Raw genomic sequence first — 57671 nt, 5'->3', positions numbered from 1 at the left:
CGCTCGCTCATCTGACGGTCCACGGTGTCCGCGTAGCGCCTGTTCGTGCCGATGGCGGTCGTCCTTCCTCCGGCCGAGCAGCGGCGAGTCTATTCGCGGGCGACGACACGGGGCCGCGACGGAATCCGACTGCCCACGGCGGTCCGAAGGGTCTACATTCTCGACATGACCTCGCCGCACGTCGCATCGCTTCACATCGCGCCGCCCGTCTTCGAAGGCGAAGCGGGGGAGATCCGACGGCTCACCCGCGCCGACTTCCCGATGCTGAGGCGGATGTCGATCCAGCGCATCGTCCTGGCCCCCGGAGGTGTCCGCGAGCCGCAATGGAACGTGAACGCCCATCAGCTCGCCTACGTCACGCGTGGTCGCGTCCTGGTCTCGGTGCTCGGCAACGCCGACTCCTTCGCATCCTTCGTCGTGATTGCCGGGCAGATGTTCCACATCGAATCGGGCGCCGTGCATCACATCGAGAACGTCGGCGACGGACCTGCCGAGATCATCGCCGCGCTCCGGTCGGGTCACCCGGAGCACTTCTCGTTCGCCGGCAGCGTCGGCGCGATGACCGACGCTGTTCTGGGCAACACCTACGACCTCGAAGCGAAAGCCTTCGAGATCCTGCCCCGGCGGGATCCCACCCCGATCTTCCGGCGGCGGGGTGCCGCTCAGATTCCCGACAGTGCGGGGCTCCCCAACGCTCGGCTCTTCGACGCCGAGGGACAGCAGGCGCCGCTGTCGTACAGCTACGGGTTCGCCAAGCTCGCACGCAGGCAGTACTGGGCGGCGCTGGAGAACATCTCGATGTACCACCTGCACATCGCCGGGACCGGCATGCGCGAGCCGCACTGGCACCCGGTCACCGCCGAGCTCGGCTACGTCTGGAAGGGCAGAGGGCGGATGCGGGTGCTCGGCCCCGACGGCACCCTCGCCCAGTACGAGCTGGAGCCCGGGCAGGTCTACTTCATCCCGCGGGCGTTCCCGCATCACATCGAGACGCTCGGTGAGGACGGGCTGGACTTCCTCATCTTCTTCGATCAGCCCACTCCGGGTGACATCGGGTATCGGGCGACCGGCTCGGCGTTCTCGCGCGAGGTGCTCGCCGGTTCCTTCGGCATCCCGGAGCGGGATCTGCCCCCACTGCCGTACACGCCCGTCGATCCGCTCATCGTCGAGCGGGGGAACCCCCGGGACCCGTGAGCGACTCCGCGGCCGAAGCGGCGCTCGTCCGTGACATCCGGGCGGCCCTGCGAAAGGCCGCCGACCCCTCGCGCGCGGCAGGCCAGCAGGCGTACATGAAGTCGGCCATGCCGTTCCTCGGGATCCGGGTGCCCGAGGTGCGCCGCCTGGTCGCCGAGGTCGCCAACAGCGCCGGCCCCGTGACGAGACTCTCCGCTGCGCGGCTGCTCTGGGACGACGCGACCCACCGCGAGGAGCGGTACGCCGCCATGGCTCTTCTCCGCCACCGCGGCGTCCGCGGCGAACCGCGGCTGGTGCCGATCGTCGAGCACATGGTGCGTACGGGTGCGTGGTGGGACATCACCGACGAGCTGGCCCACCGCCTCGGCGACCTGCTCGACGCCCGACCCGACGAGACCGCGGTGATCGTCCGCGCCTGGGCGCACGACGATGATCTGTGGATCCGGCGGATCGCGATCCTGTCCCAGCTCGGACGGCGGAGGCGGGTCGATCAGGCGCTTCTCGACGAGGCCATCAGCCCGAACGCCGCCGACTCCGAGTTCTTCATCCGCAAGGCCATCGGGTGGGCCCTGCGCGATCATGCGCGCACCGACCCCGCGTGGGTGAGAGCCTTCGTCGCGGCTCACGACCTGAGTCCGCTGTCGGTCCGCGAGGCGCTCAAGCACCTCGGAACCCCTCAGCTCGCCGTCGATGCCGCGAGCGCCAGCACCGCGGCGCCGACGATGACGGGTGCGCCCACCAGTCCGAGGAGCGCGTAGCGGCCCCACGACAGCGTCACCCCCGCGGCGACGACCCGCGCGTGCCACAGCAGGGTCGCAAGAGAGGCCCATGGGGTGACGAGGGGCCCGGCGTTGACCCCGATGAGCAGCGCCGCGAGGCGCGCCGGGTCGTCGGCGGCGGGCTCGAGCAGAAGGTACGCGGGGAGGTTGTTGGCGATGTTGGCGGCCGCGGTCCCGGCCGCTGCGATGCTCGCCAGTGACGCCGCCGAGTCACCGGCGCCGATGAGCGCTGCCAGGGGCCGGAGGGCTCCCACCGCCTCGAGCGCCGCGACGGCCACGAACAGACCCGAGACGAAGACCAGCAGCGACCACGGAACGAGCGAGATCCTCAGGCGCCGGGGCGCGCGCCACGCGAAAAGCGCCACCAGTGCCAGAGCGGCGAGGCTCGCCGGGATCCAGGGTGGGATGCCGCTGACGAGGAACGGCAGCAGCACGACCACGATCGCCGCCGAGACCGCCAGCTGCACACGGTCCGCGACGACCGGCGGTGCCGAGGGGTCATGCCGACCCCGGAGGCGACGGTGGAAGACGACGAACAGCAGCAGCACCGAGACGACGATCGACACCACCGCTGCCGGCCACAGCAGAGCGACGAATCCGACGACGTCGCCGCCGGAGATGCGGTCGACGGCGAGGAGGTTCGTGAGGTTGGAGATCGGCAGCACCAGAGAGGCGGTGTTGGCGATCCACACCGTCGCGAGCGCGAAGGGGAGCGGATCAAGCCGATGCGCACGCGCGACCGCAAGGACGACCGGCGTCAGCAGGACGGCGGTGGTGTCGAGTGAGAGGAAGACGGTGACCCCGACCGCGAGGGCGACCACCAGCATCCACAGCAGCAGAGTGCGGCCCCGCGCGAGGCGTGACAGCGCACCGGCGGCCACGTCAAAGACTCCCGCGGTCGCGGCCAGTTCGGCCACGACGGTGATCGCCACGACGAACACCAGGATGCTCCACACCCGGTCGCCGACCGCGAGGAGATCGGATGCGGGGAGGACGCCGGTCGCGAGCGCCACCGCGCCACCGGCGAGGAGCCCGAGTCCCAGCATCCAGGTCTTCACCGCACCATCATGGTGCCCCGGCCCGCGCGCCCCGACCTGACTAGACTGTCCGCATGGATTCCCGGCCCAGCATCGCGGCTCTCGCCGCCCTGGTCGGCACGCGAACGCTCGACGCCTGAGCGGGCGGGGCGCTGGTGCGCCCGAAGCTGAGAACGTGACCGACCACCCGTGACCGAGACCCAGGAGTACCCCTGTGACTGACGCCTCCTCGTCGGACGAATCCGCCCGCGCCGACGGCTTCGCGCTGTTCCCCGACAAATCCGTCATCGCCATGCGCGTGAACGGCGAACCACGAGACCTCGCGACGATCGTCGGCGACGGCGATGATGTCGAACCCATCACCATCGACAGCCCCGAGGGCCTGTCGATCCTCCGGCACTCGACGGCACACGTGCTCGCCCAGGCCGTGCAGCGCATCGTGCCGCAGGCCGACCTCGGCATCGGCCCACCGATCACCGACGGGTTCTACTACGACTTCGGCGTGGATCAGCCGTTCACCCCGGAGGACCTGAAGGCCATCGAGAAGGAGATGCAGCGCATCATCCGCGAGGGTCAGCGCTTCGTCCGCCGGGTGGTGACCGACGAGGAGGCGCGGGCCGAGCTCGCGTCCGAGCCGTTCAAGCTCGAGCTCATCGGCCTCAAGGGCGGGGCGGACAAGACCGAGGGCGCGTCGGTCGAGGTGGGGGCCGGGGAGCTCACCATCTACGACAACGTCGACCGCGACGGCGAGACGGTGTGGAAGGACCTCTGCCGCGGCCCGCACGTGCCGAACACCCGAACGATCGGCAACGGCTGGGCGCTGCAGCGCGTCGCCGGCGCCTACTGGCGCGGGAGTGAGAAGAACCCTCAGCTGCAGCGGATCTACGGCACCGCCTGGGCGTCCAAAGACGACCTGCGCGCCTACCAGCACCGCCTGGAAGAGGCTGCCAAGCGCGACCATCGCAAGCTCGGGCGCGACCTGGATCTGTTCTCGTTCCCCGAGGAGATCGGGTCGGGACTGTCGGTGTGGCATCCGCGCGGCGGGGTCGTCCGCGGCGAGATGGAGCAGCATGCCCGCCGGCGCCACATCGAGGGCGGCTACACCTATGTCTACACCCCGCACATCTCCAAGCAGGATCTCTTCCTGCAGTCCAATCACCTCGTGACCTACCGGGAGGGGATGTTCCCTCCGATCACCCTGGACGAGGAGCGCGACGCCGACGGGGTCGTCACCAAGGCGGGGCAGGACTACTACCTCAAGCCCATGAACTGCCCGATGCACATCCTGATCTACAAGGAGCGCGCGCGCAGCTACCGCGACCTGCCGATGCGCCTGGCCGAGAACGGCACGGTGTACCGCAACGAGCTGTCCGGCGCCCTGCACGGCCTGACCCGCGTGCGCGGATTCACCCAAGACGACTCGCACCTCTTCGTCACCCCCGAGCAGCTGGAAGGGGAGGCGACCCGCGTGCTGGAGTTCGTCATCTCGATGCTGCGCGACTTCGGTCTCGACGACTTCGAGCTCGAGCTGTCGATGCGCGACGACGAGAAGGAGAAGTGGATCGGCTCCGACGAGTTCTGGGAGTACTCCACCAACGCCCTGCGCAACGTCGCGGTCGCCAGTGGGCTGAAGCTCGCGGAGGTTCCCGGTGAAGCGGCTTTCTACGGCCCGAAGATCGACCTGAAGACCCGCGACGCCATCGGCCGCACCTGGCAGCTGTCGACGGTCCAGGTCGATCCGAACCTGCCGGAGCGCTTCGAGCTGGAGTACACCGACCGTGACGGCCAGAAGAAGCGCCCGATCATGATCCACCGCGCGCTCTTCGGATCGATCGAGCGGTTCTTCGCGATCCTCCTCGAGCACTACGCCGGGGCGTTCCCGGTGTGGCTGTCGCCCGTCCAGGTCGTCGGGGTGCCGGTCGCCGAGGGGTACGCCGACTACCTCGACGGGATCGTCGCGCGACTGCGCACCGAGGGGGTGCGGGCCGAGGTCGACCACAGCGACGACCGGATGCAGAAGAAGATCCGCACCCACACCACCCAGAAAGTGCCGCTGATCCTCATCGCCGGCGAGCAGGACCGGTCGGGCGGGACGGTCTCCTTCCGGTTCCGTGACGGCACCCAGGAGAACGGCATCGCCGTGGATGACGCGGTCCGGCGCATCCGCGCAGCGATCGACGGTCACCTGCTGGTGAACACCGCCGAGGAACTCGGTGTCTGACTCCGGTCGCGGCGGCGACGACCTCGTCGCCGCCGCGGACCTCGCCGGCGTCCCCGACGAGTTCCAGCGGCTGTGGACGCCGCACCGGATGGCATACATCCAGGCCGGCCCCGAGCCGTTGCGCGAGGTCTGCCCGTTCGATGAGGCGCCGCAGAAGTCCGACGAGGACGGCCTCATCGTCTTCCGCGGGGAGACGGCGTACGTCCTCCTGAATCTCTTCCCCTACAACTCCGGGCACCTTCTGGTGTGTCCGTACCGGCACATCGCGACCTACGACGAGGCGACCGCCGAGGAGGTGGCCGAGATCGGCGCCCTCACCCAGATCGCGATGCGGGTCCTGCGGCAGGTCTCTCGCTGCGACGGATTCAACATCGGCATGAACCAGGGCGCCGTCGCCGGCGCGGGCGTGGCCGCGCACCTTCACCAGCACATCGTGCCGCGATGGGCGACCGACGCGAACTTCTTCCCGATCATCGCCAAGACCAAGGCCCTCCCGCAGCTGCTCGGCGAGGTGCGCGCCACCATCGCCGACGCCTGGCCCGCCTGATACCGCGCGCCGATGGTGTGGACAACCCCGGGCGCCACGGCGTGGCGCCCGTTACGGTGGCGGGCATGCCTTCACGCTCGACCGCCGCATCCGCTTCCCTCGTCATCGTCGCCCTGAGTCTGGCCGGGTGCACCTTCTCCCTCCCGGCGGTCGAGCCCGAGGCGTCGACGAGCCCCACAGTGGCCACCCCGGCTCCCGCGCAGACGGAGGGCGACGACCAGGCCGGTGAGGACCCCATGGCAGACGCGCTCGCCGAGCGCGACCAGTTCCTGGCCGACCAGCAGCTTCCCCTCGACGGCTCGCCGCTGGTCGCGGTCACGCCCGCTCAGCAGGAGTTCATCGGCCAGCAGCGCGCCTTCGTCGAGTCGCAGGGCGGCACGTGGGACGCCCAGACCGAGAGCATCTCCCTCGCCCTCGCCGCCGATGCCTGCGAGACGGCGATCCTGAACTACCACGAGGTCGACGCCCCACTGCTGCAGGCCCACGTCGCCTCCTCGCCGGTGTTCGCGCAACTCATCCCCGCCGACTTCTCCGAGGATCAGCGCGCGGCTGCCGAGCGCAACGTCGCGAGCGTGATGGTCTTCGGTGCCGGGTTCCTGTGCCCCGAAGACGGCCCGCAGTGGGAGGCCGCCTTCACCGAGGTCTACGGCTGACCCTCACCCTGCGCGCCGTCAGCGCACTTGCGCGACGGGGAACTGCATCCGCGGGTGGGCATAGTGCTCCTGTGCCTCGATGAGCTGCAGCTCGCGCTGACCGGACTCGAGTGTGAGCGCGAGGAGGTCGAACACGCTCGACACCGTGCGCGCGAGCGCCTCGGCCGCACTTCGGGTGCGCAGGTAGTGGGCGGTGAAGAGTGCGGCGGTGACGTCTCCCGACCCGTTGGCCTTCATCGGCAGCTGCGGGGTCTGAACGATCCATGCGCCGGCATCGTCGACCGCCAGCATCTCTAGGGTGCCCTCCTCGCGCTCGGGCCGTTCGACGCTCGTGACCAGCACCGTGCGGGGACCCATCGCGCGGGCCGCGTCGACCGACTCGAGGGTCGAGTCGAGGGAGAGCGGCTCGGTGTCGGTGAGGAAGCCGAGTTCGAACTGGTTCGGGGTGATGATGTCGGCCACGGGGACGACCCGCTCGCGCAGCAGCACGGGAATGGCGGGGGCCACGAAGCATCCGGATCTCGCGTTCCCCATCACCGGGTCGCACGCGTACAGCGCGTCGGGATTGGCGGACTTCACCCGACGGACGGTATCGACGATCACATCGCCGATGCCCTCGCTGCCCTGGTAACCCGAGAGGACGGCGTCGATCTGCCCGAACACCCCGCGCTCTTCGACGCCCGTCAGCACCTCGGCGACGTCGGCCGGCGGAATGAGCGGACCGCGCCACGCGCCGTATCCCGTGTGGTTGGAGAAATTCACGGTGTAGACCGGCAGCACCTCGACGCCGATCCGCTGCAGCGGGAAGACCGCCGCGGAGTTGCCGACGTGACCGTACGCGACGGCGGACTGGATCGAGAGGATCTTCACGGGAGCATCATCCTTCGGTGAGGGCCGCGGCACGCGCGGCGGCGGAGAGGTCGCGGGCCAGTGCCCGGGCGTCGGCGTCGTCGAGGTCGTGGACGGTGAGACGGAGGTGCGTGCTGGGCTGCTCGGTGCGAAGCGAGAACTCATCTCCGGTGCGAGCGAGCCAGCCGCGGCGCATCAACTGCTCCGAAACCGCCCGTGCGGGGGCGCCGGTGTCGACCCAGAGGTTCAGGCCGTCGCGCGCGATGGCGCCCAGGCCCGCCTCCTGCAGAAGCGCGGCGACACGGGCGTTGCGGGCGGCGTAGTGCGCGGCCGCGCGGTCGATCGTCTCGCGCGCGGCGGGATCGGTCAGCTGCGCGAGCGCCAGCCGCTGCAGCAGATGGCTGACCCAGGTCGTTCCCGGGCTGAGGCGCGTCGCGAGGCGTTCGGCGGTGTCGGGGTCGGTCGCGGCGAGGGCGAGACACATGTCGGGTCCGAGGAACTTCGAGACCGATCGCACCAGCGCCCACCGGCGGTGCCCCGACGGGATCAGCGACAGGTAGGGACGCCGCGAGAGCAAAGAATAGTGGTCGTCTTCGACGATGAGGACGTAGGGATGCTGCGCCAGCACGCCCCGCAGATCCTCGGCGCGCTGCGCGCTCATCCCCGCCCCGGTCGGGTTCTGCGCACGGGGCGTGCAGACGATCGCGCGGGCGCCGGCGCCCAGCGCCGCGGTAAGACCTGCCACCGTCATCCCCTCGTCGTCGACGGGGACGGCGATCGGCCGATACCCGCCGACCCGCACCGTGTGGAGGGCGGAGAGGAAGCAGGGGTCCTCCAGGGCGACGGCATCGTCACGGGTGAGGGCCTGCGCGAGGAGTCGTTCGAGCGCGTCGACGGCGCCGTTGGTGACGGTGATGCGCATCTCGTCGGCGAGCACGTCGGGCTCGAACCACGCCTCGGCCCAAGCGGCCAGCTCCGCATCGACGACCGGCTCGCCGTAGAGCACCGGTCGTGAGGCGATCCGGCCGAGGGCGGGGGCGAGGTCGGGGATGAGAGCGGGGTCGGGGTTGCCGGTCCCGACATCGCGGAGGACCGTGTCGGGGGCGAAACCCTCCTGCGCGACGGGAGCCCGGTCAGCCACCCGGGTGCCGCCACGGCCGCGCGAGACCACCAGGGCCGCCTGCGAGAGCTGCCGGTAGGCGGCGACGACGGTGTTGCGATTCACTCCGAGGGCGGCGGCGAGATCGCGCACGGGAGGAAGGGCGTCGCCGGGGGAGAGGACGCCCTCCTCGATCGAGGAACGGATGCTGCGGGCGATCTCGGCCGCGGTGGTGCCGCGGATCGCCTGCTGCACGTCGATTGCCGTCATCCCGACCAGCCTACGCCGTAGGTCATGATATTTTCTGGCCTAGGTCAAAAAGCACCTCGTCTTGAAAGGATCGATGATGAGCACACCGACCACCGGATCCGACCGGGTCAAGCGCGGCCTCGCCGAGATGCTGAAGGGCGGCGTCATCATGGACGTCGTCACCGCCGAGCAGGCCCGCATCGCCGAGGATGCCGGCGCCGTCGCCGTCATGGCCCTCGAGCGGGTGCCCGCCGACATCCGCGCCCAGGGCGGTGTGTCGCGCATGAGCGACCCCGACATGATCGACAGCATCATCGACGCGGTGTCGATCCCCGTCATGGCGAAGGCCCGGATCGGGCACTTCGTGGAGGCTCAGGTGCTGCAGGAGCTCGGCGTGGACTACATCGACGAGTCCGAAGTGCTCTCGCCCGCCGACTACGTCAACCACATCGACAAGTGGCCCTTCACGGTTCCGTTCGTGTGCGGCGCGACGAACCTCGGCGAGGCGTTGCGGCGCATCACGGAGGGCGCCGCGATGATCCGTTCGAAGGGTGAGGCGGGCACGGGAGACGTGTCTGAGGCGATGAAGCACATCCGCAGGATCCGCGGTGAGATCGCCGCGCTGACGGCACTGTCGAAGGACGAGCTGTACGTCGCGGCGAAGGAGCTGCAGGCTCCGTACGAGCTGGTGGCCGAGATCGCCGAGACCGGCACCCTCCCGGTGGTGCTCTTCGTCGCGGGCGGCGTGGCGACGCCGGCCGACGCGGCGATGATGATGCAGCTCGGCGCCGACGGCGTGTTCGTCGGCTCGGGCATCTTCAAGTCGGGGAACCCGGCGGAGCGTGCGGCGGCCATCGTCAAGGCGACCACGTTCTTCGACGACCCGAAGGTCATCGCCGAGGTCTCGCGCGGACTCGGGGAGGCCATGGTCGGCATCAACGTCTCCGATCTCCCGGCTCCCCACCGCCTCGCCGAGCGTGGCTGGTAGGCCGCGCGTCGGCATCCTCGCCCTCCAGGGGGACGTGCGCGAGCATGCCCGGGTTCTGGCCGAACTCGGCGCGGAGGTCGCGCTCGTCCGTCGACCCGAGGAGCTGTCGGCTGTCGACGGACTCGTGCTCCCCGGCGGGGAGTCCAGCACGATCGACAAGCTGTCACGTGCGTTCGGTATGCAGGAGCCGATCCGTCGCGCGATCGCAGGCGGGATGCCGGTCTTCGGCACATGCGCGGGGCTCATCCTCCTCGCCGATCGCCTGGAAGACGGCATTGCGGGCCAGCAGACCTTCGGCGGGCTCGACGTCACGGTGAAGCGGAACGCCTTCGGCGGGCAGGTCGAATCGTTCGAAACCGAGATCGCCGTCGATGGTCTCAACGGCCCGCCGGTGCACGCCGCCTTCATCCGCGCTCCCGCAGTGACCGAGGTCGGTCCGGGCGCCCGCGCGCTCGCCTCACTCGACGACGGCCGCGTCGTCGCGGTCGAGCAGGGGCCGCTGCTGGGGATCGCGTTCCATCCCGAGGTCGCGGGGGAGTCGAGGTTCCATCGCCGTTTCCTCGCAGGCGTCGCCGCGCGGGCCTGAGGCCCTCCTCCCGCCCGCCCCCGTCCCCCCACCCCACCCCACCCCACCCCACCCCCACGAGAATCCATCTGGGCGCCGAGGATGCGGGTGAACCTCGAATGCTCGGCGCGCCGTTGCACTCTCGCGTCAGAGGAAGCGGGGGCGGAGCGACGCGTCAGACGGGGGCGGGGGAGGCCAGCCGGGCGATCGCGGCGAGGGTAAGGTCGATGTCGTCATCGGTGGTCACCCACGACGACATCGAGCAGCGCAGCACCGCCCGCTCTCGCCAGTGCGCTCCGGTGAGCGCGGCCGTTCCCTCCTGGAGGATGGCGCGCCCGAGCTCCTGGGTCGCGTCGTCGTCATCCAGCCGGAACATCACCTGGGTGAAGTCGGGCGCGCAGACGACCGTCACCCCCGGGATGGCGCGAAGGCCCCGTTCCAGCCTGCGCGCATTGCGGTGAAGCCGATCGACGAGGGCTTCGACGCCCTGCATGCCCAGCGATGCCAACGCCGCCCACACGGGGACGCCGCGAGCCCGCCGGGACAGTTCGGGTGTGACATCCCAGGGGTCGAGCCCGGTGTACATCAGATAGTCGCCGCCCGTGCGGAACATCGCGATCGAGTCGGCCGGGTCCCGGACGATCGCCATGCCGCAGTCGTACGGGACGTTCAGAGTCTTGTGGGCATCGGTCGTCCAGGAGTCCGCGGCATCCACCCCCCACGTGAGGGCGTGAAGGCGCGGTGACGCCGCGGCCCACAGGCCGAAGGCGCCGTCGACGTGCACCCACGCCCCGTGCGATTTCGCGATCGGGATGAGCTCGGCGAACGGGTCGAAGGCCCCGGTGTGCACCTCGCCCGCCTGCAGGCAGACGATCGTCGCCCCCTCGGGGAGGTCCTGCAGGGCGCGCGCGAGAGCGTCGGGCCGCATTCTGCCGTCATCGTCGGAATCGATCACCACCATGTCGGCCTCGCCGAGCCCCAGAAAGCGGGCGGCGCGATCGACGGATCCGTGGCGATCGCGGCCGACGACCAGCCTCACCTGCGGCGCCCCTGTGAGGCCCTGACGGGTGAAGTCCCAGCCGCGGCGGCGCAGCAGCGCGTGCCGCGCGACGGAGAGGCAGACGAAGTTCGACACCTGTGCACCGGTGACGAAACCCACCGAGGCGCCGCGGGGGAGATCGAGGATCTCCAGGAGCCAGTCGCCGGCGATGCGCTCGAGAGCGACGGTGGCGGTGGTCATGGCGCTCGACCCGGAGTTCTGATCCCAGGTCGAGACGAGCCAGTCGGCGGCGAGGGCGGCCGGCAGCGTGCCGCCGATCACGAAGCCGAAGAAGCGGCCGCCCGGGATCGCGACCAGGCCCGGATCGGCGCGGGCGGCGAGGTCGCGGATGACGTCGGCAGCGGGTCGACCAGTGGCGGGGAGAGGTCCGCCGAGCGCTGCTGTCATCTCCTCGACGCTCGCCCGCGGCCAGACGGGTCGGTCGGGCAGCGTCGCCAGGAACTCCCGCGCCGCCTGGTGGGCGGCGTCCAGCGCCGCGTCGCGCTCATCCATGGCCACAGTGTCATGCATGGCGACAGTGTCCCGCCGCTCCCGCGAGAGTGCAACGGGGCGCCGAGAAGGCGGGTGCGCCCCGCTCCCTCGGCGCGCAGATGCACTCTCGCGGGAGAACGGGAGGGGGCGCGAGGGCGGGCGCGAGGCGGGCGCGAGGGGAGGCAGGATGGGCGCGGCTAGAATCGTCAGCATGTCCGGCCACTCCAAGTGGGCGACCACCAAGCACAAGAAGGCCGTCATCGACGCCCGCCGTGCGAAGTCGTTCGCCAAGCTCATCAAGAACATCGAGGTCGCCGCCAAGATCGGCGGTGCCGACCTCTCCGGCAATCCCACCCTGTACGACGCCGTGCAGAAGGCGAAGAAGACTTCGGTCCCGAACGACAACATCGACCGCGCGATCAAGCGCGGTGCCGGGATCGGCGGCGAAGCGGTCGAGTACACCTCGATCATGTACGAGGGCTACGGCCCCAACGGCGTGGCGCTCATGATCGAGTGTCTGACCGACAACCGCAACCGCGCCGCCGCTGAAGTGCGCACCGCGCTCTCGCGCAACGGCGGCAACCTCGCCGACCCCGGCAGCGTCGCCTACAACTTCACCCGCAAGGGCGTGATCGTCGTTCCGGGCGAAGGGACGAGCGAGGACGACGTGATGATGGCCGTCCTCGACGCCGGCGCCGAAGAGGTCGAGCCGCACGGCCAGGGCTTTGCGGTCATCACCGAGGCGAGCGAGCTGGTGTCGGTGCGCACGGCCCTGCAGGACGCGGGGATCGACTACGACTCCGCCGACGTCGAGTTCGTCCCCAATCTCAAGGTCGAGGTCGACGCCGACACCGCGCGGAAGGTCTTCCGGCTGATCGACGCGCTGGAGGACAGCGACGACGTGCAGAACGTCTTCAGCAACCTCGACCTGACCCCCGAGGTGCAGGCCGAGCTCGAAGCAGAGGACTGAGCCCCGCCCGCGCCGAGCACAGCGGCGGGGTTCGCGGGGCGACACGTCGACATTCCGGTCGACGGGTCGGCGGGCCGGGACTCCGGCCCGCGGTTGCGCACTCGACCCGCGCGCCGAGACGGTCGGATGACGCATAGCGGCGCCTCTCCGCACGCGGGCGGACGGCGACCCGCCGGGCGCGCCTGCGGCGCGGCGGGCGGAGCCGCGCCTACCGTTGCGGGGTGGCAACCCTTCGCGTTCTCGGCGTCGACCCGGGCCTGACCCGGTGCGGGATCGGCGTGGTCGACGTGGCAGCCGATCGCAGTGCGCGTCTCGTGCATGTCGGCGTCATCCGCACCGAAGCCGGAACCGCGATCGAGCACCGGCTGGCCGCTCTGGCGGAGGGGCTCCGCGAGGTCGTGCGGGCTTACGGGCCCGCCGTCGTCGCCGTCGAGCGGGTGTTCGCTCAGCACAACCGCCAGACCGTGATGGGAACCGCGCAGGCGAGCGGCATCGCCCTGCTCGTCGCGGGTGAGGCGGGCCTGCCCGCGGCCACGCACACTCCGACCGAGGTCAAGGCCGCGGTCACCGGCTACGGTGCGGCCGACAAGCGTCAGGTGCAGACGATGGTGGCCCGCGTGCTGCGGCTGGACGCTCTGCCCCAGCCGGCGGACGCCGCGGACGCCCTCGCCCTCGCGCTGTGTCACGCGTGGCGGCGCGGCCCGTCCGCCGCCTCACCCGCCGGCGCGCTCACGCCGGCGCAGCAGCGGTGGGCTGACGCCGAGCGACTCGCGCGTCGCTGACGCCGCGGGTGTGTCGCTAGAACATATGTCCGAACCGTGTCCTAGGCTGAGCACATGATCTCCTCCCTCCACGGCACCGTGCTGCACGTCGAGGCCGACAGCGTCATCGTCGAGGTGGGTGGCGTCGGGTTCTCCGTCGCCGTGACCCCGCAGGTTTCGCGCAGCGCCCCGGTCGGGGAGCGCCTCCTGCTGCACACCGCCCTGATCGTCAGGGAGGATGCGCTGTCCCTGTTCGGTTTCCCCACGCGCGAGGAACTGGCGGTGTTCTCGGTGCTCCTCGGGGTGACCGGTGTCGGTCCGAAATCGGCGCTCGGGGTACTCGCCACACTCACCGTGCCGCAGATCGCCGATGCTGTTGCGGCCGACGACGATGCGCCGTTCCGACGGGTTTCGGGGATCGGGCCGAAGACGGCGAAGCTCATCGTCGTGCAGCTCGCCGGCAAGCTCGCCCCCGCTCGTCCCGCCGGCGCACCGGCGACGGCCGCGCCCGTGCCCGACCTCAGCGCGCAGGTCGTCCAAGCGCTCGTGGGCCTCGGCTGGTCCGAGCGCACCGCGGCCGAAGCGGTGTCGACCGTCTCCGAAACCGCGACCGACGCCGACCGCGCCTCCGTGGGGGCTCTCCTGCGTCGCACCCTCGCCGAACTCGGCCCGGCGCGGGAGTCGCTCCGTGGGTGAGGCCCTGGATCCCGCCGAACCGGCCGACGAGTCCGAGCTCGCCATCGAGGGGGCGCTGCGGCCCACCTCGCTCGCCGAGTTCGTCGGGCAGCAGAAAGTGCGCGGGCAGCTGCAGCTGCTCCTGCAGGCCGCGCGCATCCAGCAGCGCCCGGCCGATCACATCCTGCTCTCGGGCCCTCCCGGGCTCGGCAAGACGACGCTGGCGATGATCGTCGCGCACGAGAGCGAGCGGATGCTGCGGATGTCCAGTGGTCCCGCGATCCAGCACGCCGGCGACCTCGCCGCCCTCCTGTCGAGCCTCGTCCCGGGGGAGGTGCTGTTCATCGACGAGATCCACCGCATGGCCCGCTCTGCCGAGGAGATGCTCTACCTCGCGATGGAGGACTTCCGCATCGACATCATGGTGGGGAAAGGCGCCGGAGCCACCAGCATCCCGCTGGATCTCGCACCGTTCACCCTCGTGGGCGCGACGACGCGCTCGGGGATGCTGCCCAATCCTCTTCGCGACCGCTTCGGCTTCACCGCGCACCTGGAGTTCTACGAGCCGGAGGAGCTGGAGCAGGTCATCCGGCGCTCGGCCGAGAAGCTCGACGTGGAGATCCCCGCGTCGTCGCGGTCCGAGATCGCGCGACGCTCCCGGGGAACTCCCCGGATCGCGAACCGGCTGCTGCGCCGGGTGCGCGACTACCTCGTCGTCCACCGGGGCGGCGGCGCCGCCGATGCCGAGGCGGTGGACGCGGCCCTCGAGCTCTACGACGTCGATCGCATCGGACTGGATCGCCTCGACCGTGCTGTTCTGGACGCACTCATCCGCCGATTCCACGGCGGGCCCGTGGGTCTCGGGACGCTCGCGGTCGCCGTCGGGGAGGAGCCCGACACCATCGAATCGGTGGTGGAGCCGTACCTCGTGCGCATCGGATTCATGGGCAGAACACCCCGCGGCCGGGTCGCGACCCCGGACGCCTACGCTCACCTGGGAGCCCCTCATCGCGATGGGGCCCTCAGATTCGATGACCTATAATCGCTCAAGGCTTCTCGCCGCCTCCCCTCCCTGCACGGCAGCGCCGCCCAGGCGTGCCGAAACCGAAAGGTGCCCTTCACCTCATGGACTTCGCGACCTTCTTCGCCAACTACGGCCTCATCCTCCTGCTGGCCGCCCTGTTGGTCTTCATGTTCTGGAGCTCGCGTCGTCGTCTGCAGAAGCAGAAGGCCGAGCAGGAGCAGCGCGCCCGCCAGACGGTTCCCGGCGCCGAGGTCCTCCTCCAGGGTGGGCTCTACGGCACGATCGTCTCCTACGACGCCGACAACCTCGACCAGCCCGCGGTCGTGGAGATCGCTCCCGGGGTGAGTATCAAGGTGCACAGCCAGGCGATCCTCCGTGTGGTGAACCCCACGGATGTCCTGTCGGAGGAGGAGTTCATCGAGGCTGAGGTCAGCAAGGAGGAATACCTCGAGGGCGTGGCCACGGGAGACATCACCTCTATCAGCGACGACCGGCGCGCCGCCACTTCCGCCGAGCCCACCGACGACACCGACGCGGACAAGCGCACCAAGCCCGACGCCTGACCCGTCGTCCGACGGCTCGAAGAAAGCTGACCCCTCGTGGCCACATCCACCCCCGTCCGCCGCGCCTGGCGGGCCCTGATCGGCCTGCTGGCGATCACGGCAGCCCTGTTCGGAGTCAATGCACTCGGTGTCTACGGCTTCGGCCAGAGCTCCTGGGTTCCCGAGCTCGCGCTCGACCTCCAGGGCGGCACCCAGATCGTGCTTCAGGCGCAGACCGAGAACGCCGAACCGCCGTCGAGCGAGCAGATGGATCAGGCGGTCACGATCATCCGCCAGCGCGTCGACGCCTCCGGCGTGGGTGAGGCGGATGTCGCGACGCAGGCCGGTAACCAGATCGTCGTGCAGATCCCCGGTGAGGCCGACGAGGAGACCCGTCAGCGCATCGAGCAGTCGGCGCAGCTGCAGCTGCGCGCGGTGCTCGCCACGAGCAACGAGACGTCCGGCGCATTCATCGGGCAGGACGGCAACCAGACGCCGTACCCCACCCCCGATCCGTCCCTGCCGTCGACACCCTCACCCTCGCCGTCCGACGGCAGCGACCCCGCTTGGATCACCCCGGCGCTCCAGGCGCAGTACGACGCGTACAACTGCTCCGATCCGGCGAACGATCCCGCAAACGCCCCCGCCGACCAGCCGCTCATCACCTGTGACCCCACGGGCACGGTGAAGTACATCCTCGGACCGGTCGAGCTCGACGGATCGGCCATCGACGATGCCACCTTCGGTCTGCAGCAGACCGACGGACGGTGGGCGGTCAACCTCGTCTTCGACGGCGAGGGCACGCAGATCTTCGGCGAGATCAGCCAGCGCCTGTTCGGTGCCGCGCCGCCGCTGAACCAGTTCGCCTTCGTGCTGGACGGCTCGGTGCTCTCCGCGCCGTCGATGAACGGGGTCATCCTCGACGGCCAGCCCAGCATCACCGGCAGCTTCACGCAGGAGACCGCGCAGGTGCTCGCCGACCAGCTGCGGTACGGGGCCCTGCCGCTGAGCTTCGAGGTCGTCAGCTCCGACACCATTTCCGCGACCCTCGGATCCCAGCAGCTGCAGATCGGACTCATCGCCGGACTTATCGGCCTGATCCTGGTCGCGCTCTACTCGCTCGCGGTGTACCGCGCGCTCGGGTTCGTCATCATCGCCTCGCTCATCGTGATGGGCGTTCTGACCTACATCACCCTCTGCATCCTCGCCTGGCGCATCGGCTACCGCCTGTCGCTGGCCGGTGTGGCCGGTGTGATCGTCTCGATCGGATTCACCGCCGACAGCTTCATCGTCTACTTCGAACGAATACGTGATGAGCTCCGCGACGGCAAGTCGATCACGGGCGCGGTCGAAGACGGCTGGGCCCGAGCACGCCGCACGATCTACATCTCCAAGTCGATCAACGTTCTCGCCGCCGTCGTCCTCTACATCCTGGCCGACGCCACCGTGAAGGGTTTCGCCTTCACCCTCGGCCTGACCACGGTGATCGACGTGCTGATCTTCATCCTCTTCACCCACCCGGTGCTGCAGCTGCTGGCTCGAACGCGCTTCTTCGGTTCGGGTCATCCACTGTCAGGTCTCGATCCGGAAGCCCTCGGCGCCGTCTACCGGGGTCGGGCGCAGTTCCGTGCACCGGTGTCAGCGGGGAAGACCCCCGCGGCACGCCGTGCGGCCAAGGCTCGAGGGGAAGCGGAGCGACGGCAGACCATCGCCGAACGCAAGCAGGCGGAACTCACCGCCGCGGAGTCCGGCAAGTCCGCAACGAAGGTCAAGGACGGAGACCACTGATGCGGTCCATGAGCCAGCTCGGCAACGACCTCTACACCGGCAAGACCAGCTTCCCGTTCGTCGGGCGGCGGCGGCTGTGGTTCATCATCGCGGCGATCCTCGTGATCGGTGCGGCGCTGGTGCCGCTGTTCCGTCCCATCCAGCTCTCGATCGAGTTCACCGGTGGCTCGCAGTTCACCGTCTCCGGCGTCACGACCACCGACCAGGCCGTCGCCACCGAGGCGGTGCAGTCCGTCGTCCCCGACGCGGTCACCCGGGTCGTCACGGTCGGCTCCGACGCCATCCGGGTGCAGACCGACCAGGTGACCGACGACGAGAGCCTGCAGATCTCCGAAGCTCTCGCCGACGGGTACCAGGTTCCCGTCGCCGACGTCAGCTATTCGTTCATCGGCCCCAGCTGGGGTGCGGATGTCACACGGCAGTCGCTGTGGGGCCTGGCGATCTTCCTCGCGCTGACCTTCCTCATCCTCGCGCTGTACTTCCGCACCTGGAAGATGTCGGCCGCGGCGATCATCGGTCTCGTCGACGTGCTGGTCATCACGATCGGGATCTACGCCCTGTTCGGATTCGAGATCTCACCGGCTGCGGTGATCGGCTTCCTCACGATCCTCTCCTACGCGCTGTACGACACCACGGTGGTCTTCGACAAGATCAGGGAGAACACCAGCGAAGACGGCGAGGTGTCGGGCCGGACGTTCGGCGAGTCCGTCAACCTGGCCGTGAACCAGACCCTCGTCCGATCCATCAACACCACCGTCGTGGCGATCCTCCCCACCGGGGCGATTCTCTTCATCGGTGCGCTCTGGCTCGGGGCACGGACGCTCACCGACATCTCGCTGTCGATCTTCGTCGGCACGATCGTCGCGGCCTACTCGACGATCTTCGTCGCCGCTCCGCTGTATGCGCTGTTCCGCGAGAAGGAGCCCGCGGTGCGAGCGCGCGACGAGCGGGTCACCGCCGCACGCGAGCTCGCCGGCACTCCGATCTGAGTACGGCACGCGTGCGCGGGCATCGCACCCCGCGGCGCGGAGCGCTCGCACGCGCGGCGTAGGATGAGGTGTCCAGCGGAGGGAGGGGCTCGATGACCGAGACGGTCCCGTCCGCTCCGGCGCCGCCGGCGTCGCAGACGACCTCGTCACTGCGCAGGCTCGTGCCCCGCATCTTCTCCCGCTCCGCCCGCCGCGACGACGTCGAACGTCTGCTGCGCACCGTGCGCACGCATCATCCCAAGGGCGACCTGACGATCATCGAGCGTGCCTACACCGTCGCCGAGAAGGCACACTCCGGGCAGACGCGGCAGAGCGGCGAGCCCTACATCACGCATCCCCTCGCGGTGGCGCAGATTCTCGCCGATCTGGGGTTGGGTCCCCGCGCGATCGCGGCGGCTCTGCTTCACGACACCGTCGAGGACACCGGCTACCCGCTCGACACCCTGACGGCCGAGTTCGGCGACGAGGTCGCCATGCTGGTGGACGGCGTCACCAAACTCGACAAGGTCAAGTACGGCGAGAGCGCGCAGGCCGAGACCGTCCGCAAGATGATCGTGGCGATGTCGCGCGACATCCGGGTCCTCATCATCAAGCTCGCCGACCGCCTCCACAACGCTCGCACCTGGGGTTTCGTCCCGCCCGAGAAGGCGAAGAAGAAGGCCACCGAGACCCTCGAGATCTACGCCCCGCTCGCGCATCGGCTGGGTATCCAGACGATCAAGTCCGAGCTCGAGGACCTGTCCTTCGCCGTGCTGCACCCCAAGCTCTATGCCGAGATCGACAGTCTCGTCAAGCAGCGCACTCCGCAGCGTGAGCAGTACGTCCAGAGCGTCATCGAAGCCGTCGAAGGGGATCTCCGCGACCTGCGCGTCCGCGGCCGCGTGATGGGTCGCCCGAAGCAGCTGTACTCGGTGTACCAGAAGATGATCGTCCGAGGTCGCGAATTCGACGACATCTACGACCTCATCGGGATCCGGGTGCTGGTCGGGAGCGTTCGCGACTGCTACGCGGTGCTCGGCGCGATCCACGCGCGGTGGACACCGCTGTCGGGCCGTTTCAAGGACTACATCGCCACTCCCAAGTTCAACCTCTACCAGTCGCTGCACACCACCGTCATCGGTCCGGCGGGACGCACGGTGGAGATCCAGATCCGCACCAATGAGATGCACCAGCAGGCCGAGTACGGCGTGGCCGCGCATTGGAAGTACAAGGAACGGATGAACGGCGGCAAGACCGACGCGAAAGCCGTCGACGCCGACATGGCCTGGCTCGCCCACATCTCCGACTGGCAGGCCGAGACCGCCGACCCGGGGGAGTTCCTCGACTCGCTGCGTTTCGAGATCGGCGCGAAAGAGGTCTACGTCTTCACGCCCAAGGGCCGCGTCATCGGACTGCCCTCGGGGGCGACGCCGGTGGACTTCGCCTACGCCGTCCACACCGAGATCGGCCATCGGACGATGGGGGCGAAGGTCAACGGGCGGCTCGTGCCGCTGGAGTCCGAGCTCAACAGCGGCGACGTGGTCGAGGTGTTCACCTCGAAGAATCCCGATGCAGGTCCCAGCCAGGACTGGCTCGGATTCGTCAAGAGCACCCGCGCCCGCAACAAGATCCGCGGCTGGTTCACCAAGGAGCGCCGCGAGGAAGCGGTCGAGCAGGGGAAGGATGCCATCGCCCGGGCGATGCGCCGCCAGAATCTCCCGCTTCAGCGCCTGATGAACCAGGACTCCTTCACCGAGGTCGCCCGGCAGCTGCGTTACGAGGACGTCTCGGCGCTGTACGCCGCGGTCGGCGAGGGGCACGTGTCGACGCAGTCGGTGATCGAGAAGGTGACCGCGTTGGTGAGCGCGGCCGAAGACACCTCGACGGGCCCGATCGACCTCCCGGCGGTCGGGCGGTCGCGGGCGCCCCGCGGGGGCGAGTCCGGGGTGCTGGTCCGCGGCGCGCCCGACATCCTGGTCAAGCTCGCCAAGTGCTGCACGCCTGTTCCCGGCGATGAGATCGTGGGCTTCGTCACCCGTGGCAGCGGCGTGTCGGTGCACCGTGCGGACTGCACCAACGTGCGGTCGCTGAAGGAAGACCCCGAGCGTCTCATCGAGGTGGAGTGGGCACCGACCACCAAGAGCGTGTTCCTCGTCCAGATCCAGGTCGAGGCGCTCGATCGCTCGGGTCTGCTGAGCGATGTCACGCGGGTGCTCAGCGAGCACCACGTCAACATCCTGTCGGCCACCGTCTCGACCTCCAACGACCGGCTGGCCATCAGCCGATTCGTGTTCGAGATGGGCGACACCGTCCACCTGGACCGCGTCCTCAACGCCGTGCGGCGGATCGATGCGGTTTACGACGTCTATCGCGTGACGTCTTCCTGATCGGCCGGTCGGGCCGCCAGCTCGGCGAGAACATTGAGGGCCCGCCTCTTGTGCGGCATCCGACCTTGGCTGCTGAGATGTGCGCGGGTGATCTCGGCCAGCCCAGGGCGCAGTTGAGAGAATTTCTGAGCGGCGCGGCGGTGCGTCTCGTCACCGACCCGGCAGAGGTCGGCGAGTGTTCGGACGGGAGTGGTCACCCAGACCCCGCCCACCCGCTCGAGGTCGCCCCGGTCGAGAGCGGTGTCCCGCACGACCACGCGCCGGTCGTGCACGGCCGTGACCCGTCGCGCCACAGCCCGCTGCACCGTGTGGCGCGCAGGCGGTTCGGCGATCGCGTCGTGGATCCAGGCGGCGCTGAGATGGGTGGCGGCGAAGAGATCGGTCAGGATGCCGCGGAGCGACCCGGCTCGCAGCGCCGCCGTCTCCACCGCATCGGCCGGCATGTAGCCGTCGCCGACTTCGACGACGTCGCCGTCCAGGCGTGCGGCCGACAGCTCGGTGCCCGACAACCGGTCGCCCGGGAGGTAGAGGAAGCGCGACGTGGCCATGGCGGCGAGTCTGCCGGGAATGGGTCGCCGTCGGGTGACCCTGTGGACAACCCCGGCGGCGATCAGCCCCCGAGTGCGCGCAACCAGGCCCGCCGGGCCTCGAGAGCTTCCTTGGCCTTCGCCACCGCACGCGCATCTCCGGATTCCTCGGCGGTCGCCACCTCGACTTCGAGCTTGGCGATGGCGTCGGTCAGCTGACGGGTCATGTCATCGGCCCGTGCCTGCGTCTCGGGGTCGTTGCGCTTCCACTCGACCTCCTCGCGCGACCGCACGGCCTGCTCGATCTTGCGGAGCTCGTCGTCGAGCGAACGCTCGGCGTCGCGGGGGAAGATGCGGCCGATCTCATCCCACTTCCGCTGGATGCCGGTCAGCAGCGTCCGGGCCTTGGCGAGGTCCTTCTCATCGGGGATCGGGCGAGCCTCCACCAGCAGCGCCTTCTTCGCCTCGATCTTCTCCTTCGAGGCTTCGGCGTCGGCTGCCTCCCGTTCGCCGCGTGCGGTGTAGAGCGCGTCACCGGCGGCCTTGAAGCGCGCCCAGAGCGCGTCATCGGCCTTCTTGCCTGCGCGGCCTGCCGACTTCCACTCGTCCAGAAGGTCGCGATAGGCCCCGATGCCATCCTCACCGCGCGGGGCGAGGGCTTCGGCGCGTTCGATCAGTCGGGTCTTACGCTCGCGGACGGACTTGTGGGCCTCATCGAGCTCGGCGTAGAACGCCCGGCGGTGCTTGTCGATGGTGGCCCGTGCGTCGCGGAAACGCTTCCACAGCTGCTGCGCTGTCGAACGGGGCAGTCGGGGACCGTTCTGCTGCTGCGACTGCCACTGGTCGAACAGTGCCGACAGCTCCGCCGAGACCTGCTTCCACTGCACCGATCGCGGATCGCGGGCGGCGAGCTCCTCTGCGCGCTCGACGAGTGCGGTGCGCTCCTTCACAGCGGCGTCCACGGCCTCGCGGGCTGCGGCGGCCTCCGTCGCGGAGGCTTCGGCCAGGGACGAGGTGAGGTGTGCGACCCGTGCCTCGAGGGCCGCGAGGTCGCCCACCGCGGCGGCGCCGCTGATCTTCGCCTGCAGCGAGGTCGCCGTGGCGCGGAGGTCGCTGGCCGAGGCGCCGCCACGACGGTGACGAACTTCGAGGAGCGTCACCTCGGCGGCGAGGTCGGTGAACTTGCGCTCGAAGTAGGCCAGCGCCTCTTCGGGCGAGCCGTCGGGGAACTGGCCGACGACGCGCCATCCGTCCGACTCTCGCACCGATACGGTGCCGTCCTCGTCGACGCGGCCCCAGGGCTGGTCGTCGGTGGGGGTTTCCGGGCTGGTGGGGTCTGCTGCGGCAGTCACGGGATGCACCTCATCGCGGCCGAGGCCGGGTGTGGGGGATGGACGCGCCCCAGCCTAGTACGGCGTCGCGGCCTGGCGAGGGGATTGCGTCGGGGTGCGCCTATTGATCTGCAGGAGCGGAGGGGTCGCCGCTCGGCTCGCTGCTCGGCGCGGGGGTGGTCTCGAGCGGCGTCGGCTCGGGCGCAGGTGCGTCGGTCGGGCTGGGCACCGAGGTCTGCGTCGGGGAGGGGGCGGGTTCGGGCACCCCGGGTCCGACGGTGAAGTAGGCGGTCTGCGCGGCGACGATCCCCGCGATCAGCAGGCCGCCGGCAACACCGGCGATGAGGTTGTCGCGGCGGCGTCGGCGCTGCTGACCCTCGTGGAAGCTCTGTCGGGCCTGGTAGAGCCGGGCACGCTCGCGTTCCGCGCGGGACGCACGATCCTTGCTTCCGGTGGCCACCGATCCTCCTTCGGTCCCGGCGGTCCCGGGCGTGATGATCCTATGCACAGCGCCGGGGGGCCGCCAAACGCCGGGGAGAGGCGGTGTCGGCGGCCACCGTTAGCCTTAGGGAGTGAGTGATACGGCGGGTCTTGTGCGCAGCCACACGCCCCTCGCCGTGCGGATGCGCCCCACGTCCCTCGGTGAGGTCGCGGGGCAGGGGCATCTGCTGCGTAAGGGTTCCCCGCTGGTCACCCTCGCCGATCCTGCGTCGACAGGGACGACAGCGACCTCGGTGATCCTCTGGGGTCCGCCCGGCACGGGCAAGACCACGCTCGCCCAGGCGATCGCACGCTCGTCGGGCCGGCGCTTCGTGGAGCTGTCGGCAGTGACAGCGGGGGTCAAAGACGTCCGCGAGGTGATGCAGGACTCCCTTACGCAGCGCGACCTCTACGGGCAGTCGACGATCCTGTTCCTCGACGAGATCCACCGGTTCACCAAGGCGCAGCAGGATGCGCTCCTCCCCGGGGTGGAGAACGGGTGGGTCGTCCTCATCGCGGCGACCACCGAGAACCCCTCGTTCTCGGTCATCTCGCCGCTGCTGTCACGGTCGCTGCTCCTCACGCTCCGCCCGCTCACCGACGCCGATCTGGGCGTGCTGGTCGACCGCGCGGTGGACGATCCGCGGGGACTGGGCGGCAGGCTCGCCCTCGACGCCGACGCCCGCGACGCGCTGGTCCGGCTCGCCTCCGGTGACGGCCGGCGCGCCCTCACCGCCTTGGAGGCGGCAGCGTCGCTGGCTGAGCGCGATGCGGCGGAGGTCGAGGCCACAGACGAGGACGCCGCGGAATCGGATGCCACGGCTCCGACCATCACCGTCGACCACGTCTCGCAGGCCGTCGACCGGGCGCTGCTGCGGTACGACCGCGAGGGCGACGAGCACTACGACGTCATCAGCGCGTTCATCAAAGCGATCCGCGGCTCGGACGTCGACGCGGCGATCCATTACCTCGCCCGCATGATCGAGGCAGGAGAGGACCCGCGCTTCATCGCCCGACGGCTGATCATCTCGGCATCCGAAGACATCGGCCTCGCCGACCCGCAGGCCCTCGTCATCGCGGTCGCCGCGGCCGATGCCGTGCAGCTCATCGGGATGCCGGAGGGTCGTATCCCGCTGGCGGAGGCGACGGCTTACCTGGCGACGACGGCGAAGTCGAACGCGGCCTACGTCGCCGTCGACGCCGCCATCGCCGACGTCCGCGCCGGAGGATTCGGGCGGGTGCCGGTGCATCTGCGCGACGCGCACTACCCGGGGGCGAAGCGCCTCGGCCACGGCAAGGGGTACGTCTATCCGCACGACAGCGAGGTGGGCGTGGTTGCGCAGCAGTACCTCCCCGACGAGCTGCGCGGGAAGCGGTACTACCGGCCGACCGTCCACGGACAGGAGCGCGACGTGCACGCGCGCCTGGAGAAGATCAGAAAGCTCCTGGGGGAGTGAATGCGGGCGCGGCTCTCGAGGGTCGGCTTGGGCGCGTCACCACCGTGCGGCGCCCAGACGCACCTCGACCGTCGACACAGATCACGGCGCGGTGGGTCTCGACAGCGGATGGGGGTCTCGGCCGCGGGACGCGGGACAAGGTGCGGAAAGGGCCATCTGGTAGACTGGACCGGCTCGAAACACCGTTTTCGGGCATCCCCTCTCTTCTTCACCGACCTTCCGGCGTGCCCCGGCGTGCAGTCCGAAAGGGCGAAGAGGGGCGATACGTCCGCGAGCCGTGAAAGACACGGCAGCGTCATCGAAAGGAACACTTCGTGGCTACGAAGTCCCAGGACCGCCGCAAGGTCCGCCTGTCCCGCGCCCTCGGCGTGGCCCTCACCCCGAAGGCCGCCCGCTACCTCGAGAAGCGTCCCTACGCTCCGGGTGAGCACGGACGCACCAAGCGCAAGGCCGACAGCGACTACGCCGTCCGTCTGCGCGAGAAGCAGCGTCTTCGCGAGCAGTACGGCATCCGCGAGAAGCAGATGCGCAACACGTTCAACGAGGCCCGTCGTACGCAGGGCCTGACGGGTGAGAACCTCGTCGAGCTGCTCGAGATGCGCCTGGACGCCCTGGTGCTGCGCTCGGGCTTCGCCCGCACCACCGCGCAGGCCCGCCAGATGGTCGTGCACCGTCACATCCTCGTCGACGGCCAGACCGTCGACCGCCCGTCGTTCCGTGTGAAGCCGGGCCAGACCATCCACGTCAAGGCCAAGAGCGAGGGCACCGAGCCCTTCCAGGTCGCCGCCGCCGGTGGACACGCCGACGTGCTGCCCCCCGTTCCGGGCTACCTGCAGGTCGAGCTCGACAAGCTGCAGGCGCAGCTCGTGCGTCGCCCCAAGCGCGCCGAGGTGCCCGTCGTCTGTGACGTCCAGCTCGTCGTCGAGTACTACGCCGCGCGCTGACGTTTCGTCGGCTGCGTGTGGCGTAGTGGTTGTCGAGTAGGGCGCGCAGCGCCCGTATCGAGACACGCCGCGCGCTGACGTTCGTCGGCTGCATGCCTCTCGGAAGGCGTCGGGGTCACCCCGGCGCCTTCCGTCGTTTCCGCCTACGATGAGAAAGTGCCGCGCCCGCGGCGGAGGAAGTGGTGTGATGAGAAGTCTCCTGTGGTTCTTGATCGGGATCATCGGCGGGTTCGTCGCCGCCCATGTGGTGAACAAGAACCCCCGTGGAGCAGAACTCCTCGCCGAGGTCGACGCCCGGATCTCCGAGTTCACCGACCGCATGGGCGATGCCTACCGCGACCAGCAGGGGCGCTTCGCCGACACGCTCGACGACCTCGGTGACGCTGCCGAAGACGTCGTCGAGGCGGCCGCGGATGCCGCTGCCGAGGTGCTGGCCAAGGCAAAGGCCAAGGCGGCCGCAGCGTCATCCGACTGATCCGTCGCCCGATCCGTATCCGCTCGCTCCGCGGGCGGATCATCCACGTCTTCCTGAGGACTTCGCATGAGAACCGCTGAGATCGCCCAGCGCTACCTCGACTACTTCGAGCGCAACGGCCACACCATCGTCCCGTCGGCGTCGCTCGTCAGCGACGACCCGTCGCTGCTGTTCACCGTCGCCGGTATGGTGCCCTTCATCCCGTACCTCACCGGAGTGGTCCCGGCGCCCTATCCGCGCGCCGCCGACGTGCAGAAGTGCATCCGCACCAACGACATCGATGAGGTCGGCAAGACTCCTCGGCACGGCACCTTCTTCCAGATGCTCGGCAACTGGTCGTTCGGCGACTACTTCAAGGAGGGTGCGATCCGCTACGCGTGGGACCTGCTGCTCTCCTCCGAAGCCGACGGCGGTCTCGGGTTCGACGAGAAGGACCTGTGGGTCACCGTCTACGAGGACGACGACGAGGCCGAGTCGCTCTGGCGCACCGTCGCCAGCATCTCGCCCGACCGCATCCAGCGTCTCGGACGCGACTCGAACTACTGGAGCACCGGACAGCCCGGCCCCGCCGGGCCCTGCTCCGAGATCTTCTTCGACCGTGGTCCGGCGTACGGCATCGACGGGGGTCCCGCCACCGATGACGACCGGTACGTGGAGATCTGGAACCTCGTGTTCATGCAGTACGCGATCACGAACGTCCGCTCCAAGGTCGACTTCGACATCATCGGCGAGCTGCCGCAGAAGAACATCGACACCGGCATGGGTCTCGAGCGCGTCGCGTTCCTCAAGCAGGGCGTGGAGAACATGTACGAGACCGACCAGGTGCGGCCGGTGCTCGATCGCGCGGTGGAGCTCTCGGGTCGGCGCTACGGCGCCGTGCACGACGACGATGTGCGCTTCCGCGTCGTGGCCGACCACGTCCGCTCCTCGCTGATGCTCCTCGCCGACGGCGTCACACCCTCCAACGAGGGACGGGGCTACATCCTGCGACGACTCATGCGCCGGGCGATCCGTGCGATGCGCCTGCTGGGGGTGGATGCGCCCACCTTCCCCGAGCTGTTCGCGGTGTCTCGCGACGCGATGAAGGCCGCCTACCCGAACCTCGAGACCGAGCACTCCCGCCTGTCGGCGTACGCGGTCGCCGAGGAGGAGACGTTCCTGCGCACTCTCGCGTCGGGCTCGACCATCCTCGACCTGGCGGTGGCGACGACCAAGGATGCCGGAGGCACGAGCCTCGCGGGCGCCGACGCGTTCCTGCTGCACGACACCTACGGATTCCCGATCGACCTGACGCTCGAGATCGCCGAGGAGGCGGGGCTGAGCGTCGATCGCGCCGCTTTCGACACGCTCATGCAGGAGCAGCGCTCCCGTGCGAAGGCCGACGCCAAGGCGCGCAAGCGCGCCATCGCCGACCACAGCGTCTACCGGGAGTTCCGCGCCCGGGGCGAAACCGCCTTCACCGGCTACACCGACCTCGAGACCGAATCCACGGTTCTCGGCGTCCTCGTCGACGGTGTGTCGGTCGATCGCGCCCGCACGGGCGAGATCGCCGAGGTCATCCTCGCCGAGACGGCCCTGTACGCCGAATCGGGCGGCCAGGTGGCCGACAAGGGCGTGATCGTCGGGCCGGGGTACGAACTCGATGTGATCGACGTGCAGCGTCCGGTGGCGGGCCTGATCAGCCACACCGTCGAGGTGCGCACGGGCGAGGTCGGGGTGGGCCAGCCCGCCACCTCGGTCGTCGACGCGGCGAACCGCCGGGCGGCGATGCAGGCGCATTCGGCGACCCACCTCGTCCACGCGGCGCTCCGCGACACCCTGGGAAGGTCCGCGACGCAGGCGGGGTCGCTCAACCGCGCCGGCTATCTCCGTTTCGATTTCACCTGGGGTCAGGCCCTGTCGGGCGAGACGAAGTCGGAGATCGAGGAGATCGCCAACAACGCGGTGCGCGACAATCTCGAGGTCACCACCCGGGTGCTCTCCCTCGACGAGGCCAAGGAACAGGGCGCGCTGGCGCTGTTCGGCGAGAAGTACGGCGACACCGTGCGCATGGTCGACATCGGCGGACCCTGGTCGCGCGAGCTCTGCGGCGGCACCCACGTCGACCGCAGCGCCGAGGTCGGGATCATCAGCCTCGTCGGGGAGTCGTCGGTGGGTGCCTCCAACCGCCGTGTCGAGGCGCTCGTCGGCGCCGATGCGTTCCGCGAGCTGGCGGCGGAACGCGCCATCGTGTCGCAGCTGACCTCGACCCTGAAGACCCCGCGCGACCAGCTGCCCGCTCGAATCGCCGACCTCGCGGCGAGCCTGAAGGCCGCCGAGAAGAAGATCGCCCAGCTCGAGTCGAAGGCGCTCGGCGAGCGCCTCCCGCAGCTGGTCGCCGCCGCCTCCCGTCACGGCGCCTACGCGGTCGTCGCCGAGAGCCTGGGCGCGGCCTCGAGCGCCGACGACGTCCGGGCCCTGGCCCTGCAGGTGCGCGAGCGGCTCGGTGCGGATGCCGCCGTGGTGGCCCTCGGCGCCGTCGTGGGGGAGCGTCCGGTGGTGATCGTGGCGACGAACGACGCCGCGCGCAGCGCGGGGGCCCGTGCGGGTGTGCTCGCCAAGACCGCCGCCGGCGTTCTCGGCGGCGGCGGCGGCGGGCGCGACGACCTCGCCCAGGGCGGGGGGACGGATGCCACGGCGCTGCCGGCCGCGATGGCCGCCGTCACCCGGGTGCTCGCCGAGGGATGACCGGTTTCCGGCGGGGCGCCCGCCTCGGGATCGATGTCGGCAAGGCCCGCGTGGGGGTCGCCCGCTCCGATCCGGACGGGCTCCTCGCGACCCCGGTGGAGACCGTCGCCCGCGACGAGCGGGCGATCGCCCGCGTACGGGAACTCGCGGACGAGTACTCCGCGGTGGAGCTCATCGTCGGTCTTCCCCTGAATCTCCGCGGTGAGTCGACGCCCTCGACCGAGGATGCCCGGGCCTTCGCCGAGGAGCTCGCCACGGCATCCGCCGTGCCCGTGCGGCTCGTGGACGAGCGCCTGACCACCGTGTCCGCGCATGCGGTTCTGCGCGATTCGGGCAGATCGCAGCGTTCTTCTCGTAGCATTGTGGACCAGGCCGCGGCCGTTGTTCTGCTTCAGCACGCCCTCGATGTGGAGAAGCGGCAGGGACGACCGCCCGGAACCCCCGTCCCCCAGGAGCCCGCCTGATGCCCGATCACCCGTCGTCCGAGGATCCGTTCGCGGATCTCTTCGGGAAGCTGCCCGACCCCCGCACTCGAGACTCCCGCCGGTCTCAGAGCACCCCCGAAGCTCCCGGAGCGGCGGATACGCCCGCCGGAGGACGCCGCACCGCGGAGCCGGCGAGCGAGGATCCCTCCGGGCCTGCCGGTCCGCCGCCGTCGCGCCGGGCAGCCCGCGAGGCCGCCGCGCGATCCACCGACGGGCCGTCTGCCCCGGTGCCCGCACCCCGCAGCGATCCGGCGCCGATCCCTGCGCCACGTGTCGCGCAGACGCCGGTGGGCGCTGGTGTCGCCTCGGCCGGCCCGTCGGGCGCCGAGCGGGGAGCCACGCGCACCGCGACCCGGCCCGCCGGCACCGCGACGCTCGAGGATCTCTTTACGGGCGAAGCCACCACCGAGGCCCTGGGCGCTCCGCCGCCGAAGCCGAACCGGCGCCGGCGCCGCATCGGCGCGGCGATCGCGATCGGCCTGGTGCTCGCGATCATCGGCGGCATCGTCGCCGGCGGACTGTACGTCTGGAACACCTACGAGTCCCAGATCCGCGAGGTGATGGGGTGGGAAGAGCCGGCGGACTTCGAGGACGGTCTCGCCAACGGCGAGGCTCTCGTCACGATCGTCTCGGGCGACACCGGCCAGTCGATCTCGCAGACGCTCTTCGACGCGGGCGTCACCAAGACCTCCGACGCCTTCTACGACTACCTGATCGACAACGGCCGAAGCCCGACGTTCATGCCGGGCGTGTATCGACTGCAGCTGCAGATGACCTCCGAGGCGGCGCTCGCGGCGATCGAGAACCCCGAGAACAAGCTCGAGAACTCGGCCCTCATTCCCGAGGGGCAGACGGCGGAGGCGACGCTGGAGATCGTCTCCGAGAGCCTCGGGATGCCGCTGGAAGAGCTGCAGGCTGCAGCGGCCGACCCCGCCGCGTACGGCGTGCCCGCCCAGAGCCTCGAGGGATGGCTCTTCCCGGCGATGTACACGTTCGATCCCGGCGTCACGGCGACCGATGTCATCCAGACGATGGTGAACCGCACCGTGCAGTCGCTGGATGCCGCGGGGGTTCCCGTCGACGATCGGCAGCGGATCCTCATCATCGCCTCGATCATCCAGCGGGAAGCCCGCTACGAGGCCGACATGCAGAAGGTCTCGCGCGTCATCCAGAACCGGCTCGACCCCGGGAATCAGGAGACCTTCGGCAAGCTGCAGATGGACTCCACCGCCCAGTACGGGGTCGGTGAGAGCCGCGAAGGCGTGGTGAGCTCGAGCGAGGAGGCCCTCACCGATCCGAACCCGTGGAACACCTACGTGCAGGTGGGGCTGCCGATCGGTCCGATCGCCAACCCCGGCGACGTGGCCATCAATGCGGCGATGAACCCGGCGGACGGCCCGTGGCTGTACTTCGTGACCGTCAACCTCAACACGGGCGAGACGATCTTCACCGAGACCTACAACGAGCACCTCCGGTACGTCGAGCAGTGGCGGGAGTGGTGCAGCCAGAATCCCGACGCGGGATGCTGAGCGCCGACGCCACGCGCCTGGCGGTGTGGGGCGACCCGATCGCCCACAGTCGGTCCCCGCAGCTTCACACCGCCGCGTACGCCGCGCTGGGCCTGCCGTGGACCTACGAGCGGCGCCGGGTCTCGGAGGCGCAGTTCACCGCCGCACTCGCCGATCCGTCGGAGACGTGGCGCGGTCTGTCGCTGACCATGCCGTTGAAGCACGTCGCCGCGGAGGCCGCGACGACCCTCGACCGCGCCGCTCGGCTCAGCGGCGCGGTGAACACCCTCATCCCCGGTGAGGGGGGGATCCTCGGCTTCAACACCGACGTGGCCGGGCTCGTCGCGGCGATCCGCGAGCAGGGGATCGACCGGGTCCGGCGCGGAAGGATCCTCGGTGCGGGAGCCACAGCGACCTCCGCGCTTCTGGCGCTGGAAGCACTGGGCGCGCATGACGTCGAGATCCGGGCGCGCCGCCCGGACGCGGCCCGCCCTCTCGTCGCCCTCGGCGAGAAGCTCGGCCTGCACGTCATGGCGGAGGCGTTCGGCGCGCCCCGCACGCGTCCCGCCGGGATCGAGCCCGAGCTGACCATCGCCACCCTTCCGGGAGACGCCGAGCTGGCGGCATCCGTCCTCGACGAGGTCGTGGTGCCGGGGAGCCTGTTGGTCGACGTCGTCTACGGCACGTGGCCGACACCTCTCGCCCAGGCGTGGGAGCGTGCGGGCGGAAGAGCCGTCTCGGGGTTGCCGATGCTCCTGCATCAGGCGGTGCGTCAGGTGCGGATCTTCACCACCGGCGATGTCGACGAGCCGCTCCCGTCGGAGTCCGTCATCGTCGCGTCGATGCGCCGAGCCCTCATGGAAGACTAGGACCCATGCTTCGCGTGCTCACCGCCGGGGAATCCCACGGACCCGAACTCGTCGCCATCATGGAGGGTCTTCCCGCCGGCGTCCCGGTCTCCCGCTCCGCCATCCAGGCCGACCTCGCCCGCCGGCGCCTCGGCTACGGACGTGGTTCGCGGATGAAGTTCGAAGCCGACGCCCTGGAGATCTCCGCCGGAGTCCGCCACGGGTACAGCCTGGGCAGCCCCATCGCCCTGCGCATCGGAAACACCGAGTGGCCCAAATGGACCGAGGTCATGAGCCCCGATCCCGTGGAGCTCACCGAGATGTCGCGCGGCCGCGGCGCCGCCCTGACCCGCCCGCGCCCGGGTCACGCCGACCTCGTCGGCATGCAGAAGTACGGATTCGATGAGGCTCGCCCGATCCTCGAACGGGCCAGCGCCCGCGAGACTGCGGCGCGAGTGGCTCTGGGTGCCCTCGCGCGCGGGTTCCTCGCCGAGCTCGGCATCCAGCTGGTCAGCCACACGCTCTCGATCGGACCCGTGCGCACCCCCGACGACGCGCCGCTGCCCACGCCCGAAGACCTCGAGATCCTCGACGCCGATCCGCTGCGCTGCTTCCACCCGGCCACCTCCGAGCGGATGGTGGCAGAGGTCGACGCCGCACGCAAAGACGGTGACACGCTGGGCGGCATCGTCGAGGTGCTCGCCTACGGACTGCCGCCGGGGCTCGGGTCGCACGTGCACTGGGACCGGCGACTGGACGGCAAGCTCGCCCAGGCGCTCATGAGCATTCAGGCGATCAAGGGCGTCGAGGTCGGTGACGGCTTCGAAACCACCCGTCGCCGCGGATCTCAGGCGCACGACGAACTCTTCGCCGGCGAGACCGGCATCACCCGCAGCACCGACCGGGCGGGAGGCATAGAAGGGGGCATGTCCACCGGCACCGTTCTGCGCGTGAGGGCCGGGATGAAACCGATCGCCACCGTCCCGCACGCCCTGCGCACGATCGACGTGGCGACGGGGGAGGCCGCCGCCGCGCACCATCAGCGCTCGGATGTCTGCGCGGTGCCCGCCGCCGGAGTCGTCGCCGAGGCCATGGTCGCGATCGTCCTCGCCGACGTCGTGCTGGAGAAATTCGGCGGCGACAGCGTCGCCGAGACGCTCCGCAACCTCGAGAGCTACGTCGCCGGCATCCCCGACGCACTGCGCACGGTCGGTGAGAGCGATCCGACGATCGCCGCCCACGATGACCTCGCCGGCTGAGGCGATCGTCCTCATCGGCCCGATGGGGGCGGGCAAGACGAGCCTGGGGAGGAAGGTCGCGCGTCGTCTGGGCGTGCCCTTCACCGATACCGACGCGGGGATCATCCGCGAGCACGGCCCCATCGAGCGCATCTTCGCCGAGCGTGGAGAGGCGGAGTTCCGCCGGCTCGAGCGTGAGACCGTCGCCCGCGCGCTCCACGCGGGCGGTGTCGTGTCGCTCGGCGGGGGAGCGGTTCTCGACCCCGACACCCAGCGCGACCTCGACGGGCACCGCGTGATCCTGTTGACCGTCGCGCCGCGGGTCGTCGCCCATCGCCTCCGCGACAGCGCCCGGCCGCTGCTGCAGGGCGAGGATCCGATGACCAGGTGGAACGCGATCCTCGCCGAACGACTGCCCCTCTACCGACGACTCGCCGACGCGACGTTCGACACCTCGAGCGGGCCGCTGCAGGAGGTCGTCGACGCCATCGTCGCGTGGGCCGAGTCCCCGCAGAAGGAGAGAGCATGACCGACGCCACGGTGATCACCGTCGCAGGTGCGGCACCCTACGACGTCACGGTCGGGCGAGGGATCCTGCCGGGGCTGGCCGACGCCCTTCCCGCCGATGCGCGGAAGGTGCTGATCGTGCATCCGCCGACGCTGTCGGCGCAGGCGGAGCAGCTGCGCGGGTCGATCGGGGGCGGACGTCAGGTGCTCCTGGCGGAGATCCCCGACGCCGAACAGGGCAAGCGCATCGAAGTCGCCGCCTTCTGCTGGCAGATCATGGGACAGTCCGATTTCACACGCACCGACGCCGTCATCGGATTCGGCGGGGGAGCGGTCACCGATCTCGCCGGTTTCGTCGCAGCGACGTGGCTGCGCGGCGTGCCGATCGTGCAGGTGCCGACCACGGTGCTCGGGATGGTCGATGCGGCCGTCGGCGGCAAGACGGGGGTGAACACGGCCGAGGGCAAGAACCTCGTCGGCGCGTTCTGGCCTCCGCGCGCCGTGCTGTGCGACCTCGACCTCCTCGCCACCCTCTCGCGGAACGAAGCGGTCGCGGGGTTCGCCGAGGTCGTCAAGGCCGGGTTCATCTGGTACCCCGAGATCCTCGACCTCATCGAGGCCGATCCCGACGGCGTGGTCGATCCGTCGACATCCGGATTCCGTCGCTCGATCGAACTGGCCATCGAGATGAAGGCGCGGGTCGTCGGGGAGGATCTCCGCGAGGCGGGGCTTCGCGAAGTGCTCAACTACGGGCACACCCTCGGTCATGCGATCGAGCACGCCGAACGCTACCGCTGGCGGCACGGCGCGGCGATCTCGGTCGGCATGGTGTTCGCCGCGGAGCTGTCACGCCTGGCGGGTCGGCTGTCCGATGACGCGGTGCAGCGTCACCGCGACATCCTGGGTGCACTGGGTCTTCCCCTGACCTATCGCGCGGGCGCCTGGCAGCAGCTGCTGGCGACGATGCAACGCGACAAGAAGAGCCGCGGCGGGATGCTGCGATTCATCGTGCTGGATGACATCGCCCGCCCCACCGTCCTCCAGGCCCCGGACGAGTCGCTGCTGTTCGCGGCGTATCAGGAGGTCGCGGGGTGAGGTCACGGGCGGAGGTGCGCCGGGTCCGCCTGCACGAATGGGCCGAGATCCGCGACCTCCGCATGGCCGCCGTCAGCGATCCCGACGCGTCGATGGCTTTCCTCACCACCCTCGACCAGGAGCGGGAGCGCGACGACGCGGCGTGGCGCGACCGTGCCGCAGGAGCGGCGCTCGGCGAGGACGCCGCGCAGTTCGTCGCCGTCGACGGCGATGCCTGGGTCGGATCCGTCAGCGTGCTGCTGCGGGCCTCGGGTGACCGCGATCACCTCGACCGCGCCGTCGCCGCGCCGCGGGCGGACGTCGTCGGGGTCTTCATCACCCCGGCGGCGCGCGGCGCGGGGCTCCTCGACCGGCTGATCGAGGCCGCCGCCGCCTGGGCCGCAGAGCACGGTGCCGACGCTCTCACCCTCGACGTGCACCGCGACAACGCGCGCGCCCGAGCGGCCTACCGTCGGATCGGGTTCTCACCGACCGGTGTGGAGTTCACCAGCGTCATCGGTCCCGAGATCGAGATGCGCAAGCCCCTGAGAGGCACGAGATGACGACGACCCGACGCATCCTGCTGGTCAACGGCCCCAACCTCAATCTCCTGGGAGTGAGGGAGCCCGCCGTCTACGGGACGCAGACCCTCGCCGATGTCGAGGAACTCGTGACGCGCACCGCGGCGGAGCGGGGATTCGAGGTGCGGGCCGTCCAGAGCAATCACGAGGGGGTGCTGCTCGACGCGGTCCACGCCGCGCGGGAGGACTGCGCCGGCATTGTCATCAATCCCGGCGGACTCACCCACACGTCTGTCGTGCTGCGCGACGCGCTCTCGGGCGTCGCGCTCCCGGTCGCCGAGATCCACATCTCCGACATCCGCACGCGCGAGCCGTTCCGCCACCACTCCTACGTCGCCGACGTCGCATCCGTCCACGTCATGGGGGAGGGGATCGAGGGCTACCGCACCGCGACGCGCCTGCTGATCGACCTCCTCACCGGTCAGGCCGAGGGCTGAGAAGCGATCGTCACGTAGAATCGGTGGTCGGCCGCTCGGCCGCAACGCCTCCGGGGCACATCGCCCGCACTTCGAAGGATCCGATCAGCGCAATGGCATCGACCGCAGACATCAAGAACGGCGTCGTCCTCAACATCGACGGACAGCTCTGGAGCGTCGTGGAGTTCCAGCACGTCAAGCCCGGAAAGGGCGGGGCGTTCGTCCGCACCAAGCTCAAGAACGTCGTGACCGGCAAGGTCGTCGACCGCACCTACAACGCCGGCGCCAAGGTCGAGATCGAGAACGTCGACCGCCGCGACTTCACCTACCTGTACAACGACGGCGACAGCTTCGTGTTCATGGACATGAGCGACTACGACCAGGTCAACGTCCCCGCCGCCACCGTCGGCGATGCGAAGAACTTCTTGCTCGAGAACCAGCAGGTCACCATCGCGCTGAACAACGGCAACCCGCTGTACATCGATCTGCCGGCCTCGGTCGTTCTGGAGATCACCTACACCGAGCCGGGCCTGCAGGGTGACCGCTCGTCGGCCGGCACGAAGGCCGCCACGGTGGAGACCGGCTACGAGATCCAGGTACCGCTGTTCCTGGAGACCGGCACCAGGGTCAAGGTCGACACCCGCACTGGTGACTACCTCGGTCGCGTGAACTGAGGGCGGACACCATCCGATGAGTGCCCGCACCAAAGCACGCAAGCGCGCGCTCGACATCCTCTTCCAGGCTGACGTCCGCGGCGAAGACCTCGGGGTGATCCTGGCGGCCGAGGCCAAGCGCGCCGCCAGCGAACCTGCTCGCGAAGCCTCCTGGCTGTACGCGCGCGAGATCGTCGACGGCATCATCGATCAGCGCGACGACATCGACGAGCAGATCACGACCTTCGCCAAGGACTGGTCGCTCGCGCGGATGCCCGCCGTGGACCGCGCCCTGCTGCGCATCGGCGCGTGGGAGATCCTCTACAACGACGCCGTCCCCGCCGCGGTCGCCATCGACGAGGCCGTGGAACTGGCGAAGGAGTTCTCCACCGACGATTCCGGAGCGTTCGTCCATGGAGTCCTCGGCCGCATCTCCCGCGCCGCGTAGCCGACCGGACATCGGCAACGGCGTGCGGGCGATCAGGGGAGCGTTCCTCGACTTCGTCGACGACCCGTGGCGACATGTCGGCGACGAGCAGGCCGCGACACGCTTCCTCGCCGACGGATTGCTCGTCGTCGACGACCGGGGGATCATCGTCGATTTCGGACCGCACGACGAGGTCGCGGCCCGTCATCCCTCGACGGAGGTCGTCGAGATCCCTGGGCGGCTCATCCTCCCCGGCTTCATCGACGGACACATCCACATTCCGCAGACCCGGATCCTGGGGTCCTACGGAGAACAGCTTCTGCCCTGGCTGGAGAAGTGGGTGTTCCCCGAGGAGCGGCGGTACTTCGATCGCGCCTACGCGGAGGAGGGTGTGCGGCGGTTCTTCGATACCCTCCTCGCCTCCGGCACCACGACCTGTCAGGCCTTCACGACGGCGCAGCCCGTCACCACGGAGGTCGTGTTCGAAGAGGCCGCGCGTCGGAACGTCCGCATCATCACGGGCATCACCGCCATCGATGTGAACGCCCCCGAGTGGTTCACCACCACCCCGGATGAGTTCCACGCGGCGGCAACGGAGCTCATCGAGAGGTACCACGGCGTCGGCCGGAGCTCGTACGCCATCACGCCGCGCTTCGCCTACGGCGCGACGAAGGAGCTGCTCGCCGCGTGCGGGCGACTCAAGGCGGAAAATCCCGACGTGTGGGTGCACACGCACATCTCCGAGAACCCCTCCGAGATCCGGGGCGTGCTCGAACTGCACGACGGCTGCGCGGACTACCTCGAGGTGTACGAGAAGTACGGGCTGGTCGGACCCAAGTTCACCGGCGGGCACGGCGTCTGGCTCACCGACGGTGAGTTCCGCCGTCTATCCGAGGCCGGCGCCGCGGTGACGTTCTGTCCGTGCTCCAACCTCTATCTCGGAAGCGGCCTGTTCCGGCTGGGGCGGGCGACCGACCCCGAACACCGCGTGCTGCTGACCTTCGGCAGTGACGTCGGCGGCGGCAACCGCTTCAGCATGCTGAACGTGCTCGAGGACGCCTACAAGGTCGGGATGCTCAACAACACCCAGCTCGACGGCAGCGTCGATCCGTCGCAGAAGGATGCCGCCGAGGCGGAGCGCAACAAGCTGTCACCGTACCGCGCGTTCTACTCGGTCACCCTGGGGGGCGCCCAGGCGCTGCGGCTGGACGACAAGGTCGGCAGCTTCGACATCGGCAAGGAGGCCGACTTCGTCGTCCTGGACGGGCAGGGCGGCCCGCCCGCTGTCCGCTGGCGCACCGGCCTCGACGGTGGCGGCGCTGCGCCCACGACCGTCGAAGACGCCGCCGAGCTTCTCTTCGCGATCATGATGGTGGGAGACGACCGAGCCGTCGCCGAGACCTGGGTGATGGGCGACCGGGTCTACGCGCGGGACGCCGTCGACAGGGCCGGCTGAAGAAGCTGCGCCGTGCGGCCGCGCCATGCGTTCGCACGCTCGGCCGATGCGGAGGCGACCCGCGTAGAATCACTCCGGTTCGACACGGAGGAGACGCATGCGGATCACAGGCCTCGGGCACGCGGGAATGTTCATCGAAACGCGCGGTGGCAGCATCCTCTGCGACCCCGTCATGGGACCAACCTTCTTCGGCTCGTGGTTTCCCTTCCCGGACAACCGGGCCCTGGACTGGGAACGCTTCGGCGCCGCCGACTTCCTCTACATCTCCCACCGGCACCGCGACCATTTCGACCCTGCGCTGCTCGAGCGGTACGTCTCCAAGGACATCCGGGTCCTCCTCCCGGAGTACCCCACCGACGACCTCGAGCAGGACCTCCGACGGCTCGGGTACGACAACATCATCTTCACCCGGGCCGGTGTGCCGCTGGAGTTCGGACCGTTGAAGCTGATGGTCACGCCGCTGCGTGCGCCGAGCGACGGCCCCATCGGGGATTCGTCCCTGTCGGTGGACGACGGCACCGCCAGCATCCTGAATCAGAACGATTCCCACCCCCTGGACCTGGAGAAGCTGACGGCGTTCTCCCAGCCCGAGGCCTACTTCACCCAGGTCTCGGGTGCGATCTGGTGGCCGATGGTCTACGACCTCCCCGCCGACGCCAAGCGCAACTTCGCCGGGCTCAAGCGGGACGCCCAGAACAAACGGGCGATGTACTACATCGAGAAGGTCGACGCGGAGCACGTGTTCCCCATGGCGGGACCGCCCATGTTCCTGCGCGAGGCGCTGTTCAAGTACAACGGCCAGGGCCTGGACGGCGATGCGATCTTCACCGATCAGCGCGAGTTCCTCCGGCACATGGCCGAGGTGCGTCCCGCTCAGAAGGGGTACGAATTCGTTCCCGGCACGGTCGTGGAGATGAACGACGGCGCGCTGACGGTGACCCAGACGCTCTACACCGAGGCCGAGATCGACCGCATCTTCGATGACAAGTGGGCCTACCTCGCCGAGCAGCGCGACGCGCGGCAGGACGAGATCGCCGCGGAGGAGGCCACTCGCGCCCCCGTGCTGCCGCCGGGCGAGATGCTCGCGGCGATCAAGGAGTGGTGGGAGCCGCTGCTGCGCCGGGCGCGCACGATCCGCAACGGCGTCGGGGGAAACGTGCGCTTCCGCATCGGCGAGCTGGACATGGTCGTCGACTTCCCGCGCGCGAAGGTGCGAGAGTACGACGGCGAGGAGTGCATCTACTGGTACACGATCCCCGCCGACCTCGTGTCGACCAACATCCGCGACCATGAGATCGACTGGTCGAACTCGATCTTCCTGTCGATGCAGTTCGAGGTCGGTCGCTCGGGCAAGTTCAACGAGTTCCTCACGACGTTCCTGAAGTGCCTGTCGCGGGACCGCATCGAGTACGTGGAGAACTGGTACGCCGAGCAGTCCGACGTCTCGGAAGACATCCGCCTCGCCGACTGGGTCGTGCAGCGGCGGTGCCCGCATCTGCGGGCCGATTTGTCGAAGACCGGCAAGGTCGAGGGCGGCGTGCTCACGTGCAGTCTCCACGACTGGAAGTGGGACCTCACGTCAGGCAAGTGCCTGACCTCGCAGGGGCATGAGATCCGGGCGACCCAGGCGGACGAGACCGCCGACCGCGCCGAGGCCCCTGCGGCCTGATCCGCCGCGCTGCGGAGCGGTGTCGCGCTGCGCCGGTGTCGCGCTGCGCCGCAGCATCCTCCGTCTGCCCTTCGTTCGTTCGTCGCAGATGTACGCCCGGGAGCGGGGAATGCGTACACCTGCGACGAACGAACCCGTCGTGCCTTCGGGCAGCGGACCGCGCTGCCCGTTGCACGCCGCCGCATCGTGCCCCGCCCCCCTTCGTTCGTCGCAGATGTCCGCCCGCAACCGCGCGACGCGTACATCTGCGACGAACCAACGGGGGCAGCGTTGCGCTGCGCCCGTAACGCTGCGCACGCGCCCCCGCAGCGAGGCGGCACCCTCCGCCCCCTTCGTTCGTCGCAGATGTACGCCTGGGGGGCTCACCGGTGTACACCTGCGACGGACGAGAAGGGACTGTGGACAACGCCGGAGGGTAAGGGGGCGCGACCGGCACCCTGGTCGCATGGATGCAGGTGCGCAACGCTCATCGGACGGAGCCTTCACCGTCGCCGACGCACGAAGGAGAGGCAGGTCGCGCCGCTGGGTCGACCGTCGCGGACTCGACAGACCGTTCCACGGCGTCCGCGCTGAGCCACGACACCTCGAGCCGCCCGCGCATCCCGCCGCCGCGGAGCGCGCCGCCATCATAGAGGCGGCGCTGCAGTTCGGCATCCGGATGAACGTCGGCGGCTGCTTCAGCCACACCACGGCCGCGCTTCTCTGGGATCTGCCGATGCCGTTCCTGTCCGATGCGCGCATCCACGTGTCGACGCCAGGGCGCGCGCCGCGAGCTGCGGGGACCGTCGGTCATCAGGTCCGCCCCGACCTCGTCCGGGTCGTGCGGCACCCGCGTTTCGGGGTACCCGTCTCCGACCCGGCGACGACGTGGGCGATGCTGGCGCCGATGATCGGCGCGTACGACCTTGTCGCCGTCGGTGATGCGGTCGTGCGCGCGCCGCGCGTCGCGGGGCAGTTCAGCTACCTCCTGCGTCCACCGCTGGCCGACCTCGACGATCTTCGGCGCGCTGCAGAGTCCGGCCGCCGGCTCGGTGCGACCGCACTGCGCGAGGCGCTCGGACGCATCCGCCCCGGGGTGGCGTCGCGCACGGAGACCTGGGCGCGACTGCTGCTCGTCGATGCCGGACTCCCCGAGCCGGTGACCGACCACGAGGTGTACGGGCCTGCGGGAGACTTCCTCGGCTGCGTCGACCTGGCGTACCCGGACCTCCGGATCGCGATCGAGTACGAGGGCGACCAGCACCGCACCGACGCGGCGCAATGGCAGCGCGACCTCGAGAAGCACGAGCGGCTGACCGATGCGGGCTGGCGGGTCATCAGGGTCGCGCGGACCCAGCTCTTCCACCACCCCGTGCAGTACATCGACCGCGTCGCCGCCGCTCTGCGCGCACGGCGCTGACGTCGCTGCCCGCCGTAAGGGGGATCCCCGCTGCATCCGGTCTTCGTTCGTCACATTTGCACGTTCTGGACCGTCTGCGGCGTGCATCTGCGACGAACGGATGCGAGCGGGGCGAGGGCGGGAGGAGGCGCGGGGGCGGGGGAACGGGAGGCGGCGGGGGCAGGAGCGGCCGCGGCCGGGGGAACGGGAGGCGGCGGGGAACGGGGGGCGGCGGGGAACGGGAGGCGGCGGGGAACGGGATGCGGCGGGGGAGGGGGATCCGCAGGGAAGCGGGGATCCCGCCTCGTCCGGTAGTCTGAGGCGCGGTAACCGGCAACCTTTAAACCCGTCCCGTGAGGCGGAGAAGGGAGCGGCGGATGACCGTGCGCACCGTGCTGCACGACGCCGACATCACTCGGGCATTGACTCGGATCTCCCACGAGATCCTCGAGTCCAACAAGGGACCCGACGGTCTCGTCATCCTCGGCATTCCGACGCGTGGCGTCCCTCTCGCCGAACGCATCGCCGCGTTCGTGACCGCGTTCGGCGGCGCGCCCGTCCCCGTCGGAGCGCTGGATGTCACGATGTACCGCGACGACCTGCACCGCCATCCGACGCGGGCACCTCACCCCACCCAGATCCCGCCGGGTGGCATCGACGGCGCGGTGGTCGTGCTGGTCGACGACGTGCTCTTCTCCGGACGAAGCATCCGGGCAGCGCTCGACGCACTGCAGGACATCGGTCGCCCCGCGGCGGTGCGCCTGGCGACCCTCGTCGATCGCGGGCATCGCGAATTGCCCATCCGCCCCGACTTCGTCGGCAAGAACCTCCCCAGTGCCCGTGAGGAACGGGTCAATGTGCGCCTGCGCGAGATCGACGGCGAAGACTCCGTCTCGATCGAGGGAGGAGCGCAATGAGGCACCTGCTCGATACCAAGACCCTCGACCGGCAGCGCGCCATCGCCATCCTCGACGTCGCCGAGGACATGGCCGGCACGCAGCGGCGCGAGGTGAAGAAGCTGCCGACGCTTCGCGGCAAGACCGTGGTCAACCTCTTCTTCGAAGACTCCACCCGCACCCGCATCTCGTTCGAGGCGGCGGCCAAGCGTCTGTCGGCCGACGTCATCAACTTCTCGGCCAAGGGCTCCAGCGTGTCGAAGGGCGAGTCGCTGCAGGACACCGCCCAGACGCTGCAGGCCATGGGAGCCGACGCGGTCGTCATCCGTCACGGCGCCTCGGGGGCACCGCGCACCCTCGCCACGAGCGGCTGGATCACCGCGGGCGTGGTCAACGCCGGCGACGGCACCCACGAGCATCCCACCCAGGCGCTCCTGGACGCCTTCACGATCCGCAAGCGCCGGTTCGGTGACGACAGCCGCGGCCTCGGACTCGACGGCGTCCGCGTCACGATCGTCGGCGACATCCTCCACTCGCGGGTCGCCCGCTCCAACGTCTGGCTCCTCACCACCCTCGGTGCGGATGTCACCCTCGTCGCTCCACCGACGCTGATCCCGCAGGATGTCTCGAACTGGCCGGTCACGGTCGACTACGACCTCGACCACGCGATCGCCGCGGGCCCCGATGCGGTGATGATGCTGCGTATCCAGCTCGAACGGATGCGCGCCGCCTATTTCCCCACCGAGCGGGAGTACGCCCGGGTCTGGGGGCTGTCACGGCAACGGGTCGCCGCCCTTCCTCCCGATACGATGGTGTTGCACCCGGGCCCGATGAACAGAGGGCTGGAGATCGCCGCCGAAGCCGCGGATTCCGCGCGGTCGACGGTGCTCGAGCAGGTGACCAACGGTGTGTCCGTGCGCATGGCCGTGCTGTATCTGCTGCTGGCCGGCGAGCGCGACGACGAGAGAGAGGACGGATGATGAGCGCCCCTCACCCCGTCACCCCGGCCCCCCTGCTCATCCGCGGCGCGGCCCCGCTCGCCGGGGAACGAGTCGACATGCTCATCGAGGGCGGGGTGATCTCCGAGATCGGCCCGGGCCTCAGCCGCGCCGGTGCCACCGTGATCGATGCCGACGGGCTCATCGCGCTCCCGGGCCTGGTCGACCTCCACGCGCACCTGCGCGAACCCGGATTCGAGCACGCCGAGACGGTGCTCACGGGCTCGCGTGCCGCCGCCGCCGGCGGCTACACCACGGTGTTCGCCATGCCGAACACCTCGCCCGTCGCCGACACCGCCGGGGTCGTCGAGCAGGAGCTCGCACTGGGCGAGGCGGCGGGATACGTGACCGTGCAGCCGATCGGCGCCGTCACCGTCGGGCAGCGCGGTGAGAGCCTCGCCGAGCTCGGTGCGATGGCACACTCGCGAGCGCGCGTCCGCGTGTTCAGCGACGACGGGTTCTGCGTCTGGGATCCGCTGATCATGCGCCGGGCGCTGGAGTACGTCAAAGCGTTCGACGGCGTCATCGCGCAGCACGCGCAGGACCCGCGGCTCACCGAGGGTGCGCAGATGAACGAGGGAGCGGTGTCGGCCGAGCTGGGTCTTGCGGGCTGGCCCGCGGTCGCAGAGGAGTCGATCATCGCCCGCGATGTGCTCCTGGCCGAGCACGTCGGCTCGCGCCTGCACGTCTGCCACCTCTCCACCGCCGGGTCGGTCGACATCATCCGGTGGGCCAAGCGCCGCGGGGTCGCGGTGACCGCCGAGGTGACCCCCCACCACCTGCTCCTGACCGACGAGCTCGTTCGCGGCTACGACGCCCGGTTCAAGGTCAATCCGCCGCTTCGCCGAGAAGAAGACGTGCGGGCCGTGCGGGAGGGCCTCGCCGACGGCACGATCGACATCGTCGCCACCGACCACGCCCCCCACCCCGCCGAGGCGAAGGCCTGCGAGTGGCAGGCCGCGGCGAACGGCATGGTGGGGCTCGAGAGTGCCCTGCGGGTCGTGCGCGAGGCGATGGTCGACACCGGGATGCTCGGATGGGACGACGTCGCCCGAGTGATGTCCGAGACGCCCGCCCGCATCGGCCGCCTTTCGGGGGCAGGCACGCCCCTGACCGCCGGGCAGCCGGCGTCGCTGACCCTGTACGACCCGGCCGCGCCGCGCCCGTTCACCACGGCCGATCTCCGGGGTCGGAGCGAGAACTCGCCGTACCTCGGCCGTGCCCTTCCGGGGGAGGTCCGCTGGACGCTGCACCGCGGGGTGGTCACCGTCGCCGACGGCGACGTGCTCGAGACGCCGGGGGTGCACGCATGACGCGTGAGGGTGCACTCATCGTCACCCTGATCGGGGTCGGCGTCGTCCTTCTCCTTCTCGCCAGGGCGTGGCGCCGGCGATCGCGTCGAGACGCGGGGCTTGCTGCGCCGGTGGGCGCCCCGCCCGAGGGGGCGGCGGAGCTCGCGCGCTTCGGTGTGCTGTACGTCGCCACCACACGTCACGACGAGCCGCTGGAGCGTCTCGCGATCCGCCACCTGGGCTTCCGCGCCCGCGGCGAGGTCACCGTCACCGACGGCGGTGTCGCGCTCGACCTCGACGGCGCCCCCCGTCTCTTCCTCGCCGGCGCCCGCCTCGCCGCCGTCGACCAGGCCACCGTCGCCATCGACCGTGTCGTGGAGTCGGGCGGTCTCACCCGCCTCGTTTGGCGGCTCGACGACGGCACACCCGTCGACTCCTACTTCCGGCCGCAGGAAGCCTCCGCGCAGGCTCTCGCGACCGCCATCCGACCCCTCGTTCCCCCGACTGGAGACGACGCATGACCCGGCTCCCCACCACAGTGCCTCCCACCACAGGGCTCCTGACCACCGACCCTGCCGTCCTCGTCCTCGAGGACGGCACCCGCCATACCGGACGCGCCTACGGCGCGCGCGGCACGACCCTCGGCGAGGTCGTCTTCTCCACCGGCATGACCGGCTACCAGGAGACCCTGACCGACCCGTCGTACGCGGGGCAGATCGTCCTGCAGACCGCCCCGCACATCGGCAACACTGGGATGAATTCCGAGGATGTCGAGTCGAGGCGCATCTGGGTGGCCGGCTACATCGTCCGCGACCCCGCTCGCGTGGTGTCGAGCTGGCGCTCCGAGCAGTCGCTCGACGAGGCCCTGGCCGCCGACGGGATCGTCGGCATCAGCGGGATCGACACGCGAGCCGTCACCCGACACATCCGCTCGGCCGGCAGCATGCGCGGGGGGATCTTCTCCGGGGATGCCGCCGGCTGGGACGCCGACCAGCAGCTGCGCGTGGTGCGGGAGGCCCCGGAGATGACGGGACTGAACCTCTCCTCGACGGTGTCGGTCGCGGCCGTCGAGGTCACACCCGCACGGGGTGAGCGCCTCGGCGCCCTCGCGGTGCTCGATCTCGGGGTCAAGCAGGCCACGATCGAGAACCTCGCCGACCGGGGCTTCGACGTGCACGTCCTGCCCCAGAACGCCACGATCCACGACATCCGCGCCATCGACCCCGTCGCGGTGTTCTACTCCAACGGGCCGGGCGACCCCGCCGCATCGGCCGATCACATCGAGCTGCTGCGCGCCGTGCTCGATGACCGGCTGCCCTTCTTCGGCATCTGCTTCGGCAACCAGCTGCTCGGTCGCGCTCTCGGCCTCGGCACCTACAAGTTGCCCTTCGGGCACCGTGGCATCAACCAGCCGGTTCTCGACAAGGCGACCGGCCGCGTGGAGATCACCGCCCACAATCACGGCTTCGCCGTAGAGGCGCCGCTGGAAGGCTCCTTCGACAGCCCGCAGGGCTACGGGCGGGTCGAGGTGAGCCACGTCGGTTTGAACGACAACGTCGTGGAGGGCCTTCGCGCCCTCGACATCCCCGCCTTCTCGGTGCAGTACCACCCCGAGGCGGCGGCAGGTCCGCACGACGCCAACTATCTGTTCGACCGGTTCCGTGACATGGTGCGCGCGCACCGTGACGCCCGGCCCGGCGCCGCGAACGTCCAGGAGAGCAACGACTGATGCCCAAGCGCGACGACATCCACAGCGTCCTCGTCATCGGGTCCGGCCCGATCGTGATCGGCCAGGCCGCCGAGTTCGACTACTCCGGAACACAGGCGTGCCGCGTTCTGCGCGCCGAAGGCGTGCGCGTCATCCTCGTCAACCCCAACCCCGCGACGATCATGACCGACCCCGACTTCGCCGATGCGACCTACATCGAACCGATCACCGCCGAGGTGCTCGAAACGATCATCGCCAAAGAGAAGCCGGATGCGATCCTGCCGACGCTCGGCGGCCAGACGGCGTTGAACGCCGCCATCTCGCTGCACGAGAAGGGGATCCTCGAGAAGTACGGCGTCGAGCTGATCGGGGCCAAGGTCGACGCCATCCGCAAGGGCGAGGACCGACAGGTCTTCAAGGAGCTGGTCATCGAGGCGGGAGCGGATGTCGCGGCGAGCCGGATCTGCCACACGATGGACGAGGTGCTCGCCGGCGCCGCCGAACTCGGCTATCCCCTCGTCGTGCGTCCGTCGTTCACGATGGGGGGCCTCGGATCCGGCTTCGCCTTCGACGAGGCCGACCTCCGCCGTATCGCCGGCGCGGGCCTGCACGACTCGCCCACCCACGAGGTGCTCCTGGAGGAGTCGATCCTCGGGTGGAAGGAGTACGAGCTCGAGCTCATGCGCGACACCGCCGACAACACCGTCGTGGTCTGCACCATCGAGAACGTCGACCCCGTCGGGGTGCACACGGGGGATTCGATCACCGTCGCGCCGTCGCTGACCCTGACCGACCGCGAGTACCAGAAGCTCCGCGACATCGGCATCGACATCATCCGTGCCGTGGGCGTGGACACCGGCGGCTGCAACATCCAGTTCGCCGTGAACCCCGACGACGGCCGGATCATCGTCATCGAGATGAACCCGCGGGTGTCGCGCTCCTCGGCGCTGGCGTCCAAGGCCACCGGCTTCCCGATCGCGAAGATCGCCGCGAAGCTCGCCATCGGCTACCGCCTGGATGAGATCCCGAACGACATCACCCGGGTGACCCCGGCGAGCTTCGAGCCGACCCTGGACTACGTCGTGGTGAAGGTCCCGCGTTTCAACTTCGAGAAGTTCCCGGCCGCCGACACCACGCTCACCACCACAATGAAGTCGGTGGGCGAGGCGATGGCGATCGGCCGCAACTTCACCACCGCCCTGCAGAAGGCGCTCCGCTCGCTGGAGAAGCGCGGCTCGAGCTTCCACTGGGGCGAGGAGTCACGCTCGGTCGACGAGCTGCTCGAGGAGGCGAAGACACCGACCGACGGACGGATCGTGCTGGTCCAGCAGGCCCTCCGCCTGGGTGCCACCCCCGCGCAGGCCTTCGACGCGACCGCGATCGACCCCTGGTTCCTCGATCAGATCGTGCTCATCAACGAGGTGGCTGGCGCCATCCGCGACGCGCAGGAGCTGGATGACGCGACCCTGCGTCTGGCGAAGGACCACGGCTTCAGCGACGCGCAGATCGCCGAGCTGCGGGGAATCACCGAGGCCGAGGCGCGCGCTGCGCGCCACGGGCTCGGCATCCGGCCCGTGTACAAGACTGTCGACACCTGCGCGGGGGAGTTCCCGGCGCTGACGCCCTACCACTACTCCAGCTACGACGCCGAGACCGAGATCGCGCCGTCCGAGCGCACCAAGGTCGTCATCATCGGTTCCGGCCCGAACCGCATCGGGCAGGGCGTGGAGTTCGACTACTCGTGCGTCCACGCCTCGTTCGCCCTCGCCGACGCCGGTTTCGAGACCATCATGGTCAACTGCAACCCCGAAACCGTCTCGACCGACTACGACACCTCCGATCGGCTCTACTTCGAGCCGCTGACGCTGGAGGACGTGCTGGAGGTCCTCCACGCCGAGTCGCAGTCGGGGGAGATCCTGGGCGTGATCTGCCAGCTGGGCGGACAGACGCCGCTGGGCCTGGCGCAGGGGATCGAGGACGCCGGCTACCGGATCCTCGGAACGAGCCCCGCCGCCATCGAGCTGGCCGAGGAGCGGGAGCTCTTCTCGCGCCTCCTCGACGACGCAGGCCTGGTGGCACCGCGCAACGGCACGGCCATCGACGTCGACCAGGCCGTGACGATCGCCGAGGAGGTCGGGTACCCGGTGCTCGTGCGTCCGAGCTTCGTGCTCGGCGGCCGCGGCATGGAGATCGTCTACGACACCCCGAGCCTGCGGGACTACTTCGTCCGCATCGCCGATCAGGCCATCATCGGCCCGGGGATGCCGCTCCTCGTCGACCGGTTCCTCGACGACGCGATCGAGATCGACGTCGACGCGCTCTACGACGGCGATCGGCTGTACGTGGGCGGCATCATGGAGCACCTCGAAGAGGCCGGCATCCACTCCGGCGACTCCAGCTGCGCGCTCCCGCCGATGTCTCTCGGCCGCACCGACATCGACCGCGTGCGTGAGGCGACGCTCGCGATCGCGCACCGCGTGGGAGTGCGGGGACTGCTGAACGTGCAGTTCGCGATCAGCGCCGGGGTGCTGTACGTCATCGAGGCCAACCCGCGCGCCAGCCGCACCGTGCCGTTCGTCTCCAAGGCCCTCGGGATTCCGCTGGCCAAGGCCGCCAGCCGCATCATGGCGGGCTCGACGGTGGCGGAGCTCGTGACCGAGGGGATGCTCCCCGAAGCCGACGGCTCGCGCGTGCCCCTGGGCGCGCCCGTCGCCGTGAAGGAGGCCGTGCTCCCCTTCAAGCGCTTCCGCACCCGCGACGGACAGATCGTCGACTCGGTGCTCGGACCGGAGATGCGCTCGACGGGTGAGGTCATGGGCATCGACCGCGACTTCCCGACGGCGTTCGCCAAGAGCCAGGAGGCAGCGTACGGTGGGATGCCGCTGACCGGCACGGTGTTCATCTCCGTCGCCGACGGCGACAAGCGCGCGGTGATCCTCCCCGCCCATCGTCTGCAGGAGCTCGGGTTCGACCTCGTGGCCACCGAGGGGACGGCGGAGATCCTCGGCCGCAACGGCATCGACGTCCAGGTGGTCAACAAGTACTCCGCGACCCAGGCGACGGGGGAGACGAACATCGTCGACCTCATCAACGCCGGAGACATCGACATCGTGGTGAATACCCCGAGCGGCGGTCTGGCCCGGGCGGATGGCTACGAGATCCGCGCCGCTGCGGTCGCGGCCGACAAGGCGCTGTTCACCACCATGGCGGTGCTCGGTGCCGCAGTCAGCGCCCTCCCCGTCCTGCGTGAGGGCTTTGCGGTGCGGAGCCTGCAGGAGTACGCCGCCGACCGGGCGGAGGCTCGGTGACCGGTTTCGCCGAACGTCTGCGCGCAGCCCTCGACGCTCACGGTCCCCTCTGCGTCGGGATCGACCCGCACGCGCATCTGCTCGCCGAGTGGGGCCTGGAGGACACCGCCGCCGGGGTTCGCGACTTCGCGCTGCGGACCGTCGAAGCCGCCCGCGGGCGGGTCGGCGTGGTGAAGCCGCAGGTGGCGTTCTTCGAGCGGTTCGGGGCGGCAGGGTACGCCGCCCTCGAGGAGACCCTCGCCGCTGCGCGGGCGGCAGGGCTCCTCGTCGTCGCCGACGCCAAGCGCGGGGACATCGGCAGCACGATGGCTGCGTACGCGGCGGCGTGGCTGAGCCCCGGCTCACCGCTGGAGGCCGACGCGCTCACCGTCAGTCCCTACCTCGGACCCGATTCGCTGCGCGAGACCCTCACCGGGGCGGTCCGTGCCGAAAAGGGCGTGTTCGTCCTGGCGGGGACCAGCAACCCCGAGGCGACGTCGCTGCAGACCGCGCACCCTGTGGATGTGGCGGCAGATGACGGCCAGACCGTGGCGGCCCGGGTCGCCCGCGACGTCACGTGGGTGAACGGCTCAGCCGCCTTCACCGGCGACCTCGGTCCGATCGGTCTCGTGGTGGGTGCGACGGTGGACCGGTGGGAGCTCGGCCTCACCGACGACCTGCTGCGCGGCGCACCCCTTCTCGCACCCGGATTCGGCGCGCAGGGCGCCCAGCCCGCCGACCTGGCCCGCCTGTTCGGGGCCCTGTCGCGCAACGTCCTCGCCAGCGAAAGTCGCAGCATCCTCTCCGCCGGCCCCGCCGATCTCGCTTCCCGGATCGACGAGCGGCGGGCCCTGTACCGGGAGGGCACGTCGTGACCTCGTCCCGCCGCCCGCCCGAGGTCGACCGCCGCGCCGCGTCGGAGCGCGCGGTTGCTGCGCGACGCGCCCGCGCCGCACTCAAACGCGACCTGGCCACCCGCGTCATCTCACCCCAGGAGCTCACCCGGCGGGCCTTCGCCGCACCGGAGTCGCCCGCCGGAACCCTGCGCGTGACCGAATTCCTCACCGCGCTGCCGGCGATCGGCGAAGGCAAGCGCGATCGGATCCTCGCATCACTGGCCATCTCGCCGGTCAAGCGACTCGGCGGGCTGGGCGCTCGCCAACGCCGCGACCTGACGGCGTTCCTCGACGAGCGGTGGCCCGAGCCCGCTCCGCGCACGGAGCGGAGTCGCCTCATCGTGCTCGCCGGCCCGACGGCGGTCGGCAAAGGCACCGTCGCCGCGCACATCAAGGCGCACCACCCCGACATCCTCCTGTCGATCTCGGCGACGACGCGCGCACCCCGCCCCGGAGAGCGCGACGGCGAGCACTACTACTTCGTCGACGACGCCGAGTTCGACCGGCTCGTCGCCGAGGGGCAGCTGCTCGAGTGGGCGACCGTGCACAACTCCCACCGCTACGGCACCCCCCGCCGTCCGATCGAGGACGCGCTGGCAGCGGGTCGCACGGTCCTCCTCGAGATCGACCTCCAGGGGGCCCGGCAGGTCCGGGCCGCCGAGCCGTCGGCGACGCTCGTCTTCCTCCTGCCGCCCAGCTGGGATGAGCTGGTGAACCGGCTGGTGGGACGCGGCACCGAGGATGCCGAGGAGCGGGCGCGGCGCCTGCGCACCGCGCGCGTGGAGCTGGCGGCGCAGCCGGAGTTCGACTACCACGTGGTCAACGACGACGTCGCGCGGGCGGCCGCGGAGGTCGTGTCGCTCGCCGCGCACTGATCCACGCACCCGCGGACGTTTCGCAACGTTACGCCCGAGATGTCATGACGGCCCCGACATCGGCAGTCTGGGTGCATGCCCACCCCGAACTCCCGCGTCATCGACGTGCCCGCCGCCGGCGAACGCCGCGGTGCGGTGCGGGTCGCCGGGGTGTCGCGGACATTCGTCACCCCCGCTCCGCTCCCGGTCCTGCGCGGCGTCGACCTGAGCCTCGCGCCCGGTGAGATCGTCGCGGTCGTCGGACCGTCCGGGTGCGGCAAGTCCACACTCCTGCGCCTGCTCGCGGGCCTGGACGTCCCGACAGCGGGTGTCATCGAACTCGACGCCGCGCCCGTCCGCGACACCGATGACCGCACCGCGGTGGCCTTCCAGGAACCGCGACTGCTTCCCTGGCGAACCATCGCCGACAACGTCGCCCTCGGGCTTCCCCGTGGGCTCCGCGGAGCCGAACGCCGTGACCGCGTCGCCGAGCTCCTCGACCTTGTCGGCCTCGGCCACGCCGCCGACCGCCGCCCACGGGAGATCTCCGGCGGCATGGCGCAGCGCACGTCGCTCGCCCGCGCGCTCGCCCGCGACCCCGAGGTCCTGCTCCTGGACGAGCCGTTCGGGGCCCTGGACGCGCTCACGCGCCTGCGCATGCAGGACCTGCTCCTGCAGATCCACGCCGCGCGGCCGACCACCGTCCTCCTCGTCACCCACGACGTCGAAGAGGCGCTGTACCTCGCCGATCGCGTCCTGCTGCTCCGCTCGCTCGGCGACGACCCCGCGGCATCCTCCATCGCCCGCATCGTCGAGGTGCCCGGAACCCGTCCGCGCGACCGCGCCGCCCACGACTTTACCACCCTGCGCGCAGAGCTCCTCGAGGGGCTCGGCGTCGACACCCACCACAGCACACCCGAACCCCGCACCGCCGAGGAGACCCGATGAGCACCATCGTCCGCCGCACCGTTCCCGCCCTCGCGATCGCCGGGACGATCATGCTCGCCACGACCGGCTGCCTCGCCGGTGAGAGCGCCGATGCCTCGAATGCGGATGCCGCGGGCTCGGCCGGCTCGGAGAGCACCGAGTGGTCGACCGACACCCTGTCGATCGACTTCGCCACCTACAACCCGCTGAGCCTCATCGTCCGCGACCAGGGTCTGATCGAAGAAGCCCTCGGCGACAACGTCACCGTCGAGTGGGTGCAGTCCGCCGGCTCGAACAAGGCCAATGAGTTCTTGCGTTCGGGATCGATCGACGTCGGCTCGACCGCCGGTTCGGCGGCGCTGCTCGCGCGGGCCAACGGCTCGCCGATCAAGGTCATCGACATCTACTCCCAGCCGGAGTGGTCGGCCCTCGTCGTGCCCGAGGGCAGCGACATCGCCTCCGTCGCCGACCTCGCCGGAAAGTCCGTCGCCGCCACCCCCGGCACCGACCCCTACTTCTTCCTGCTCCAGGCGCTCGAGACGGAAGGGCTGACGATCTCCGACGTCCAGCTGCAGAATCTCCAGCACGCCGACGGGCGCGCCGCCCTCGACGCGGGCTCGGTCGACGCCTGGGCGGGCCTGGACCCGATCATGGCGGCCGCCGAGGCAGAGTCGGGCGCGGAGCTGCTCTACCGCAACGTCGACTTCAACTCCTACGGATTCCTCAACGCCACCGAGGAGTTCCTGACCGACCACCCCGATGTCGCCCAGGTCGTCGTCGACGCCTACGAGGAGGCCCGCGCGTGGGCTCTGGAGAATCCGGAGGAGACCGCGGCGCTGCTGGCCGAGATCGCCGGGATCGACCCGGCGGTGGCCGAGACGGTGATCGCCGAGCGCTCCAACCTCGACGTCAGCGGCATCCCCGGCGACGATCAGCTCGCGGTGCTGGAGAAGATCGGCCCCGTGCTCGTCGAGTCCGGCTCCATCCAGAACGGCCAGGCCGCGGTCGATGACGCCCTCGCCACCCTCATCGACGACAGCTTCGCCCGCACCGCGACGGAGGACCAGTGAGCACCGACGTCCGACCGGGCCGCGCCACGACCCTCGATCAGGATTCCGACCGGGGTGTGCCGTCCGTGACGGCCGCCCCGGCCACCGCCCCTGTCGCTCGCGCGGCGGGGGCTCCCGCGCGTCGGGAGTTCTGGGCTCGGCCCGGGGTCCGCGTCGTCGGCGGGCTTCTCGTCCCCGCTCTCCTCCTCCTGGCGTGGCAGGTCGCCTCGAGCACGGGCGCGATCCCCGCCTACCGGCTTCCGGCGCCGGCGACGGTTCTGACCGCCGCGGTGGAGATGGCCCGGACCGGCGAACTGTGGCTGAACATCGCCATCTCGGTGCAGCGCGTGCTCCTCGGTTTCGCGCTGGGTTCGATCATCGGGATCGGCGCGGCGGCCATCGTCGGACTCAGCCGCATCGGCGACATGCTGCTGAGCCCCTCGCTCGCGGCGCTGCGCGCCATCCCCTCGCTCGCCCTCGTCCCGCTCCTGCTGCTGTGGATGGGGATCGGCGAGGAGTCCAAGGTTACCCTCATCGCGATCGGGGCCTTCTTCCCCGTGTTCACCACCGTGGCCGGTGCCCTCCGCCACGTCGACGCGCACCTGGTGGAGATGGGGCGGTCCTTCAGCCTGCGCGGATGGGACCTGTTCCGCACCGTCCAGCTCCCCGCCGTCCTCCCGGCTCTCGTGTCGGGCCTGCGTCTGGGGATGGCGCAGGCGTGGCTGTTCCTCGTCGCCTCGGAGCTTCTGGGAGCGGCGATGGGGCTCGGGTTCCTGCTGACGATCTCGCAGCAGACCGGTCGCGTGGATCGCATTCTGCTGACGATCGTGCTGCTGGCCCTCCTCGGTGCGCTCTCCAACGCGATCCTGAGCGTGGTGCAGAAGCGGCTGCTGCGGCGGTGGGCGTGACCACCGCGCAGACGCTCGACCGCTCCGCGCTGCGCTTCGCCCCGCCGGCGGAGCTCGCAGCGCGCGCCAACGTGACCGCCGAGGCGTACGAGCGCGGCGCCGCCGATCCGCTCGGCTTCTGGGACGAGGCGGCGCGGCGCCTGGACTGGACGACGCCGTGGGAGCGCACCCTGGAGTGGACGCCGCCCGACCCCGACGACCCCGCGGTGATCCCCGCGGCGCGGTGGTTCGCCGGCGGGCGACTGAATGTCGCGGTCAACTGCGTCGACCGGCACGTCGCCGCCGGTCGCGGCGACACGGTGGCGCTGTACTTCGAGGGAGAGCCGGGAGATCGCCGTCGGGTCACCTACGCCGACCTCCAGCGCGACGTCGCACGCGCCGCCCACGCCCTGAGCGCGCTCGGCGTCGGGCCTGGCGACCGGGTCGTGGTCTACCTGCCCGTGCTCGTCGAGACTGTGGTCCTCGCGCTCGCCTGCGCGCGGATCGGGGCGGTGCACTCCCTCGTGTTCGGGGGCTTCTCCGCCGAGGCGCTCCGCTTCCGCCTCGAAGACACCGGCGCGAAGCTGCTCGTCACCTCCGACGGGCAGTTCCGACGCGGAGCCGCGGTCGAGGTCAAATCCACCGCGGATGCCGCGGCTGCGGGCCTGGCGGACCTCGAGCACGTCCTGGTGGTGCGCCGCACCGGTCACGCGGTGCCGTGGACCGCCGGGCGCGACCTCTGGTGGCACGAGATCACCGCCGCGCAGCCCGACGTGCACGAGGCGAGCGACGTCGATGCGGAGCATCCGCTCTTCATCATCTACACCTCGGGGACCACCGGCCGCCCCAAGGGGCTCGTGCACACCTCGGGCGGGTACCTCACGCAGGCGTCCTGGGCCCACTGGGCGCACTTCGACGCCAAGCCCGACGACGTGCACTGGTGCACCGCCGACCTCGCCTGGGTCACCGCGCACACCTACGAGCTCTACGGGCCGCTCTCCAACGGCCTCACGCAGGTGATCTACGAGGGCACCCCCGACACCCCCGACCGCACGCGGCACCTGGAGATCATCGAGCGCTACGGCGTGACGGTGTACTACACCGCGCCCACGCTCGTCCGCACGTTCATGGCCTGGTTCGGCGAGACCCTGCCGGAGGGCTTCGACCTGTCGCCCCTGCGTCTGCTCGGCACGGTGGGGGAGGCCATCAACCCCGCCGCCTGGCTGTGGTTCCGCGACACGTTCGGCCGCGGCGAGCTTCCCGTCGTCGACACCTGGTGGCAGTCCGAGACCGGCGCGGCCATGGTCGCTCCGCTCCCCGGTGCCACCACCCTCGCGCCCGGCTCGCCTACGCGACCGCTCCCCGGCATCGATGTCGCCGTCGTCGACGACGACGGTGCCGAGATCTCCGCGGGCGGCACGGGCACCCTCGTGGTCAGACGGCCCTGGCCGGGCATGGCCCGCACCGTGTGGGGCGACCCGGCGCGTTACCGGAGCGCATACTGGTCGGCCTTCGCCGGCCGCGGCGAATGGGGCGGGTACTACCTCGCCGGTGACGGCGCGACCTGCGACGAGGACGGGAACATCCGCATCCTCGGCCGGCTCGACGACGTCGTGAACGTCTCGGGGCACCGCCTGTCGACCATCGAGATCGAGTCGGCCCTCGTCGCGCGCGACGACATCGCCGAGGCAGGGGCCACCGGCGTGGCAGACCCCGTGACCGGACAGCGGGTGGTGGTCTTCGCCGTCGCCGCCGGTGACGCACGCCCCGACGAGCAGGCCCTGCGCGACGAGGTGGCCCGCGCGATCGGACCGGTGGCGCGCCCACATCGCGTCGTGTGCGTGCCGGACCTTCCCAAGACCCGGTCGGGCAAGATCCTCCGGCGTCTGCTCGCCCAGCTCTGGGAGGCAGAGCTCGATCGTCGCGCCGGGCGCGGGCCCGCACCGCTCGGCGACACCACCTCGCTGCAGAACCCCGACACCGTCGCCGCGATCGCCCAGACCCTCGCGGCTCACTGATCCCCGCCCCTCCGGAAAAGGACCCATGACCAACGACCATCGCTTCGGCTTCCGCACCCGCGCCCTGCACGCCGGCGGCACGCCCGACGCCGCGACCGGCGCCCGTGCCGTGCCGATCTACCAGAGCACCTCCTTCGTCTTCGAGGGGGCCAAGGATGCCGCGAACCTCTTCGCCCTGCAGAAGTACGGCAACATCTACTCGCGGATCGGCAACCCCACCGTGGCGGCCCTCGAAGAGCGACTCGCGTCACTCGAGGGGGGCATCGGCGCGGTGGCGACCGCATCGGGCATGAGCGCGGAGTTCATCACCTTCGCCGCTCTCGTCGGCGCCGGTGACCACGTCGTGGCCTCCGCGCAGCTCTACGGCGGGACGGTGACCCAGCTGGATGTCACCCTGCGGCGTTTCGGGGTGGAGACGACCTTCGTCGCCTCGACCGAACCCGCCGATTACGCCGCAGCGATCCGACCCGAGACCAAGGTGCTCTACGTCGAGACGATCGGAAACCCCTCGGGTGCGATCGCCGACATCGCAGGGCTCGCCGAGGTCGCCCACGCCGCGGGCATCCCGCTCGTGGTGGATTCCACGCTCGCCACGCCCTATCTCGCGCGTCCCCTCGAGCACGGCGCCGACATCGTCATCCACTCCGTCACGAAGTTCCTCGGCGGACACGGGACGACCCTCGGCGGCGTGGTGATCGAGAAGGGTACGTTCGACTGGGGCAACGGCAAGTTCCCCCAGATGACCGAGCCCGTGGCCTCGTACGGCGGAATCCGGTGGTGGGACAACTTCGGCGAGTACGGGTTCCTGACGAAGCTCCGCAGCGAGCAGCTGCGCGACATCGGGCCGGCCCTGAGCCCCCAGTCGGCCTTCCAGCTCCTCCAGGGGGTCGAGACCCTGCCGCAGCGCATCGACGCCCACCTCGTCGGCGCCCGGATCGTCGCGGAGTGGCTGAACGAAGACCCACGGGTCTCGTACGTCACGTGGGCGGGGCTTCCCGCCCACCCCCACCACGAGCGCGCGCAGCGGTACCTGCCGCTGGGCCCCGGGTCGGTGTTCGCCTTCGGCATCCGGCCGCAGGGATCCGGCGACGACATCGATCCGGATGCGGCCCGCGCGGCGGGGGAGCGGTTCATCGACTCCCTGCAGCTCGCCTCGCACCTGGCGAACATCGGTGACGCGCGCACCCTCGTCATCCATCCCGCCTCCACCACCCACCAGCAGCTGAGCGCCCCGCAGCTGAGCGCCGCCGGCGTGCCCGCCGCCCTCGTACGCATCTCGGTGGGGCTGGAAGACCCCGAAGACATCCTGTGGGATCTCGACCAGGCCCTCACCGCCGCGACGGGAGCGACCCGATGACCGACCTGTCCTGCGCCCTGCCCGCCGCTGGCCCGGCGCCCGCGTCTGCGCCCGCGGCCGCCGACGGCGCGTCCTGTGCGCTCCCCTCCGCCCCGGCACCCGGCCGCACGTGGCAGGGCCCGGGCGCGCAGGAGCGCTTCGAGATCCTCCGTCGCACTCGCTCGATCGCCATCGTCGGTGCCTCCGACAACCCGGCGCGGGCGAGCTACTTCGTCGCGACCTATCTCCTCGGAAGCGCGCCCTACGACGTGTACTTCGTCAATCCCCGCGCCGACACCATCCTCGGCCGGCCCGCGTACGCGACGCTGGCGGATCTGCCGGTCGCCCCCGACCTGGTCGACGTCTTCCGGCGGCACGACGACCTGCCGGACGTCGCCGCCGAGGCGGCGGACGCCGGGGCGAAGACCTTGTGGCTGCAGCTCGGCTCGTGGCACGAGGGCGCCGCCGCCATCGCCGAGGAGGCCGGGCTGTCGGTGGTCATGGACCGGTGCGTG

The 57671-nt window shown here is 70.3% G+C and carries 54 protein-coding genes (2 of these 54 running past the window's edge); 46 read left to right on the top strand and 8 right to left on the bottom strand.

Annotated features, from left to right (window positions below):
- A protein-coding gene (locus tag HDC37_RS04735; protein ID WP_218869370.1) for a hypothetical protein crosses the window boundary here: on the bottom strand, positions 1–11 show its beginning. 256 nt of this gene lie to the left of the window's left edge; the window shows 11 of its 267 coding nt (coding positions 1–11); its start codon is at positions 9–11; its stop codon lies off the left edge, out of view.
- 154 nt (positions 12–165) lie between these two features.
- On the opposite strand from HDC37_RS04735, the gene HDC37_RS04730 reads away from it, so the two are divergent.
- Entirely contained in the window at positions 166–1194 is a 1029-nt protein-coding gene (locus HDC37_RS04730; protein WP_179559264.1) for a cupin domain-containing protein, read from the top strand.
- Positions 1191–1952, top strand: coding sequence for a DNA alkylation repair protein (locus HDC37_RS04725; protein ID WP_179559263.1), 762 nt, complete (start codon positions 1191–1193; stop codon positions 1950–1952). The genes HDC37_RS04730 and HDC37_RS04725 overlap by 4 nt, the downstream gene beginning before the upstream one ends.
- On the opposite strand, the gene HDC37_RS04720 is transcribed toward HDC37_RS04725, so the two are convergent.
- The gene (locus tag HDC37_RS04720) at positions 1871–3031 is read right to left on the bottom strand and encodes an SLC13 family permease (protein WP_308472092.1); all 1161 of its coding nucleotides are present in this window, start codon (positions 3029–3031) and stop codon (positions 1871–1873) included. The genes HDC37_RS04725 and HDC37_RS04720 overlap by 82 nt on opposite strands.
- A gap of 271 nt (positions 3032–3302) precedes the next feature.
- Between HDC37_RS04720 and thrS the strand changes: the two genes are divergently transcribed.
- From thrS to HDC37_RS04705, 3 genes are all read left to right on the top strand, one after another.
- Positions 3303–5231 carry a threonine--tRNA ligase gene (thrS, locus tag HDC37_RS04715; protein ID WP_218869404.1) on the top strand — a complete coding sequence of 643 codons (1929 nt, stop codon included), beginning with the start codon at positions 3303–3305 and terminating at the stop codon, positions 5229–5231.
- Positions 5224–5778 (top strand): HIT domain-containing protein, encoded by a 555-nt coding sequence (locus HDC37_RS04710; RefSeq protein WP_308472091.1) that lies wholly within the window; start codon positions 5224–5226, stop codon positions 5776–5778. The genes thrS and HDC37_RS04710 overlap by 8 nt, the downstream gene beginning before the upstream one ends.
- A 65-nt stretch (positions 5779–5843) precedes the next feature.
- Positions 5844–6431 carry a hypothetical protein gene (locus HDC37_RS04705; protein WP_179559261.1) on the top strand — a complete coding sequence of 196 codons (588 nt, stop codon included), beginning with the start codon at positions 5844–5846 and terminating at the stop codon, positions 6429–6431.
- An 18-nt stretch (positions 6432–6449) separates the two neighbouring features.
- On the opposite strand, the gene pdxY is transcribed toward HDC37_RS04705, so the two are convergent.
- On the bottom strand, positions 6450–7301 hold the full coding sequence (gene pdxY / locus HDC37_RS04700; protein WP_179559260.1) for a pyridoxal kinase PdxY: 852 nt from the start codon (positions 7299–7301) through the stop codon (positions 6450–6452).
- A 7-nt stretch (positions 7302–7308) separates the two neighbouring features.
- The gene (locus HDC37_RS04695) at positions 7309–8649 is read right to left on the bottom strand and encodes an aminotransferase class I/II-fold pyridoxal phosphate-dependent enzyme (protein WP_179559259.1); all 1341 of its coding nucleotides are present in this window, start codon (positions 8647–8649) and stop codon (positions 7309–7311) included.
- A 76-nt stretch (positions 8650–8725) separates the two neighbouring features.
- On the opposite strand from HDC37_RS04695, the gene pdxS reads away from it, so the two are divergent.
- Complete coding sequence (gene pdxS, locus HDC37_RS04690; protein ID WP_179559258.1) at positions 8726–9616, top strand: pyridoxal 5'-phosphate synthase lyase subunit PdxS; 891 nt, start codon at positions 8726–8728, stop codon at positions 9614–9616.
- Positions 9606–10202, top strand: coding sequence for a pyridoxal 5'-phosphate synthase glutaminase subunit PdxT (pdxT, locus tag HDC37_RS04685; RefSeq protein WP_179559257.1), 597 nt, complete (start codon positions 9606–9608; stop codon positions 10200–10202). Before pdxS ends, pdxT begins: the two co-directional genes overlap by 11 nt.
- 154 nt (positions 10203–10356) lie before the next feature.
- Here the strand turns inward: pdxT and HDC37_RS04680 are convergent, their stop codons facing one another.
- Entirely contained in the window at positions 10357–11751 is a 1395-nt protein-coding gene (locus tag HDC37_RS04680; RefSeq protein WP_257021316.1) for an aminotransferase class V-fold PLP-dependent enzyme, read from the bottom strand.
- Positions 11752–11923: 172 nt separating this feature from the next.
- On the opposite strand from HDC37_RS04680, the gene HDC37_RS04675 reads away from it, so the two are divergent.
- From HDC37_RS04675 to HDC37_RS04640, 8 genes are all read left to right on the top strand, one after another.
- Positions 11924–12682, top strand: coding sequence for a YebC/PmpR family DNA-binding transcriptional regulator (locus tag HDC37_RS04675; RefSeq protein WP_179559256.1), 759 nt, complete (start codon positions 11924–11926; stop codon positions 12680–12682).
- A gap of 221 nt (positions 12683–12903) precedes the next feature.
- Complete coding sequence (gene ruvC / locus HDC37_RS04670) at positions 12904–13464, top strand: crossover junction endodeoxyribonuclease RuvC (RefSeq protein ID WP_179559255.1); 561 nt, start codon at positions 12904–12906, stop codon at positions 13462–13464.
- Between the two features lie 54 nt (positions 13465–13518).
- Complete coding sequence (gene ruvA / locus HDC37_RS04665) at positions 13519–14139, top strand: Holliday junction branch migration protein RuvA (RefSeq protein WP_179559254.1); 621 nt, start codon at positions 13519–13521, stop codon at positions 14137–14139.
- Complete coding sequence (gene ruvB, locus HDC37_RS04660; RefSeq protein ID WP_179559253.1) at positions 14132–15160, top strand: Holliday junction branch migration DNA helicase RuvB; 1029 nt, start codon at positions 14132–14134, stop codon at positions 15158–15160. The genes ruvA and ruvB overlap by 8 nt, the downstream gene beginning before the upstream one ends.
- Positions 15161–15243: 83 nt before the next feature.
- Positions 15244–15705, top strand: a complete 462-nt coding sequence (gene yajC, locus HDC37_RS04655) for a preprotein translocase subunit YajC (protein WP_179559252.1) — start codon at positions 15244–15246, stop codon at positions 15703–15705.
- A 36-nt stretch (positions 15706–15741) separates the two neighbouring features.
- The gene (gene secD, locus HDC37_RS04650) at positions 15742–17472 is read left to right on the top strand and encodes a protein translocase subunit SecD (protein WP_179559251.1); all 1731 of its coding nucleotides are present in this window, start codon (positions 15742–15744) and stop codon (positions 17470–17472) included.
- Positions 17472–18461 carry a protein translocase subunit SecF gene (gene secF, locus HDC37_RS04645; RefSeq protein ID WP_179559250.1) on the top strand — a complete coding sequence of 330 codons (990 nt, stop codon included), beginning with the start codon at positions 17472–17474 and terminating at the stop codon, positions 18459–18461. Before secD ends, secF begins: the two co-directional genes overlap by 1 nt.
- Before the next feature lie 92 nt (positions 18462–18553).
- Positions 18554–20827, top strand: a complete 2274-nt coding sequence (locus HDC37_RS04640; RefSeq protein ID WP_179559249.1) for a bifunctional (p)ppGpp synthetase/guanosine-3',5'-bis(diphosphate) 3'-pyrophosphohydrolase — start codon at positions 18554–18556, stop codon at positions 20825–20827.
- Here HDC37_RS04640 and HDC37_RS04635 read toward each other — a convergent pair.
- The 3 genes from HDC37_RS04635 to HDC37_RS04625 all read right to left on the bottom strand — a co-directional run bounded on the left by HDC37_RS04635 (position 20806) and on the right by HDC37_RS04625 (position 23145).
- The gene (locus tag HDC37_RS04635; RefSeq protein ID WP_179559248.1) at positions 20806–21375 is read right to left on the bottom strand and encodes a hypothetical protein; all 570 of its coding nucleotides are present in this window, start codon (positions 21373–21375) and stop codon (positions 20806–20808) included. The genes HDC37_RS04640 and HDC37_RS04635 overlap by 22 nt on opposite strands.
- Positions 21376–21437: 62 nt before the next feature.
- Positions 21438–22706: a DUF349 domain-containing protein gene (locus HDC37_RS04630; RefSeq protein WP_308472090.1), complete on the bottom strand. Its 1269-nt coding sequence runs from the start codon at positions 22704–22706 to the stop codon at positions 21438–21440.
- A 100-nt stretch (positions 22707–22806) separates the two neighbouring features.
- Positions 22807–23145, bottom strand: a complete 339-nt coding sequence (locus tag HDC37_RS04625) for a dioxygenase (protein ID WP_179559246.1) — start codon at positions 23143–23145, stop codon at positions 22807–22809.
- Positions 23146–23308: 163 nt separating this feature from the next.
- Here HDC37_RS04625 and HDC37_RS04620 point away from each other — a divergent pair, with 163 nt between their 5' ends.
- The 31 genes from HDC37_RS04620 to HDC37_RS04470 form a co-directional block, all read left to right on the top strand.
- Positions 23309–24622 (top strand): replication-associated recombination protein A, encoded by a 1314-nt coding sequence (locus HDC37_RS04620; RefSeq protein WP_179559568.1) that lies wholly within the window; start codon positions 23309–23311, stop codon positions 24620–24622.
- Positions 24623–24936: 314 nt separating this feature from the next.
- Positions 24937–25566 (top strand): 30S ribosomal protein S4, encoded by a 630-nt coding sequence (gene rpsD / locus HDC37_RS04615; RefSeq protein WP_124293195.1) that lies wholly within the window; start codon positions 24937–24939, stop codon positions 25564–25566.
- A 187-nt stretch (positions 25567–25753) separates the two neighbouring features.
- The gene (locus HDC37_RS04610) at positions 25754–26041 is read left to right on the top strand and encodes an ATPase (RefSeq protein ID WP_179559245.1); all 288 of its coding nucleotides are present in this window, start codon (positions 25754–25756) and stop codon (positions 26039–26041) included.
- 66 nt (positions 26042–26107) lie between these two features.
- Positions 26108–28768 carry an alanine--tRNA ligase gene (gene alaS, locus HDC37_RS04605; RefSeq protein WP_179559244.1) on the top strand — a complete coding sequence of 887 codons (2661 nt, stop codon included), beginning with the start codon at positions 26108–26110 and terminating at the stop codon, positions 28766–28768.
- Positions 28765–29232 (top strand): Holliday junction resolvase RuvX, encoded by a 468-nt coding sequence (ruvX, locus tag HDC37_RS04600; RefSeq protein WP_179559243.1) that lies wholly within the window; start codon positions 28765–28767, stop codon positions 29230–29232. The genes alaS and ruvX overlap by 4 nt, the downstream gene beginning before the upstream one ends.
- The gene (mltG, locus tag HDC37_RS04595) at positions 29232–30782 is read left to right on the top strand and encodes an endolytic transglycosylase MltG (RefSeq protein ID WP_179559242.1); all 1551 of its coding nucleotides are present in this window, start codon (positions 29232–29234) and stop codon (positions 30780–30782) included. The genes ruvX and mltG overlap by 1 nt, the downstream gene beginning before the upstream one ends.
- A complete protein-coding gene (locus HDC37_RS04590) occupies positions 30776–31630 on the top strand; it encodes a shikimate dehydrogenase (protein WP_179559241.1) in 855 nt (284 codons plus the stop codon). Before mltG ends, HDC37_RS04590 begins: the two co-directional genes overlap by 7 nt.
- A gap of 5 nt (positions 31631–31635) precedes the next feature.
- Positions 31636–32868 (top strand): chorismate synthase, encoded by a 1233-nt coding sequence (gene aroC / locus HDC37_RS04585; protein ID WP_179559240.1) that lies wholly within the window; start codon positions 31636–31638, stop codon positions 32866–32868.
- Complete coding sequence (locus HDC37_RS04580; protein WP_179559239.1) at positions 32852–33376, top strand: shikimate kinase; 525 nt, start codon at positions 32852–32854, stop codon at positions 33374–33376. The genes aroC and HDC37_RS04580 overlap by 17 nt, the downstream gene beginning before the upstream one ends.
- Positions 33373–34449 (top strand): 3-dehydroquinate synthase, encoded by a 1077-nt coding sequence (gene aroB, locus HDC37_RS04575; RefSeq protein WP_179559238.1) that lies wholly within the window; start codon positions 33373–33375, stop codon positions 34447–34449. The genes HDC37_RS04580 and aroB overlap by 4 nt, the downstream gene beginning before the upstream one ends.
- Complete coding sequence (locus HDC37_RS04570; RefSeq protein WP_179559237.1) at positions 34446–34991, top strand: GNAT family N-acetyltransferase; 546 nt, start codon at positions 34446–34448, stop codon at positions 34989–34991. The genes aroB and HDC37_RS04570 overlap by 4 nt, the downstream gene beginning before the upstream one ends.
- The gene (gene aroQ, locus HDC37_RS04565; RefSeq protein ID WP_179559236.1) at positions 34988–35446 is read left to right on the top strand and encodes a type II 3-dehydroquinate dehydratase; all 459 of its coding nucleotides are present in this window, start codon (positions 34988–34990) and stop codon (positions 35444–35446) included. Before HDC37_RS04570 ends, aroQ begins: the two co-directional genes overlap by 4 nt.
- A 92-nt stretch (positions 35447–35538) precedes the next feature.
- Entirely contained in the window at positions 35539–36099 is a 561-nt protein-coding gene (gene efp / locus HDC37_RS04560; protein WP_179559235.1) for an elongation factor P, read from the top strand.
- Positions 36100–36115: 16 nt separating this feature from the next.
- Positions 36116–36526: a transcription antitermination factor NusB gene (gene nusB / locus HDC37_RS04555; RefSeq protein WP_179559234.1), complete on the top strand. Its 411-nt coding sequence runs from the start codon at positions 36116–36118 to the stop codon at positions 36524–36526.
- Positions 36492–37961, top strand: a complete 1470-nt coding sequence (gene guaD / locus HDC37_RS04550; protein ID WP_179559233.1) for a guanine deaminase — start codon at positions 36492–36494, stop codon at positions 37959–37961. Before nusB ends, guaD begins: the two co-directional genes overlap by 35 nt.
- Before the next feature lie 97 nt (positions 37962–38058).
- A complete protein-coding gene (locus tag HDC37_RS04545) occupies positions 38059–39630 on the top strand; it encodes a Rieske 2Fe-2S domain-containing protein (RefSeq protein ID WP_179559232.1) in 1572 nt (523 codons plus the stop codon).
- Positions 39631–40075: 445 nt separating this feature from the next.
- On the top strand, positions 40076–41029 hold the full coding sequence (locus tag HDC37_RS04540; protein WP_179559231.1) for a hypothetical protein: 954 nt from the start codon (positions 40076–40078) through the stop codon (positions 41027–41029).
- 356 nt (positions 41030–41385) lie between these two features.
- Positions 41386–41925, top strand: coding sequence for a bifunctional pyr operon transcriptional regulator/uracil phosphoribosyltransferase PyrR (gene pyrR / locus HDC37_RS04535; RefSeq protein WP_179559230.1), 540 nt, complete (start codon positions 41386–41388; stop codon positions 41923–41925).
- Positions 41922–42884 carry an aspartate carbamoyltransferase catalytic subunit gene (locus HDC37_RS04530; RefSeq protein WP_179559229.1) on the top strand — a complete coding sequence of 321 codons (963 nt, stop codon included), beginning with the start codon at positions 41922–41924 and terminating at the stop codon, positions 42882–42884. The genes pyrR and HDC37_RS04530 overlap by 4 nt, the downstream gene beginning before the upstream one ends.
- Positions 42884–44215 (top strand): dihydroorotase, encoded by a 1332-nt coding sequence (locus HDC37_RS04525; protein ID WP_179559567.1) that lies wholly within the window; start codon positions 42884–42886, stop codon positions 44213–44215. The genes HDC37_RS04530 and HDC37_RS04525 overlap by 1 nt, the downstream gene beginning before the upstream one ends.
- A complete protein-coding gene (locus HDC37_RS04520; protein WP_179559228.1) occupies positions 44212–44715 on the top strand; it encodes a hypothetical protein in 504 nt (167 codons plus the stop codon). The genes HDC37_RS04525 and HDC37_RS04520 overlap by 4 nt, the downstream gene beginning before the upstream one ends.
- Positions 44712–45923 (top strand): glutamine-hydrolyzing carbamoyl-phosphate synthase small subunit, encoded by a 1212-nt coding sequence (carA, locus tag HDC37_RS04515; RefSeq protein WP_179559227.1) that lies wholly within the window; start codon positions 44712–44714, stop codon positions 45921–45923. The genes HDC37_RS04520 and carA overlap by 4 nt, the downstream gene beginning before the upstream one ends.
- The gene (gene carB, locus HDC37_RS04510; RefSeq protein WP_179559226.1) at positions 45923–49210 is read left to right on the top strand and encodes a carbamoyl-phosphate synthase large subunit; all 3288 of its coding nucleotides are present in this window, start codon (positions 45923–45925) and stop codon (positions 49208–49210) included. The genes carA and carB overlap by 1 nt, the downstream gene beginning before the upstream one ends.
- The gene (gene pyrF, locus HDC37_RS04505) at positions 49207–50064 is read left to right on the top strand and encodes an orotidine-5'-phosphate decarboxylase (protein WP_179559225.1); all 858 of its coding nucleotides are present in this window, start codon (positions 49207–49209) and stop codon (positions 50062–50064) included. The genes carB and pyrF overlap by 4 nt, the downstream gene beginning before the upstream one ends.
- Positions 50061–50960, top strand: a complete 900-nt coding sequence (gmk, locus tag HDC37_RS04500) for a guanylate kinase (RefSeq protein WP_179559224.1) — start codon at positions 50061–50063, stop codon at positions 50958–50960. Before pyrF ends, gmk begins: the two co-directional genes overlap by 4 nt.
- 75 nt (positions 50961–51035) lie before the next feature.
- Positions 51036–51887: an ABC transporter ATP-binding protein gene (locus tag HDC37_RS04495; protein WP_179559223.1), complete on the top strand. Its 852-nt coding sequence runs from the start codon at positions 51036–51038 to the stop codon at positions 51885–51887.
- The gene (locus HDC37_RS04490) at positions 51884–52936 is read left to right on the top strand and encodes an aliphatic sulfonate ABC transporter substrate-binding protein (RefSeq protein ID WP_179559222.1); all 1053 of its coding nucleotides are present in this window, start codon (positions 51884–51886) and stop codon (positions 52934–52936) included. Before HDC37_RS04495 ends, HDC37_RS04490 begins: the two co-directional genes overlap by 4 nt.
- A gap of 56 nt (positions 52937–52992) precedes the next feature.
- Positions 52993–53823, top strand: coding sequence for an ABC transporter permease (locus HDC37_RS04485; RefSeq protein WP_374939147.1), 831 nt, complete (start codon positions 52993–52995; stop codon positions 53821–53823).
- Entirely contained in the window at positions 53820–55820 is a 2001-nt protein-coding gene (gene acs / locus HDC37_RS04480; protein WP_179559221.1) for an acetate--CoA ligase, read from the top strand. Before HDC37_RS04485 ends, acs begins: the two co-directional genes overlap by 4 nt.
- Positions 55821–55845: 25 nt before the next feature.
- Entirely contained in the window at positions 55846–57177 is a 1332-nt protein-coding gene (locus tag HDC37_RS04475; RefSeq protein WP_179559220.1) for an O-acetylhomoserine aminocarboxypropyltransferase/cysteine synthase family protein, read from the top strand.
- On the top strand, positions 57174–57671 hold the 5' portion of the coding sequence (locus HDC37_RS04470; protein ID WP_179559219.1) for a CoA-binding protein. Its footprint extends 105 nt past the window's final position; 498 of the gene's 603 nt are visible here — the first part of the coding sequence; the start codon lies at positions 57174–57176; the stop codon falls past the right edge of the window. The genes HDC37_RS04475 and HDC37_RS04470 overlap by 4 nt, the downstream gene beginning before the upstream one ends.

It is taken from the genome of Microbacterium sp. AK009 (assembly GCF_013410955.1).
Taxonomy (GTDB): domain Bacteria; phylum Actinomycetota; class Actinomycetes; order Actinomycetales; family Microbacteriaceae; genus Microbacterium.
The sequence above is the reverse complement of the archived record's forward strand: the minus strand, read 5'-3'. Positions and strand labels throughout refer to the sequence as shown.

What these genes read in the sequence shown, in the direction of transcription:
- HDC37_RS04530 (WP_179559229.1), top strand. Translation starts at nt 41,922, where the DNA reads ATGAGGCACCTGCTCGATACCAAGACCCTCGACCGGCAGCGCGCCATC.
- secF (WP_179559250.1), top strand. Translation starts at nt 17,472, where the DNA reads ATGCGGTCCATGAGCCAGCTCGGCAACGACCTCTACACCGGCAAGACC.
- guaD (WP_179559233.1), top strand. Translation starts at nt 36,492, where the DNA reads ATGGAGTCCTCGGCCGCATCTCCCGCGCCGCGTAGCCGACCGGACATC.
- ruvX (WP_179559243.1), top strand. Translation starts at nt 28,765, where the DNA reads ATGACCGGTTTCCGGCGGGGCGCCCGCCTCGGGATCGATGTCGGCAAG.
- thrS (WP_218869404.1), top strand. Translation starts at nt 3,303, where the DNA reads ATGCGCGTGAACGGCGAACCACGAGACCTCGCGACGATCGTCGGCGAC.
- carB (WP_179559226.1), top strand. Translation starts at nt 45,923, where the DNA reads ATGCCCAAGCGCGACGACATCCACAGCGTCCTCGTCATCGGGTCCGGC.
- aroB (WP_179559238.1), top strand. Translation starts at nt 33,373, where the DNA reads ATGACCGACGCCACGGTGATCACCGTCGCAGGTGCGGCACCCTACGAC.
- HDC37_RS04705 (WP_179559261.1), top strand. Translation starts at nt 5,844, where the DNA reads ATGCCTTCACGCTCGACCGCCGCATCCGCTTCCCTCGTCATCGTCGCC.
- HDC37_RS04695 (WP_179559259.1), bottom strand. Translation starts at nt 8,649, where the DNA reads ATGACGGCAATCGACGTGCAGCAGGCGATCCGCGGCACCACCGCGGCC.
- HDC37_RS04580 (WP_179559239.1), top strand. Translation starts at nt 32,852, where the DNA reads ATGACCTCGCCGGCTGAGGCGATCGTCCTCATCGGCCCGATGGGGGCG.
- pdxS (WP_179559258.1), top strand. Translation starts at nt 8,726, where the DNA reads ATGAGCACACCGACCACCGGATCCGACCGGGTCAAGCGCGGCCTCGCC.
- HDC37_RS04640 (WP_179559249.1), top strand. Translation starts at nt 18,554, where the DNA reads ATGACCGAGACGGTCCCGTCCGCTCCGGCGCCGCCGGCGTCGCAGACG.
- yajC (WP_179559252.1), top strand. Translation starts at nt 15,244, where the DNA reads ATGGACTTCGCGACCTTCTTCGCCAACTACGGCCTCATCCTCCTGCTG.
- ruvA (WP_179559254.1), top strand. Translation starts at nt 13,519, where the DNA reads ATGATCTCCTCCCTCCACGGCACCGTGCTGCACGTCGAGGCCGACAGC.
- aroQ (WP_179559236.1), top strand. Translation starts at nt 34,988, where the DNA reads ATGACGACGACCCGACGCATCCTGCTGGTCAACGGCCCCAACCTCAAT.
- HDC37_RS04620 (WP_179559568.1), top strand. Translation starts at nt 23,309, where the DNA reads ATGCGCCCCACGTCCCTCGGTGAGGTCGCGGGGCAGGGGCATCTGCTG.
- HDC37_RS04545 (WP_179559232.1), top strand. Translation starts at nt 38,059, where the DNA reads ATGCGGATCACAGGCCTCGGGCACGCGGGAATGTTCATCGAAACGCGC.
- pyrR (WP_179559230.1), top strand. Translation starts at nt 41,386, where the DNA reads ATGACCGTGCGCACCGTGCTGCACGACGCCGACATCACTCGGGCATTG.
- aroC (WP_179559240.1), top strand. Translation starts at nt 31,636, where the DNA reads ATGCTTCGCGTGCTCACCGCCGGGGAATCCCACGGACCCGAACTCGTC.
- mltG (WP_179559242.1), top strand. Translation starts at nt 29,232, where the DNA reads ATGCCCGATCACCCGTCGTCCGAGGATCCGTTCGCGGATCTCTTCGGG.
- nusB (WP_179559234.1), top strand. Translation starts at nt 36,116, where the DNA reads ATGAGTGCCCGCACCAAAGCACGCAAGCGCGCGCTCGACATCCTCTTC.
- HDC37_RS04675 (WP_179559256.1), top strand. Translation starts at nt 11,924, where the DNA reads ATGTCCGGCCACTCCAAGTGGGCGACCACCAAGCACAAGAAGGCCGTC.
- HDC37_RS04540 (WP_179559231.1), top strand. Translation starts at nt 40,076, where the DNA reads ATGGATGCAGGTGCGCAACGCTCATCGGACGGAGCCTTCACCGTCGCC.
- HDC37_RS04490 (WP_179559222.1), top strand. Translation starts at nt 51,884, where the DNA reads ATGAGCACCATCGTCCGCCGCACCGTTCCCGCCCTCGCGATCGCCGGG.
- alaS (WP_179559244.1), top strand. Translation starts at nt 26,108, where the DNA reads ATGAGAACCGCTGAGATCGCCCAGCGCTACCTCGACTACTTCGAGCGC.
- HDC37_RS04730 (WP_179559264.1), top strand. Translation starts at nt 166, where the DNA reads ATGACCTCGCCGCACGTCGCATCGCTTCACATCGCGCCGCCCGTCTTC.
- HDC37_RS04635 (WP_179559248.1), bottom strand. Translation starts at nt 21,375, where the DNA reads ATGGCCACGTCGCGCTTCCTCTACCTCCCGGGCGACCGGTTGTCGGGC.
- HDC37_RS04525 (WP_179559567.1), top strand. Translation starts at nt 42,884, where the DNA reads ATGAGCGCCCCTCACCCCGTCACCCCGGCCCCCCTGCTCATCCGCGGC.
- carA (WP_179559227.1), top strand. Translation starts at nt 44,712, where the DNA reads ATGACCCGGCTCCCCACCACAGTGCCTCCCACCACAGGGCTCCTGACC.
- HDC37_RS04520 (WP_179559228.1), top strand. Translation starts at nt 44,212, where the DNA reads ATGACGCGTGAGGGTGCACTCATCGTCACCCTGATCGGGGTCGGCGTC.
- efp (WP_179559235.1), top strand. Translation starts at nt 35,539, where the DNA reads ATGGCATCGACCGCAGACATCAAGAACGGCGTCGTCCTCAACATCGAC.
- HDC37_RS04610 (WP_179559245.1), top strand. Translation starts at nt 25,754, where the DNA reads ATGAGAAGTCTCCTGTGGTTCTTGATCGGGATCATCGGCGGGTTCGTC.
- HDC37_RS04495 (WP_179559223.1), top strand. Translation starts at nt 51,036, where the DNA reads ATGCCCACCCCGAACTCCCGCGTCATCGACGTGCCCGCCGCCGGCGAA.
- HDC37_RS04680 (WP_257021316.1), bottom strand. Translation starts at nt 11,751, where the DNA reads ATGCATGACACTGTGGCCATGGATGAGCGCGACGCGGCGCTGGACGCC.
- HDC37_RS04590 (WP_179559241.1), top strand. Translation starts at nt 30,776, where the DNA reads ATGCTGAGCGCCGACGCCACGCGCCTGGCGGTGTGGGGCGACCCGATC.
- HDC37_RS04475 (WP_179559220.1), top strand. Translation starts at nt 55,846, where the DNA reads ATGACCAACGACCATCGCTTCGGCTTCCGCACCCGCGCCCTGCACGCC.